The organism is Brevibacterium metallidurans, from assembly GCF_037101285.1.
Taxonomy (GTDB): domain Bacteria; phylum Actinomycetota; class Actinomycetes; order Actinomycetales; family Brevibacteriaceae; genus Brevibacterium; species Brevibacterium metallidurans.
Map to the genome: position 1 here is coordinate 1 of NZ_BAAAAF010000017.1, position 43,245 is coordinate 43,245.

Consider the following 43,245-nt stretch of genomic DNA (forward strand, 5'->3'; position numbering starts at 1 on the left):
CAACGGCCGACTCGAACACCTCCGCGGCTCCGCCCTCGGCTTCCGCAACCTCACCCACTACATCGCCCGATCTCTACTCGAGGCCGGCGGATTCAGACCCCGACTACACCCTCAACTGCGATGAGCCCCTTAAGCATTAGCGGCACCCTTTCGGTGGTGTGAGCAATAATGCGACTCTAATCTTGCAATGAAGGTTACATAGTACACACCAACTCCACATCCCAACACTGTTGACATGCGAATAGCCAATGACTAATCGGGGTCACCAGGGCCCGCCAGGATGCCGCCGCTGCCGGTTTCGGCAATTCGAGAACGGGCTCATTGCGGCAGGATTGCAAAGCTGATCGGCAACCCCGCGAATTCCGCAATCCGACCCGCATCGTCGGGGGAGAGGATTACCGAGACAAGCTGTCCTGATTCTGCTGTGACGCCGTTCTCCTTCTCGATGATCCGGGCGATCGTGACCTCGTCGACGACGACCTCGGAACCGCCCTCGGGAAGGGAGCTGAACAGACGGATCCGCTGACCGGGGGCGAGGAGTCCGGCGGACTCGTCGTCGGCGAGCCGCACCGGCATGATGAGGTCGGTGGTGCCGTCGGGCAGCGCCTGCTGGTCGAGGACAGCCGCCCGGGTCAGAGGCGATCCCTTCGACACACCCGCGGAGGTGCGCTTGTCCAGAGCGTCGTCGACGGCGGTGAACGATTTGCTCGGCACGAAGTCACGGGGATAGTCGACGAGCGCGAGGTCGGCGGCGGTGAGCTGAGTGCCGGGGGCGAGGTCAGCGGCGGCGACGACCACCGGAGTGTCGCCCTGGCTCGGGGTGAGCTGCCACGCGAGCAGGGCGCAGGCGAGGGCGATGCACACTGCGGCGAGGAGCCTGCGCGGTCGCACCCGCAGGGACAGCGGACCGCCTGCCGCTCGAGCCGTGAGCCGATCGAGGAGCTTCATGCTCTGAGCGTGCGCAACCCAGACGGTCGATGGCAAGGGATGAGAAATCCCCTGTGGACAGTCATCTGTCGTCCACAGGGGATCTGAGCATGAGTGGCCGGGCCGTCCCCAGCCGTGCGCACATGAGTCGCAGGGGAGCCGAGCGGCTCAGTTCGTCGCTGAAGCGCCCGCCTTCGCCGGGGCTGCCGACGACTCTGACTTCGACGCAGAGTCGGAGGAGGTGGAGCTCGAGTCCTTCGACGAGGAGCTTGCCGGGGCGACCGAGCTCGAGGTGCTCTTGCGGGAGTCGGTGGCATAGAAGCCCGAGCCCTTGAAGCTGATGCCCACGGTGCCGAAGACCTTCTTCAGCTGGCCCTGGCATTCCGGGCAGATCGTCAGCGAATCGTCGCTGAAGTCCTGGTGGACATCGAATTTGTGGCCGCAGCTCTTGCATGCGTACGAATAGACGGGCATAGAGAACCTTTCCTCAACGTGAAGAGTATAGTGCACCGGCCCGTTCCGCCGTCTCTCGCTCTCACCGACCCTGTGCGCTTCTCCACAGTCCAACGCGCACGAGTGGGGGTTTATTTCGCGGGCGATCGAGGCCGGACGGTGAGGACGACCTGTCGCCGGCGACCCCGTTCAGAGCACGCGCAGACCGTCCTCGGTGATCGCCTCCGGGACTCGGAGATCCCACGGTTCGACGACGAGGCCGGGCAGATCGGCCTCCTCGGCGAAGCACACACCGACCACGCGCGGACCCGCAGAATCGGGGGGCTGTGCGTGCGAGCGCGACGGCCCGGGCGGCGCATCCCCGATAGATGCGTCCAGGGGCGGCACGTCGCCCAGCGGCACCTCTCCCAGCGGCCCGAACGTCCTGTCGTAGAACCCTCCGCCGTTGCCCAACCGTGCCCCGCCGGCACCGAAGCCGAGGGCAGGGACGAGGAGGAGGTCGGGCGCCGCCTCGGCGAAGAGGCTCGACGCACTGTGCTCGGCCCGCGGTTCGCGGATGCCCCACCGGCCCTGCGGGGTGAGTTCGGCCATCGGCGTTCTCACCTCGCCGAATTCGAGAGCCTCACCGATGCGGGTGACGACGGGGAGGAAGACCCTGGCCCCCCGCTCCCGGAGGCCATCGACGACGGCGTCGACATCGGGCTCACCGGGAAGGGCGGCGTAGGCGATGACGATGTGACCGGAGAGGTCGGGGCTCGGCCACCACCGGTCGAGCGCCGACAGTACGGCGTCGGCGACGGATGAGACGGGGACGGCCCGGTGAGGGGTCGTGGGAGACGAACGACGGGCGGCGACCGATGGGCAATGGGCAGACGATGGAGGCGCGGGGAGCGGCGATCGCAGGTCGGCGACCGATGAGACGGAGGCGGCCGCCTCGGCGGGAGAGGCACCGGAATCGTCACTGTGCGCGCCCCACTGACGCGCACGAGCTGACCGGCGGGCCCGGATCAGGGCCCGCAGCTCTGCCTTCGAGGAGACGGGATCCACGCCCTTCAGCCTAACCGGTGGGGCGGGCATGGCTAAGATGAAGGGCATGACTGATCAATCTCGCAGCACCGTGCGCAAGGCCGTGATCCCTGTGGCCGGCCTGGGAACCCGATTCCTCCCCGCGACGAAGGCGACGCCGAAGGAGATGCTCCCTGTCGTCGACAAGCCGGCCATCCAGTACGTCGTCGAGGAGGCGGTGTCTGCGGGTCTGCAGGACGTCCTCATGATCACCGGGCGCAACAAGCGCCCCCTCGAGGACCACTTCGACCGCGTCGACGGACTCGAAGCGGCGCTGGCGAAGAAGGGCGACGACAAGAAGCTCGCCGCCGTTCGGCACTCCTCGGAGCTCGGAGACATCCACTACGTCCGGCAGGGCGACCCCAAGGGTCTCGGCCATGCTGTGCTCAAGGGCCGCCAGCACGTCGGCGACGAGCCGTTCGCGGTCCTCCTCGGCGATGACCTCATCGACGAACGCAGCCCGATCCTGCCGACGATGATCGACGTCACGGAGCGGACCGGCGGCAGCGTCGTGGCGCTCATGGAGGTTCCCCCGGAGTCGATCCACCTCTACGGCTGCGCGGCCGTCGAGGAGACCGACGAGGACGGCGTCGTCAGGATCACCGGCCTCGTCGAGAAGCCGGCACAGGAGGAGGCGCCGTCGAACCTCGCGATCATCGGCCGCTACGTCCTCGCTCCGGAGATCTTCGACGTCCTCGAGACGACCGCGCCCGGCCGCGGCAACGAGATCCAGCTCACCGACGCCCTGCAGACGCTCGCCGAGGATGAGTCCAGCCACGGCGTCTACGGCGTCGTCTTCTCCGGCGACCGCTACGACACGGGCGACAAGCTCGACTACCTCAAGGCCGTCGTGCAGATCGCGTGCTCGCGCGACGACCTCGGCGAGGATCTCAAGGGATGGCTCAAAGAGTACGTGGCCGAACTCGACTGAGTGCCCGTGGCTTCGCTGTCTGCCCTCGCGCGGGGACGCTGATGCCGCGCGAGGACGCTGAGCGGGGACGACCGTGATGGGCGGCCCGTTCTGGCCGATCGAGCTGCGCGATGCCACCGCGGGCGTCGTCCTTCGACCCCTGCGCCGCAGCGACGAATCCGAGTGGCGTGAGGTCCGGCGGTTCAACCGGGACTGGCTGCGTCCGTGGGATGCGACCCTGCCGATCCCCGGTCAGGTCACGCCGAACTTCCGCGCGATGGTGCGGATGTACGACAAGCAGGCCAAACGGGCGCAGAGCGTGCCGTTCGCGATCGAGGTCGACGGCCGCTTCCGCGGCCAGCTGACCGTCTCCGGCATCACGTGGGGGTCGATCCTCAGCGGCCAGATCGGCTACTGGGTCGACTCCCGCGTCGCCGGTCGCGGCATCACACCGCTGGCCGTGGCGATGGCCACCGACCACTGCCTGTTCGCGCTCGGCCTCCACCGCATCGAGATCAACATCCGACCGGAGAACACTGCGAGCCTCCGCGTCGTCGAGAAGCTCGGCTTCCGCGACGAGGGACTGCGGAGGAACTACATGCACATCGACGGACAGTGGAGCGACCACCGCACCTTCGCCCTCACCGTCGAGGACATCCCCCACGGCATCCTCTCCGCGTACCGGCACAGTCGAGGTGAGGGGCCGGGCTCGCGCTCCTTGTGAACTTCGTGTCGGAATGACCGACACACCACCGCCGTTCACGCTGTTGTCCAATCGTGACCTCTAGGCTCTGCAGTGTGGACACCAGCATCATCGTCGTCATCGCCATCGCCGTGGTCTTCGTCGTCGTCGTGCCCGCAATGATCCGCCGGTCGGCCACCGAGCTCTCCCGCGTCGACCTCGACCGCCTGCCCGATGATGCCCAGGTCGTGCGCGCCGAATCCCAGAATCCCTGCCGTGACCTCGGCGAGCGGGTCGCCGTCTTCCGCGCCGAGGCGGTCAAGCCCTCCGTGCCGAGTGCCGACCATGCCGCCGCCGGGATCGCCCCGAACCTGCGGCTCTCCGCCGGCACCCCCGAACTCTCCGTCATCGACGGTGACGCCCAGACCGCCGAGGCAGTGCCTGAGTCCCAGCCGGAACCCGAATCCCAGCCCGCTGTCCTTCCGGTCGCCGTGGGCGAGACCCGCTCGGCGTTCCTCGCAGGCGGACACGACCGGGCGTCCGGGGCCGACAATGTGCGCCCCCTTCACCCGGCCGTCCATGCCGTGTTCGCGCAGACCGGCGGAACCGGTTCCGGCCGACAGAACGAGGGGCGCGCCGCCGAGTCGGTGAGCCGCCTCGGCGCCGGTCAGCAGCGGGCGGTCCGGGCGCAGGCTGCAGCGACTGCCAACCGGGCGCGCCGGATGCCGCCCGGAGGCGGCCAGGACCGCCTCGGCGGGTCAGACCCCACGACAGAGCCCACTTCCCGACCCGATGAGGATCCCACGATGACCGAGAGCACCGCCCCGCTGCGTGAGTCCCTGCGTTCGATCGGGACGATGGTCCGCGGGTTCGCGCTGACGTTCCTCGCATCGGTGCTCGGGGTGATCGTCACATCGGTGCTCGCGTTCTTCTCCGTCGTCCATCCCGCGCTCATCGGCGTCTTCGCCGGGCTCGCGGTCGTCTCCCTCTTCATCGTCCGCACCCTCAACATGCGCAAGCGCGAGATCAGGAAGCGGCTGCGCCGGATGACTGGGGCCGTGACCGAGGTGGAGGACGATGCGGACGCCGAGGCGGCAACGACTTCGCGTGCGGCTGTGACAGCTGGTTCGACCGCGACGGGCGCTGCGAAGACGGCCGGGTCGACGAGGTCGTCGACCGTCGGGTCCACAGCGGCACGGGCGCAGGCGATGGCGGCGGCCAAGGCTGCGGCGACGCCGCGCTCGACGGCATCCGAGACGAAGGCATCATCTGCGGACGAGAAGGCGACGACGGCGAAGACCGCTCGTGAACGCGCGCTCCAGCAGCGCAGTGCGACGGCCAAGTACGCCCGCGAGGAAGCGGTCACCGGTGAGATCCCGGTTGTGCGCATCCGCAACGAATCCGCCGAGGGCCACACGACTCGCCAGATCCTGCTCACCGGTCCGATCCCGGTCATCGCGGAGCCTGCGGCAGTGACCAATGCCGCAGAGAAGGCGGACACGACTCCGGCCGAGACCTCCTCACCTGTGGCTGCCGCAGACGAGGCCTCAGAGGTTGTCGCTGCGTCGACGACCTCGGTCGCAGCGGACCTCGCCGACACCGTCGTGCAGAGCGCTCAGCGGAGCGCGGCCGCGAAGAGTGCCGCCGAGGCGGCGGTCAACGACCCGTTCCAGCAGCGGCTCAAGGCCCGCGACGGATGGTCCCCGACGCCTCTGCCGGTGCCGAGCTACGTCGGCGCCCAGGAGGCCGAGCACGCTGTGCCGACGCCCAAGGCCGCCGATGCGAGTTCGTATGAGACGCAGGCGCGCAGCCGAGAGGACATTGCCGCACAGTTCGCCGAGGAGCTCGGATACCGTGCCGAGTTGAGCGACTCGGCACGTGAGGACAGCCCGCTCGAGCACGGCCGCAAAGCGATTCGTGCCGACAGGGCACCGGCACTCGATGCCGTCAACGACGTCCTCGCCCGCCGCCGGGCGTGAGCTGACCGGCGCAGGCATTCACCTGCCCTGACGTCGGCCATCGTGGGACGGCCTCCCGACAGATGAACGCTCAGTCGGTGAAGACGTTCCAGCAGATGCTGTTGCGACGCGCCTGATCGTCGAGGACAAGCTCACGGACCGCCTTGGGCAGGCGTTCACGCTGCCGGTCACGCTCCGCCGCTGCCGCATCCGGATCGTTCGGGTGTGCGGCGGCGACGGCCTTGATCGCGTAGGCAGCCGCGCCGAGATCGTGCTCGGCGACATGTCCCACGCATGCAGCCTGACCGGCCGCGTACGCAGCGAAGCGGGCGGCCCCGGTCAGGGGTCGCGCCGCCCCCATCGCATGACCTCCGGCGGCACGGGCGGTCATCATCGGCATCTGCCCAGCAGCCCACGACCTTGCGGCTGCGATCGCCTCGCTCGGGCGCGGGTCGTCCGGGGCGACGGCGGCGAAGAACGGCAGAACATGCTCGGCGCAGTCGGCGGCCCACAGGGCGAGAAGCTGGTGGTGGTCGTCGGTGAGGGTGCCGCCTCGGCGGACCGTGATCAGCCGGGGATCCCGGTCGGGAGAGAGGATCATCGGTCGACCTCCTCGGCGTGAACGTTCGGGCAGGTCGATGGAAGGGACTTCTTCGTCACTGTGCTCACACTGCCTGAGTGTAGGCCGGTCCGGGTAAGGACCATAGGGCCCGGGACGGTCAACGACCCTGCTCGGCGCCGCGGACCCCCAGGAACGCGAAAGGCGGCCGACACCTCAGGTGTCGACCGCCTCGGCGATCTCAGTCCGTGCGGGCCGGCTCAACCGGCGGCCGCACGGGACCAGGAGAGAGGATCAGGAGCGCGGCGTGGCCACGTACTTGATCTCGAGGTACTCGTCGATGCCGACGCGTCCGCCCTCACGGCCGAGACCCGACATCTTCACGCCGCCGAACGGGGCGGCCGGGTTCGAGACGAGACCGGTGTTGAGGCCGATCATGCCGACCTCGAGCTTCTCGGCGAGGCTGAGCGCACGGTTGATGTTCTCGCTGAACAGGTAGCCGGCAAGCCCATACTCGGTCTCATTGGCCAGCGCGATCGCCTGCTCGTCGGTGTCGAAGGTGACGATCGGGGCGACGGGGCCGAAGATCTCGGTCGTGCGGATCTCCGAACCGGCCGGGACGTTGGTGATGACGGTCGGGTCGAAGAAGAACCCGTCGCCTTCGATCTTCGAACCGCCCGTGAGCACCGTCGCACCTCCGGCGACGGCGTCGTCGACGAGGGCCGCGACCTTGTCCAGCGACTCCTGGTCGACGAGCGGTCCCACCTCGGTGCCCTCATGGAGGCCGTTGCCGACCTTCATCGAACCGATGCGCTCGGCGAGCTTCTGCGAGAACTCATCGGCGATCGAGGAGTGGACGAAGAGGCGGTTGGCCGCGGTGCAGGCCTCGCCGCCGTTGCGCATCTTCGCGAGCACCGCACCGTCGACGGCCTTGTCGAGATCGGCGTCCTCGCAGACGACGAACGGCGCGTTGCCGCCGAGCTCCATCGAGGACTTCATGACATTGTCGGCAGCCTGCTTGAGCAGGTTGATGCCCACCTCGGTCGACCCGGTGAAGGTGACCTTGCGGGCGATGCCCGACTCCATCCACGGGGTGACGACCCGACGGGCCGACTCCGAGGTGACGACGTTGAGGACGCCGGCCGGCAGCCCTGCCTCGGTGAGGACGTCGACGAGCATGAGCGAGGTCAGCGGGGTGAGCTTCGCGGGCTTGAAGACCATCGTGCAGCCGGCGGCGATGGCCGGTCCGATCTTGCGGGTGCCCATGGCCAGCGGGAAGTTCCACGGGGTGATGAGCACGCAGGGGCCCACGGGTTCGCGGGAGACCATGAGGCGGTTCTTGCCGTCGGTGGAGAGCATGTAGTCGCCGCTGATGCGCACGGCCTCCTCGGAGAACCAGCGGAAGAACTCGGCGCCGTAGGCGACCTCTCCCTTGGACTCGGCGAAGGGCTTGCCCATCTCAGCGGTCATGACGGCGGCGATGTCGTCGGAGCGCTCGATGAGGAGTTCGAAGGCGCGGCGCAGGATCTCGGCCCGGTCACGGGGTGCGGTGGCGGCCCAGTCGGCCTGCGCGTCACCGGCGGCCTTGATGGCGGCCTCGGCGTCGGCGGCGGAACCGTCGGCGACGGTGGTGATGACGTCACCGGTTGCGGGGTTGATGACGTCGATGGTCTTTCCGCCCTCGGCATCACGCCACTGTCCGTTGATGAACAGTCCGGTGTTGAGCTTGTCGATGATCGGCGTGATGTCCACGACTGATCCTCCCTTGGTTGTTGTGTCGAGGCGGCAGAGCGCAAGATCGCCCGGCGCCTCGTTCAGTGTAAAGGTCCGCAGGGGCGGAATCGATGCGGATTTCGCAGTGTGAGAGCGTCAGTCGCGCGGTTTCCGTGCCTGCGCGGACATCGCAGCGTGGACGAGCGTGCTCATCGAGATGAGGAGCCGATTGTGCAGGGTGATGCCGCGGATGACGGCGAGAGCGATCTCGTCGCGGGTGAGGGAGTCGCTGATGGGCAGCGTGTTCTCCCGGGCGATCTGTGCCAGAGCCGTGGCATGGGTCATCACGATGTCCCGCCCCACGTCGTAGCCGGCGTCGATGAGATCGCGCAGGCAGACGGCGACCGCGGCGCGAGCGGTGGGGGAGACGTCGGGCCAGCCGAGGTCGGAGAGGACGTCACCGACTTCGGCGTCCAGGTCTGTGATCACGTCGGGGTCGTTTCGCCGAGGCGGTGCGGCGGCATCGCCGGTCCCTTCCGTCGGCGGCGTCGCGGTGGGCTGAGGCTCAGGCGCGCTGTCGAGACAGCTGTCGAGACCGAGGGCGAGGCGCTGGCAGACGCCCATCAGTTCGAGATTGTCCAGGGTTTCGTCGTCGATCGCGTGCGTGAGTACGGCGATAGACGACATCGGCAGGGCGAGTTCGCGACGGAGCCACGTGATGAGCGCGAGACGGTGCACATGGGCATCCCCGTAGACCGCCGTCGTGGCGTTGCGCTTCTCACCGGTGCCCAGCACGCCGAGGCGGATGTAGTACTTGATGCTCGCCGTGGACACATCGGTGCGGCGGGCGAGTTCGCGCAGCTTCATCGTCTCCCTTCGAGATCCGCAGTGCCGATCGGAGAACTGCCTTGGATAGTGCTCAGGCGGTCGACTATCCACGTTGCCAGTGCTTGGATAGCATGACTATCTTAATCCCATGATGACACTCATCATCGCCGTCCACGCCATCGCCGCCGCCGGTGTCGTGCTCCTGGCCCCCGTGCAGCTGATCCGCCGACCCAAGGACAACCGGCACAAGACCATCGGCCGCTCGTGGGTCGTGCTCATGTACCTCGTCTGCGTGAGCGGGATGTTCATCTACTCGCTCACCGGGGCATTCACGGTCTTCCATGCCCTGGCGATCTACACCTTCGCGACGACGACGCTGGGGGTCATCGCCATCCGCCGCGGCCGACTGCGCACCCACGTCTTCCTCATGGTCGGATCGTGGATCGGCGCCCTCATCGCCGGGACCTTCGCCGTCGTCATTCCCGGTCGCGAGATCCCTCGGCTCGCCGTCGGCGACCCCGTGCTCTTCTGGACGATCCTCGCATCCGTGATCATCGCGGCCACCGTCTGGGTGGTCTGCGTACTGCGGTTCGTCCCCGTGCGCAGATCCCGCCCCGGCATCGTTCGGTCCGCTGCGCAGTCGGCGACGGCCGCTTGAGGGTGCGGGCCCTTGCGGTGCACTCGCCAGGGGTGTACTCGCAGGGTATCCCTCCCGGGGCGTGAGAGGTCTACGCTCGAATGCATGGAGAACAGGGCCGAGGTGAGGGAGTTCCTCATGTCACGCCGGGCGAAGATCACGCCCGCGGCCGCCGGGCTGCCGGCGGACGGCCGACGTCGTGTGCCCGGGCTGCGCCGGAGCGAAGTCGCGACCCTGGCGGGCATGAGCGTCGAGTACTACGCGAAGCTCGAACGGGGAGCCATCGGCGGAGCCTCCGCAGCGGTCCTCGACTCGCTCGCCGATGCGCTGCAGCTCACCGACACCGAACGCGGCCACCTCGTCGACCTCGCCCGTGCCGCTGACGGGGTGCCGACCTCGGGACGGCGTCGTCGTCCGCGCTCGGCGGCCCGGACACCGCACGAGACGCTTCACTGGATGCTCGAGGCGATGACCGAGTCCGTCGCCTTCGTCCGCGACGCCGCGCAGAACATCGTCGCCGTCAACGACCTCGGCCGGGCGTTCTACTCCCCGGTCATCGGCGACGGCGGACGGATACCCAACCTCGCCCGGTTCCAGTTCCTCGACTCCGCCTCCCGGGACTTCTACCCCGACTGGGACCTCTTCGCCCAGATGTGCGTCGCCGTGATCCGGGCCGAAGCCGGCAGGGATCCGCATGACCGCGGGATCCAGGAGCTCGTCGGGGAGCTCTCGACCCGCAGCGAGACCTTCCGGGAGCTCTGGGCGGCCCACGATGTGCGCACCCACGGGGCGGGGATGAAGAGGTTCGTCCACCCGGACATCGGAGAGATCGAGCTCGCCTACGAAGAGCTGAGGATCACCGCCGAGGCGGGACTCGTCCTCCTCGTCTACACTCCCGAACCCGGATCCCGGTCGGAGGAGAAGCTGCGCCTGCTCTCCTCGCTCACCGCAGAGGCGAGACCGGGCGGGGTCCGCGAGACGGGCGAACCTGAGACCGGAGCGCACGAGACCACGGAACACGAGACCACAGTGAGCACCGCCGACGAGCTCTAGGCACCTCCGTATCCCACCCACCGGATTCGGTGTCCACCACCGCACCCGTTCCACCCCCACCGAAGGAGCACAACCATGCGCGGAGTCATCATGCACGCCCCCGGAGACGTTCGCATCGAAGAGCGGGACCACCCGCAGATCATCGACCCGACCGATGCCGTCATCCGCATCGTCGCAGCTTGCGTGTGCGGGTCCGACCTGTGGCCCTACCGCGGCGCCGACACTCCTGATGCGAAGCTCATGGGGCACGAATACGTCGGCGTCGTCGAGGAGATCGGCGAGGAGGTCTCGACGTTGAGCGTCGGGGACTTCGTCGTCGGATCCTTCGTCATCTCCGACAACACGTGCCCCATCTGCACCGCCGGATACCAGTCGCGCTGCGTCAACGGGATCTTCGTCGACGGCGCGATCGGCACCCAAGCCGAATACGCCCGCATCCCGCACGCCGACGGCACCCTCGTCGCCACCCCCGGCCAGCCCGATGACGACCTCATCCCCTCGCTGCTCGCCGCCTCCGACGTCCTCGGCACCGGATGGTTCGCCGCCGACGCCGCCGAGGTGGGTCCCGGCTCGAGCGTCGCCGTCATCGGCGACGGCGCGGTCGGACTCATGGGCGTCCTCGCCGCCCGGCAGATGGGAGCGGAGACGATCATCGCAATGAGCCGGCACGAGGATCGGCAGCGCCTCGCCCGCGAATTCGGCGCCACACACATCGTCGCCGACCGCGGCGACGCCGGGGTGGCCGCGATCAAGGAGCTCACCGACGGATTCGGCGTCGACTCCGCGATCGAAGCCGTCGGCACACAGGAGTCGATGATGCAGGCGATCCGCGCGACGCGGCCCGGCGGTCACATCGGCTACGTCGGCGTCTCCCACGACGTCGCCCTGCCCGGAGACGAACTCTTCTTCGGCCTCGTCCACCTCCACGGCGGCCCGGCACCCGTGCGCCGCTACCTGCCTGAGCTCATCGACCTCATCTGGACGCGGACGATCGACCCCGGCCGGGTCTTCGACATGCGGCTGCCGCTCGATGAGGCCGCCGAGGCCTACGCGGCGATGGACGAACGCCGCGCGATCAAGGTCCTCCTCACCCCGTGAGGCCACTGAGCGGCCCTGACCGGACACCACTGCGCACAACCTCGAGGAGAGACGATGAGTGAGACAGTGACCAGTTCGAACGGTGACTCCGAACCCGGCGGCGGAGACATCGCCGACATCGACGCGCTCATCACGGCGCTCGACGCGGGGGAGACGATCGTCTCAGGCTCCCCGCTGCACCGGGCCATGCACTCAGCGAGCCAGGAGGCGCTGCGGAGCACGGCCGAACTCAACACCGGCTACCGCAGTCCCGAGGAGGTGCGGATGCTGCTGTCGACCCTCACGGCTCGACCGGTTCCCGCCTCGGTGACGGTGTTCCCGCCGTTCTCCGCGGACTTCGGGCGGAACATCCGCCTCGGCGAGCGGGTCTTCATCAACTCCGGTGCACGGTTCCAGGACCAGGGCGGCATCACGATCGGCGACGACGCGCTCATCGGTCACAACGCGGTGCTCGCGACCCTCAACCACGACCTCGATCCGAGCCGGCGGGCGGATATGCGCCCGGCGCCGATCGTCATCGGTCGGGGCGTGTGGATCGGAGCGAACGTCACGGTGCTGCCCGGGGTGACCATCGGCGATGACGCGGTCGTGGCGGCGGCCGCGGTCGTCACCCGTGATGTGCCGGCTGGTGCCGTCGTCGTCGGCGCACCGGCCCGGGTCGTCCGGTCCGTCTACGAGCGCGACGACAGCGACTGAGGCCGCGGCGACTGCTCGTCAGGCGAGGGACGCGTCGAACTCGTGGTTCTTCTCGAGGAACCGCATGACGTACGAACAGGTCGTGCGGAACCGCAGACCCGCCTCGGTGGTGGTCTCCAGGGCGAAGCGCACGAGGTGGGCGGCGATCCCGCGACCACCGAAGGCCGGGGAGACCTCGGTGTGGGTGAACGTCCGCGTGGTCGGGACGTCGCCCGGGCCGTCGGCGGTGTCGATGTAGTCGATGAGGCCGATGACCTGGCCGTCGTGGGAGACCGTGAAGCGGGACTGCGCGGAGTCCTCGGCGAAGGTGAAGGTCTCGCCGTCGATGTCGATGTCCATGGCTGATCCTGTTCTCTCAAGGGGGCTGTTCCCGCTTCCGAGACTACCCACTAATCTTGGTGGGGAGTGTTGAAGATCCCGGCGGGCCGTGACCCGCCGCCGCCCCAAGGAGTCGTCCCGCATGACCTCGCAGCCCCCGGCCACCCTCGTCGACGCCCACGAACTCATCCTCAACGAGTCGGGCTACGTCGTCAGCGTGCTCACCGACGCCGACATCGACGACTATGTCGCCCTCGTCGCCTCCGCCTACCGCGGTGAGGCCTCGAAGCAGGGGTGGACCACGGAGGCGGACCTGCTCAGCGGGCAGCGGCTCGATGAGGCGATGGCTCGGGAGATGCTCGCCGAGGCGGATTCGACGATGATCCTCGTCCGCTCGGTCGACGGCCCCGCCGTGGCCAGCGTGTACCTGCGCGAACCCGTCGACTCCGTCGCCTACCTCGGCGTCCTCGCGGTCTCGCCGCTCGGGCAGGGGCAGGGTGTGGGGTCGGCGCTGATGAACCTCGCCGAGGCGTGGGTGGCCGAACGCTGGGGTGCCCGGGCCCTGCAGATGAGCGTGATCAACAAGCGCTCGGAGCTCATCGCCTACTACGAACGCCGCGGCTATGAGCGCACCGGCGAGACCGAGCCCTTCCCGTACGGCGACGAACGCTTCGGTGTGCCGATGGTCGACGACCTCGAGTTCGTCACCCTCGTCAAGCCGCTCGACTGACGCGGGGCAGGCGGGCACGCGGCGACGGTCGCCTCCCCGGGCACCAGCCGCGCCCCGACGGATCAGAACAGCATTGCGGGGACGACGAGTCCGCCGACGAGGACGATCGGGCCGATGACGACCATCGACATCCCGAACTTCACGAGGATGCGTGTGAGGCGCGGCTTCTCCTCGGCGGGAGCGGTCGCGACGACGGTGGCGCCGAGGGTCGAGAACGGTGAGACGTCGACGACGGCCGAGCAGATCCCGAGCGCGGCGATGAGCGCCCACCCGGGCACGCCCCCGGCGTCGATGAGCGGCAGGGCGAGTGGGACGAGGGCTGCGAGGATGCCCGTCGTCGACGCGAATGCGGAGACCAACCCGCCGACGACGCAGAGGACGAGGGCCGCGACGAGCGGGGAGCCGATCGCCTTCGCCCCTTCGCCGAGGAGGTCGACCGCGCCCATCTCCTGCAGCACGCTGACGAACGTGATGATCCCGCCGACGAGGAGGACCGTCGACCAGTCGATCTTCGGGATCGCGGCCTTGCCCGTCGCTGGGTCGACGATCGCGAGGATCGCCCCAAAGAGGAAGCAGAGGAGACCGATGTCGGGGTCCTGGCCGAACGCGGCGAGGACGACGACCGAGCCGATGAGGGCGACCATGAGCACGACCGTGAGGATCTGCACCCCGGTGAACGGCGTCGATCCTGAAGACGTCGACTCGGATGCTGCTCCGGCGGTGGAGGAGTCGAAGAGCGCTTCGTCCTCGTCGTCCTCACCGAAGGCCACCGACGTCGTCGAGGCGCTGCCCCGGGAGATCCGGGTCTCGCTCGCCGAGGTGGTGCTCCCCGAACCTGCATCCCCCGAGGCCTGTGCCTGACCGGATGCTCCGGCCTCCGACCCGGCCGCCGACCCGCTCGCCGATCCGGGCCCGCCGTTCGCCGCGAGGGCGGCCGCGGACTTCCGGGAGAAGAGCCGGCGCCCGAACATGAGGTAGGCGGCGAGGAGCATGAGGAGGTAGACGGCGACGGCGATGCCGAAGAGGAGGAACGGGGAGAGCCCGATCCCGGCGTCGGCGGCGGTGCTGTACGTGACGATGCCGTAGAGGCTTGTGGGGGCGAAGCCGCCGGCGCCGATCGCGAAGCAGATCGCCAGTCCCATGAGCGCGTAGTCGACCTGGTACTTCCGGGCCACCTGCATGCCCACCGGCATCATGACCAGACCTGCCAGGGGCGCGCCCATGGAGGCGATGCCCGCGGTGATGACGAAGAAGACGACGGGCAGGAGGACGGCCGATGACCCGACCTTCTCCAGCGCCCAGTCGATGATCGTGTCGACCGTGCCGTTCTCCTGTGCGATCGCGAAGAAGTAGGTGACTCCGGCGAGGAGCACCATGATCGAGAGCGGGAACCCGGCGATGATGTCCTCGACCGTCATGTCGGCGAGCAGCAGGCCGGTGCCGGCGGCGCCGACGAGCATGAGCACGCCGATGTGCACCCCGCGGATGGCCCCGAGGGCGAAGAGTGCGATGAAGACGCCTAGTGCGATGAGCTGTGCGAGCATGTCGTTCCCCAGTCGGCTGAGCAGTCTCTGTGCAAGCGGTGATCCGCTGTGAGACTACCAGCCGGTCCCCGCCGGGCCCGGCAGCTGCGGGGTTCGGCACGCGGACTTCCCATCAGTCGGTACGCGAACCGCGGGGTCCACTGAGAAGTGATCATCCCGCCGAGGCAGGCCGCAAGTGTCCGTCCCGCCGAGGCGGTGCGGGCTCAGGTGAGCAGCAGCGCACCGCCGAGGGCGACGAGGGCGACGACGACGGTGGTGATCGTCGCGAGCGCGATCGGGCCGGCGCCGAGGCTGCGCAGCGCACGCCACTGCACCCCGCGGCCGAGGGCGAACATCGCCATCGACAGGCACGCGGTCTGCAGCCAGCCGAGACCGGTCACGGCTGCCTCAGGCAGCAGGCCGAAAGTCCGCAGGGCGGCCATGAGGAGGAATCCGAGGACGAAGAGGGGAACGATCGGGGGCCGCTTCGCCGAGGCGGCAGTGGCGGTCGCGGCGGGTGCCGGAGAGTCGGCTGCTCCGGGACCGGAACCCCGCGCAGCCTCGGAGGTCAGGGGCGTCTCGGAGGTCGGGGACGAGGCGGACGGCCCGGCCTCCTCGGCGAGGAAGGACCGCCCCCGGTTCTCGGCACGGCGCATCGCGAGTCCGATGATCGCCACGGTCGGGGCGAGCATGATGACGCGGGCGAGTTTGACGAGGACGGCGACCTCGAGGGCGGCCGGGCCGATGATGCCGCCGATCGCGACGACCTGGGCGACCTCGTGCGTCGAGGCGCCGGCCCACATGCCCGCGGTCGCCTCGCTCAGGCCCAGGCCGGAGCTGATCAGCGGGATGGCGGCGATCATCACGGTGCCGAAGAGCACGACGAGGCCGATCGCGGCGGCGACGTCCTCCTTCTTCGCGCGCACCGTCGATTCGATGCCGGCGACGGCGGCGGCGCCGCAGATGCCGAACCCGCAGCCGATGAGGAGGGCGAGGTCGCCGTCGACGCGGGTCACCCGCGCCAGCAGCATGCTCGTGCCGATGCCGACGGCGACGACGACGGCGGCGAGCACGATGACCGGCCAGCCGAGGTCGAGGATGTCGCCGAAGACGACCTGCGCCCCGAGGGCGACTATGCCCAACCGCAGCAGCGGCTTCGCGGCGAAGTCGAGTCCGGGCTTGAGCGCTGCGGGCAGGTTGGGGGCGGCGTTGCCGAGCGCGATGCCGAGGATGATGGCGACGAGCAGCGGGGAGATCACCGGGGCGAGCATGGACAGCGGCCACGCGATCGCAGCGGCGAGCGCGGCGAGTCCGAGGCCGGGGAGCAGGGGAGTGATGCGGTGCATGCTCTCAGTCTTCCCCGTCGGCAGCCTCGGCGGTAGACAGCGAAAACGTCTCGACCCATATCGATCTGATATGCCATGATGGTGGGTATGCGCGACGTCTCGGACATGCAGCGGTGGCCGGAGCTGCGGGCTCTCGGGCTCCTCGTCGCCCTCGCCGGGGGTGCCGGGTCGATCGGTCAGGCCGCCGAGGCGGTCGGACTCGCGCAGCCCAACGCCTCCCGCAGCCTGTCGAACCTCGAGCGGGACCTGAAGGTGCCGCTGCTCAGGCGCTCACCACGGGGTACCGAGCTCACCGCCGAAGGCCAGGCCGTGGCCGAATGGGCCGCGCAGGTCATCGACGCCTACAGTGCCCTCAACGCGGGCACCCGCGCGATCCAGGAGGCGCGGGCCGGCACGGTGCGGGTGTGCGCCTCCCTCACCGTCGCCGAGTATCTCCTGCCCGGGTATCTCGCGACCTTCACCTCGGCGCACCCGGGGATCGACGTCGGACTCGGGGTGGAGAACTCCGCCGCGGTCGTCGCCGAGGTCCGCGCGCAGCGCTGCGACTTGGGGCTCGTCGAATCGGTGTCCCTGCCGGCCGGGTTCCCCACGGCCGTGATCGGCCGCGATCGCCTCCTCATCGCCGCCGCCCCGACGTTCCCCGGGCGGTGGACTGCGCCCCTGTCCGCCGAGTCGCTCGCCGCCACGCCGCTCCTCGTCCGGGAGGTCGGGTCGGGGACCAGGGAGGCCATCGACACCGCGCTCGCCGAATTCGGCGGGGCGAGCGTGGCGGGGGAGTACCGGTCGAACTCGGCGCTCAAGGTGGCGGCGGCGACCGGAGTCGCCCCGGTCGTCCTCTCCGAGCTCGCCCTGCGTGATGACGTCCTCTCCAAACGGCTGGTGCCCCTGCCGGTCGACGATGGGCTCGACCTCGACCGGCGGCTGCACGCGCTGTGGTCGCCGAAGCGGCGCCTCTCGGCAGGCGCCCGGGCGCTGCTCGAGCACATGACGAGTGCGCGCGGGTGAGCGGCCGCGGCGAGGCAGCGGACCGACCCCCTATATTGGGCCCATGACGACTCGCGAAACCGCCTACTCACCGGAGACCGTTCTCGTCGAAGCGGCCCGGCCGCCTCGTGTCCCCGGAGCCTCGGTCAATCCGCCCGTCGAGCTCTCCTCGACCTTCATCGGCACGACCGACATGGGTGATGCGCCCTTCGGGTACGGGCGCTTCGCGACCCCTGCATGGACACCGTTCGAGGAGGCGCTCGCCGAACTCGAGCACGCGGAGGTGCCCGCCCTCGTCTTCGGCTCGGGCCTCGCCGCGATCGCCGCCGTGCTCAGTCTCATTCCGCGCGGCGGCACGCTCATCATGCCTCGGCACGCGTACCAGGGTGCGCTCCAGTCGGCGGAGGAGCTCGCCGAGCGTGCCGGGTTCTCCGTGCTCAGCGTCGACATCGCCGACACCGAGGCGGTCGTCGCCGCCCTCGACTCGGCCGCCGGCTCGAGCGGGTCCGCTGGGACGGGTGGGTCCGCCGGGACGGGCACGACCGCCTCGGCGATGCTGTGGATCGAATCCCCGACGAACCCGATGCTCGAGGTCGCCGATGTCCCCGACCTCGTCGAGGCGGCCCGGCAACGCGGGATCCTCGTCGCCGTCGACAACACCTTCGCGACCCCGCTGCTCCAGACTCCGCTCGAACTCGGCGCGGACATCGTCGTCCATTCGGTGACGAAGTACCTCGCCGGGCACTCCGATGTCGTCCTCGGCGCGGTCGTCTCACGCGACCCCGGCCTGCGGGAGAGGCTCCTGGCCGAGCGGGCGATGCGCGGGGCGATCGCCGGCCCCTTCGAGGTGTGGCTCGCACTGCGGGGGATGCGCACGCTCTCCGTCCGACTCGAGCGGGCGCAGGCCAATGCGCAGGTCATCGCCGAACGCCTCGCCGCCCGCCCCGACATCGTCGAGGTCCGCTACCCGGGTCTGCCCGGCGACCCCGGTCATGCTCGGGCGGCCGCGCAGATGGCAGGCTTCGGGGCGATCGTCTCGTTCACCGTTGCCTCGGCCGACACCGCCACCGCCATCGCCGAGGCGGTGCGTCTGTGGACCCCGGCAACCTCGCTGGGCGGGGTCGAATCCCTCATCGAACGCAGGCGCCGCCACTCCTCCGAGCCGACCTCCGTGCCCGAGGGCCTGCTGCGGCTGAGTGTCGGCATCGAACACGTCGACGACCTCTGGGCCGACCTCGACGCCGCGATCGCCGCGGCGACAGGCGGGGGCGAGAGTGCGCGCTGATGCCTGAGATCACCACCGATGACTTCGTCCTCGACCGGCCGACTCTGAACGATGTCGATGAGATCTTCGCCATCGAGAGCGACCCGCGCGTGTGGACGCACTTCCCCTCAGGACGCGTGACCCGGCGTGAGGACGCGGCGGCGACACTGGCCCGGCGGATGAGCCGGTGGGAACGCGACGGCCTGGAGATGTGGATGGTCCGCGAGGTCCCGTCGGGTCCGATCATCGGCTTCGCCGGATGCAGCCTGCGCGGGGGCACCGAGGCCGAGCCGAAGGGTCCCGACGCGTTCTGGAACCTCGGATACCGTTTCGCGCCCGAGGCACAGGGGCGGGGGCTGGCGACCGCGGTGTCGCGTCTGGCCATCGACCGCGCCCGTCAGGTCGACCCCACGCTGCCGGTCGTCGCCTACCTGCTCGAGCACAACACGGCATCGGCCAGGGTGGCGCAGAAGCTCGGGTTGCGGCTGCGCTACCGCGGACCCGATGCCGACAATCCCGATTCCACCGCCGTGCGCCTCGTCTTCGCCGACCGGGAGCTCACGCCTCCGCAGCTGCCCGCGACCCTGCGGTAGGTCCAGCTCTGCCGGGCGACGTTTGCGAAACTGTGACCCAGATCAACTTAACGTGCGTTAAGCTTGCGACAGGGAAAACGTCCGCGTCCGAAGGAGCCGCCTTGCCCCAGAGTGTTCTCGTCGATCACAGCGACGGTGTCGCGACCATCGCGATCAACCGTCCCGACACCCTCAACGCGCTCACCGGCGAGGCCTTCCGCGACCTCGGCGACGCGATCACCGAGGCAGCCGAGAGCGCTCGAGCCATCGTCCTCACCGGCAACGACCGGTCCTTCAGCTCCGGTGCCGACCTGCAGGGCTCGGTCAGCGCCGAGGAGACCGGGCAGGGCCGCGACGTCAGCCTCGACCTCGACGAGGCGAACGCGATCATCCGCTCCCTCATCGACGTCCCCGTCCCGACCATCGCCGCGGTCTCCGGACCGGCCGCGGGCATCGGGTGCTCTCTGGCGCTGGCCTGCGACTACGTGGTCATGAGCGAACAGTCCTACCTCATGCTCGCGTTCGCGAAGATCGGCCTCATGCCCGACGGCGGAGCCACGGCGCTCGTGGCCGCCTCGGCGGGACGGCACCGGGCGATGGCGATGGCGCTGACGGCGAAGAAGGTGTGGGCGCCCGAAGCCCTCAACTGGGGGCTCGCGAGCGAAGTCGTGCCCGCCGGTGAGCAGCTCAGCCGCGCCCGAGAGCTCGCAGGCCAGTGGGCGCAGGGCGCGCCGCTCGCGTTCTCCCGCACGAAGTCGGCCATCAACGAGGCGAGCCTGACCTCGCTCGAGGACGCCTTCGCCCGCGAATCCGCCGACCAGACCTATCTGCGCGGCACCCGCGACTTCGCCGAGGGGGTGTCGGCCTTCATCGAGAAACGCACCCCTCGCTTCCGAGGAGAATAGACGCCCGCCGCAGGGCGACCGCCCGACCCGGCCTCCCCGAAGCCACATCCCCGCCACCGCAGACGAGTGAACGAACAAAGGAGTCCCATGCTCACTGGCATCCCGTCGACCCTCGGCGACAGCTACCAGCTCAACACCACCTCGATGATGCGGCACGCCGCCCTGACCTTCGGCGAACAGGAGGTCGTCTACCGCCGCTCCGACGGCTCGTGGGGACGGTCGAACTACGCCGAGGAGTGGCGCCGGATGGCCCAGCTCGCCCACGGGCTGAGCGAACTCGGCGTCGGCGCCGGCTCCATGGTCGGCGTCCTCGACTGGAACTCCCGCCGGCACTTCGAGCTCTACTTCGCCGTGCCCGGCCTCGCGGCCACGATGCTCCAGTTCAACCTCCGCCTCGCGCCCGAGGACCTTGCCTACGTCGTCAGCCACTCGAAGTCCGACTGGATCTTCGTCGACGAGTCGCTTCTGCCGGTGGCCGAGAAGCTCGCCCCGAAGCTCGACGTCAAGGGTTGGGTCGTCATGACCGACAAGCCGTCGTCGGAGATCGAGACGACCCTGGACAACGTCGTCTTCTACGAAGACCTCATCGGTGACAAGCCCGAGACCTACGATTGGCCGGTCGTCGACGAGAAGACGGCCGCCTACGCCGGCTACACGACGGGCACCACGGGTCGGCCCAAAGGCGTGTATTACTCGCACCGGTCGATCTACCTGCACACTATGGGCGGGCTCGCCGCGCTCGGGGCGACGTTCTCCGACACCGTCATGCCGATCACTCCGATGTTCCACGTCCTGTCCTGGGGCTTCCCGCAGAACGCGGTGGCCGCCGGAGCCAAACTCGTCCTGCCCGGCAAGTTCGCCGCCGAGGAGTTCGGGGCGATCGCGCAGGCGTTCATCGCCGAGAAGGTCACCCTGGCCAACGGTGCCCCGGCGATCTTCGCCCCCATGCTCCAGATGATGAAGAACATGCCCGAGCCTCCGGACCTCAGCGGTGTCCGCCTCGTCTCCGGGTCCTCCGAGCCGCCGCTGTCGATGATGCGCGGGTTCAAGGAGATCACCGGCGCCGACGTCATCCATGGCTACGGGGCGACGGAGACGACGCCGCTGGCGACGACGAACTGGCACATCAAGCCGAGCCTCGACATGGACGAGGAGGAGCGCTGGGACTTCAAGCGCTACCAGGGTCTGCCGGTCATCGGCGTCGAGGTCAAGGTCGTCGATCCCACCGGTGAGGAGCTGCCTCGCGACGGCAAGTCGATGGGCGAGGTGCTCATGCGCGGACCGTGGATCACCGAATCCTACTTCCAGCTGCCGGACAACTCCGAGAGGTTCCTCGACGGCTGGTGGCGTTCGGGCGACGTCGGGGTCATCTACCCCAACGGGTACCTCAAGCTCACCGACCGCCTCAAGGACGTCATCAAGTCCGGCGGCGAGTGGATCTCCTCGATCGACATGGAGAATGCGATCCTCGACAGTCCCGACGTCAAGGAGGCAGCCGTCATCGGCGTCCCCGACGAGAAGTGGCAGGAGCGTCCCGTCGCCTACGTCGTGGCCAATGACGGCGCCGAGGTGACCCGGGAGAAGATCGTCGAGGTCCTCGGCGATCGTTTCGCCAAGTGGCAGCTGCCCGACGAGATCATCGTCACCGAGGAGCTGCCGCGCACCTCGGTGGGCAAGCTCGACAAGAAGCTGCTGCGCAAGAACTGGGAGAACGAGGGCTGAAGGTTCTTCGCTGAGAGGTCCTGCGGGTGGGACGAATCCCCGCCGACTGTCGAATCCCTGGGAATCCTGCGCCGCAGTCCCAGGGATTCGGCAGGATGGAAGGTCTTCCGAGCCGGTAGTTGAAGTTTGTACCGTAGTGGCATGACGAACACTCGCCGTCCGCTCCGCTCCCGACCGCTCACCTGGATCATCGCGATCCTCATCATCGTCCTGCTCATCGGCGGTGCCATCATCGGCACCCGGCTCTACGCCTCCTCGCAGAACTCGGCCGCACCGGAATCCTTCGCCGAGGAGGACGTCGCGGCCGAGACCGGGACCGGGAGCGCCTCGGCGGGAGCGATCGCCGGGGAATGGACGATCGGTGACGGCTCGGAGGCCGGGTACCGCGTCGACGAGGTGCTCAACGGTGAGAACGTCACCGTCGTCGGACGCACCGATGACGTCACGGGCTCCGTGACCGTGGAGGGCACCGAGCTCACGGCAGGCACCGTCACCGTCGACCTGCGCACCGTGGCCACCGACAATTCGCGCCGCGACGGGTACTTCACCTCGCAGGCCATCGACACGAGCGCCAACCCCGAGGCGACATTCACCGCCACCGGTCCCGTCGACCTCTCCGCCGTCGGGGACTCGGGTTCGGCCGAGGTCGAGATCCCCGGCACCCTCGAGATCAACGGGCAGAGCCAGGAGGCGACCGCGCAGGCGACGACGACGCGGACGAACGACGGACTCAGCGTCGTCGGCGCCATCGACGTCACGTGGCAGGACTTCGGGGTCGCCCCGCCCAATCTCGGCTTCGTCTCCGTCGAGGACTCCGGAGTCGTCGAGTTCTCCCTCGCGCTCACGCAGGGGTGAACAGCGCGCACGGCTGAGTCACTCGTGGGTCGCGCCCGAGCGAGGCTCGAGTCAGGCCTGTAGACCTCAGAGGGCGATGGCCCCGATGCCGGCGGCACCGAGCACGATCGCCCAGGCGGGCACGTTCCACCGTGTGAGGGCGATGAACGCGGCCAGCGCGATCGCGAGCGTGGCCGGGGAGGTGACGCCTTCGACGAACACGGGGTCGAAGAGGGCCGCGCCGAGGAGGCCGACGACCGCCGCATTCACCCCGAGCAGCGCCCGGCGGGCGTGGACCGAACGGTGCAGACCCTGCCAGAACGGCAGGGCGCCGACCGTCAGCAGTCCCGCGGGCAGGAAGATCGCAACGAGGGCGATCGTCGCCCCGAGCACCCCGGTCGGGCCGCTGGTCGTCGAGGCACCGAGGAACGCGGCGAACGTGAACAGCGGACCGGGCACCGCCTGAGCGGCACCGTAGCCGGCGAGGAACGTGTCATGGTCGACCAGCCCGGAGCGCACGGTCTCGGTCTCGAGCAGCGGGAGGACGACGTGCCCGCCGCCGAAGACGAGGGCGCCCGCGCGGGAGAAGATGTCTGCCAACCGCAGAGCCGGATCACCGGTGAGCGCCGAGGCGAGGGGCAGGACGATGAGCAGCGCGGCACACGTGATGAGCGCTGCCGCCCCTGCCCGCTTCGAGACCGGGACCCGGAAGCCCGACGGTGCGGCGGCAGGCGCCTGCGCCTTGGCGGCGCTCGACTCGGAGGCGGCGGCCTCTGTCCGCGCGCTCTCCTCGGTCCGTGCGGCCGCCTCGGCGCGCAGCCAGGTCAGACCGAGCACCGCGCCGACGACGATCGCAAGCACCTGGACGGCGGGGGAGGGGACGAGGAGGACGATGATGGCCGCGATGCCGGCGATCGTCGCGCGTTTGGCATCGGGGGTCAGGGACTTCGCCATGCCGAGGACGGCACCGGCGACGATCGCGACCGCGGCGGCCTTGACCCCGGCCAGCCAGCCGGTGCCCATCGCGTCACCGAAGGCATCGATGCCGAAGGCGAAGGCGACGAGCAGGATCGCCGAGGGCATCGTGAACGCGAACCACGCCGCGAGCAGACCCCCGTACCCGGCCCGCTGCAGGCCGATCGCCATGCCCACCTGCGAGGACGCCGGTCCGGGCAGGAACTGGCAGAGGGCGACGAGGTCGGCGTAGGCATCATCGTTAAGCCACTTCCGCCGGGCCACGAACGTCTCCCGGAAGTATCCGAGATGGGCGACGGGTCCGCCGAAGGAGGTGAGTCCGAGGCGGAGGAAGATCCGGAAGACCTCGCCGACGGTGCCGGGGTGCCGGTTGCTCATCTGTTCCTCTCGACGGACATCGACGCACCGATCCGACCGGCGCTGAGGCACCATTCAACGGGGCGAACATGACGTCGAGGTGAACGAGTCCTCACGGATGGTGGAGGAGGTACGTCCCGCCTTTGAGGCACGTGTCGACGACCCAGCCGTCGGCGATGAGCGCGGTGAGCGAATCGCGCAGGGCCACCCGCCAGCGGGCGGCGAGCTCGGCATCGTGGCGGCGCAGGTTCTCGATGTCGGAGGGGAAGTCGAGGGAGACGACGGCGGCCTCCCGCGGGACTTCGGAGATGAGCGGTTCGCCGGACGCATCGGCGCGCAGGCACGCGAACGCACTGTCTGCGGGCACCGCGGGCACCCGCGCAGGCCGGTCGAGCGGCCACGAGACCATCATCCGGTCACTCGCCTGACCCTCGTTGAGGCCGTCGCGCATCTGCCCGTAGAAGTCCTCGAGGTATTCGACCATGCTCACGCCGAGGCGCTGGAAGTTGAAGTACGCGTTGCGGGCGATGAGCGGATCGAACGTCCACGTCATCTCCGTGATCCCGAGTTCAAGGCACCACAGCCGCTGATGGAGCTTCATCGCCGACCCGGCCCCGTGCCCGACGTGCCCGTGACGGACCCCGGCGATGTGCGAATGCATGACGGTGCCCAGCGGCTGCCCGAAGAACCCGACGGTCACGCCGATCATCTCCTCAGGGTCGTCGGCGCTGAACGCGGCGGAGACGTAGTTGCCGGCGTGGGCGAAGGCGACGATGAGTCCGGGTTCGAAGACGTTCGTGCCCGTCTTGTCGACGTTCCACACCTCGTCGAGGAGCAGGGAGGCCTCGGCCGCCTCGGCGGCGGTGTGGATCTCACGGACGATGATGCCCGCACCCTCGGCGGCGGCCTCGAATTCGTCCTCGGCCAGGGCGATGATCTCCGAGTCGACCGTTCTCAGTCCTGCACGCGTTTCCATGGTGACATTGTGCCACCGAACCTCCCTGTCAGAGGCGTCGGCGAAGGGAAAATCCGACTCGGACGCTGGTCGGGGTCGAGGTATAGCCTGATCCCATGACATCGACTGCCGCCGTCATCGGCGCCGGAACCATCGGCCGCTCCTTCGCCCGCCTCTTCGCTGCCTCCGGGCATCCGGTGCGGGTGTGGGATCCCCGGGATGACCTCGCCGAGGTGGTCGCCGGCATCCGTGAGGACGTCGCCGCCGATCTCGCGGACAGGCCAGGGCAGACCGGCGGGGAGATCGAGTCCGCGGACACGCTCGAGGAGGCGGTCGCCTCGGCGGGATTCGTCCAGGAGTCGGGACCCGAGGACCCGGTCGAGAAGCCGAAGCTCTTCGCCCGACTCGCCGAGGCGGCACCGGCCCAGGCCGTGCTCGCCACCTCGTCGTCGACGATCCCGGCCTCGCTCATCGCCTCCGACCTGCCCGATGCGGTCGCCGCCCGGATCATCGTCGGCCATCCCTTCAACCCGCCGCACCTCATGCCGCTCGTCGAGGTCGTCCCCTCACTGCGGACGAGCGCGGACACCGTCGCGGCCGCGGTCGCGTTCTACCGCAGCTGCGGACGCGAACCCGTCGTCCTGCGCCGGGAGGTGCGCGGGTTCGTCGGCAACCGGCTGCAGAACGCGCTGATGAAGGAGGCGGTCGCGCTCGTCGAGAACGGCGTCGTCACCGCCGCCGAACTCGATGCGGTGATGCGGAACTCGCTCGGTCTGCGCTGGGCGGCCGTGGGACAGTTCGCGGGCATGCACCTCGGCGGGGGATCGGCGGGGATCCGCGGATTCATGCACCACATCGGGCCCTCGTTCGCCGCGATCGACCCGTTGCCGCTCGACCTCGGCGATGAGGCGATGGAGCAGGTGTACGCGCAGGTCGAAGACGCCTACGGGACGACGCCGAGCGCTGCAGCCGCCGCTGAGCGCGACCGCATCCAACGGGCAGTGCTGCAGGCCCGGGGGCAGGCTGACTGAGGAAGCGAAGTGCCTGGGTCCGCGCTGCTCAAACGGCGCGGGGCTGGGTGGCGCGGGGGTTGAGGTTGCGCGCAGCTCAGACGGCGGGGGCGTAGAAGTACGTCGTCCGTTCGGCGATGAGACCGTCATCGTCGAAGCGGAAGAAGTCGGAGAACCCGACGCGGGTCTCCGAGCCGTCCTTGAGCCGTCCCGCGAAGATCCCGCGACTGGCCGCATGGCTGCGGTCGACGAGGATCTCGGTGAGTTCGTGCGCCCCGGACTCGATGACCCGGGCGCCCAGGTAGAAGTCGGTGATCTGCTGGCCGACCATCGTCGGATAGCCGGGGCGATCGTAGGAGGCGTCGGCGGCGAAGAGCGCCGAGGTGGCGACCGGATCACCGGCGTCGACGGTCGTGTAGTAGCGCTTGACGAGATCTGTGACTGAGGTCATAGCGACAACATAGCAGTCCCCGCCTGCGCGAACGCGCACAGGGCACCCTGGGAATTCGGCGGGGGAATTGCCGCGGACACGGATCGGTCATAGCGTGGGACGAACACGCGGTGACCACCTCGGCGAGGTCTGCGGTCACCGGCGATTCCCGGCATCGAAGCAGAGAAGAGGTCCAACATGTCCACCCTGTATCGCGTGACCGACCCGGCGACCGGCGAGGTCGTCGAAGAGTTCCCGACGGCGACCGACGCGGAGATCCTCGCGGCTCTCGACCGGTCGGCGACGACGTTCACCCAGTGGAGTCAGACACCGGTGGCCGAGCGGGCGAGACTGCTCACCCGGGTCGCCGAGATCTACGCCGAACGGGCCGAAGAGCTCGCCGAGGTGATCCGGCTCGAGATGGGCAAGGCCGTGCCCGAAGGCAAGGGCGAGGTCGCCCTGAGCTCGAACATCTACCGGTACTTCGCCGACAACGCCGAGGCGTTCATGGCCGATGAGCCCCTGCGCGGACCCGAGGACGGCACCGCATGGATCCGCCGCAAGCCCGTGGGCTCGCTGCTGGGCATCATGCCGTGGAACTTCCCCTACTATCAGGTCGCCCGGTTCGCCGCGCCCAACCTCGCCCTCGGCAACACGATCCTGCTCAAGCACGCCCCGCAGTGCCCGCGGTCGGCGAAGATCATGGAGGAGATCTTCATCGAGGCGGGACTGCCCGAAGGCGCGTACATCAACGTCTACGCGAGCAACGAACAGGTCGCTGATCTCATCCTCCCCGACCCCCGCAATCAGGGCGTGTCCCTCACCGGGTCCGAGCGTGCGGGCGCGGCTGTGGCCGCCGAGGCGGGGAAGAACCTCAAGAAGGTCGTCCTCGAACTCGGCGGCTCCGACCCCTACATCCTCCTCGACACCGCTGACGTGGCGAAGAGCGCGAAGACGTTCTTCAACACCCGCATGGGCAATACGGGACAGGCGTGCAACTCGCCCAAGCGGATGATCGTCATGGACGACGTCTACGACGAGTTCCTCACCTCGATCACCGAGGCGGCGAAGAAGGCCACCCCGGAGGTGCCCGGTGAGGAGGGGTCCCGTCTCTCCCCGCTGTCCTCGGTTGCGGCCGCCGACCGCTTCGTCGAGCAGGTCCAGGACACCGTCAGCCAGGGCGCGACCCTGCTCGCGGGTGGGAAGAAGTACGACGGCGGCGGCGCGTACGTCGAACCCGTCGTCCTCACCGATGTCGAGAAGGGTATGCGCGGGTACTACGAGGAGCTCTTCGGCCCGGCCGTCATCGTCTACAGGGTCGGCAGCGAGGAGGAGGCCGTCGAACTCGCCAACGACACGCCGTACGGCCTCGGCGCCGCGGTCTTCTCCGGCGACGTCGAACGCGCGGAGCGGGTCGGGGCCCAGATCGACTCGGGCATGGTCTTCATCAACGCACCCGAGGGCTCACGCGAGTACCTGCCCTTCGGCGGGGTCAAGCGCTCGGGCGTCGGCCGTGAGCTCGGACCGCTGGCCATGGACGAGTTCGTCAACAAGCAGCTCGTGTTCCAGAAGAACTCCTGAGATCGCACGCGTGAGCTGAGCCGAGGGTCCGCGCACCTGAGACCGCGGCCCGCCGGCTCATTGATCGAGGCCCGACCACCTCGGCGACCGAGGCCCGACCACCTCGGCGACCGAGGCCCGACCGCCTCGGCGGGCAATGGGGAAGGCGCCGTCCGATCGGACGGCGCCTTCACTGTATCCTGATGTGATACACAGCACTTTCCCAGCAGGAGGTCCCCATGTCGGCACCGTCGCCGTCACAGCAGAAGAACGCCGCGGTCTCCAAGGGTGTGATGCGCCCGATCAACCGCGTCCTCGAGAGGTGGATCCCCTCGGCGCTGACCTTCGCCATCGTCCTCACCCTCATCGTCGCGATCCTCGCCTTCGTCCTCACCGGGGCGAGCCCGCTCGAGGTCGTCACGAGCTGGGGCGTGGGGCTGTCGGGTCTGCTCGAATTCATGACCCAGATGTGCCTCATCCTCCTCCTCGGCCACATCCTCGCGAACACGGGACCCGTGCAGGCGCTGCTCACCCGGCTCGCCCGCGTCCCCGGCAGCGCAGCCTTCGCCTACGTCTTCGTCTTCCTCGTCGCCGCGATCGCCAGCCTCATCACGTGGGGCCTCGGCCTCGTCGTCGGCGCCCTGCTCGCCCGCGAGGTCGCCGTCCAGGCCCGCCACCGCGGGATCAAGGTCCACTTCCCGCTCCTCGTCGCCGCCGGCTACTCCGGCATGGTCGTCTGGCACATGGGGTATTCGGGCTCGGGTCCGCTCACCGCGGCGACCCCGGACTCGTTCCTCGCCGAGTCCCTCGGCGGGCAGATCGTGCCCGTGAGCCAGACGATCTTCTCCACGTGGAACCTGCTCGCCATCCTCGGCGTCCTCATCGTCTGCAGCGTCCTCTTCTACCTCATCGCCCCCAAGGGCGACGCCCCGGTCTACCAGATGCCCGAATCCGTCGATCCCTCGGCGCAGCCCTCCTTCGCCGAGGAGGTCCTCACTCCCGCCGACCGCATCGACGCCTCCCGCATCCTCACCCTCATCGTCGGTCTCGCCCTCGTCGCCTACCTCATCGTCCACTTCGCTCAGGGCGGGGGACTGACCCTCGACATCGTCAACTGGTCGTTCCTCGCGCTCATCTTCCTGCTCGTGAAGAACCCCTTCGAACTCATCCACCTGACGAAGAACGCGGCCTCGAACGTCGGCGAGATCCTCCTGCAGTTCCCGCTCTACGCGGGCATCCTCGGCATCATGAGCGGCACCGGACTCATCGCGGTGTTCTCCGACGCCTTCGTCTCGATCGCCAACCCGGTCTCCTTCGGCGTCCTCGCCCTGCTCTCGGCCGGACTCGTCAACTTCTTCGTCCCCTCCGGCGGCGGCCAGTTCGCCGTGCAGGGCCCGATCATGCTCGACGCGGCGAACCAACTCGGCGTCGATCCGTCGATCGCGATCATGGCCGTGTCCTACGGGGACCAGTGGACGAACATGCTCCAGCCGTTCTGGGCGCTGCCGGTGCTCGCGATCGCGGGGCTGAAGATGCGCGACATCCTCGGCTACACGTTCATCACGTTCCTCGGCTCCGGGGTCGTCATGGCACTCGCCCTGCTGCTCGTGTCTCTGTGAGGTCTCTCTGTGAGCTCACCGCACCGGCACTGTGAGGCTACCGGGAATTACGATATGGTAGCCTCCATCGTTGGTTGCCCACGAAGTCGCAGGCGGACCTGATCCTCCACCCCTTGACTGGGCGCGGCGCCGGGCCAGAGCACTGAGTCGAGATGTCGGGGCGCTCCAGCGCCGGACGAGGGAGCGAGCAGATGTCACCACAGACACAGCAGTCCACGGACGACGCGAAGGGCGGGAAGAAGCTGCCGCCGGTGAACAAACGCGTGTTCATCTCCGCGGCGGTCGGCACAGTCGGCATCACCCTGTGGGCGTTCCTCGCCCCGGTCAACGCCCAAGCCGTGCTCGGCGCTGTCGTCGGCTGGACTTCGGACTGGTTCGGCTGGTTCTACGTCCTCCTCGTCGCCATCGTCCTCGTCTTCGTCATCTACCTCGCCGCCTCGCGGTACGGGTCGACGAAGCTCGGGCCCGAGCATTCGAAGCCCGAGTTCGGTCTCCTGCCGTGGGCGGCGATGCTGTTCGCCGCCGGCATCAGCACCGACCTCATGTTCTTCGCCGTCGCCGAACCCGTCACCCAGTACCTCACTCCGCCGAGCACCCAGCCCGAAACCGTCGACGCCGCGCGCGAGGCGACCGTGTGGACGCTCTTCCACTATGGGCTCAGCGGCTGGGGTCTCTACGCGCTCATGGGCATCGCGCTGGCCTACTTCGCCTACCGGATGAACATGCCGCTGGCGATCCGGTCAGCACTCGCCCCGATCTTCGGCAAACGCGTGCAGGGCACGCTCGGCGACACCGTCGACTTCGCGGCCCTGCTCGGCACGATCTTCGGTGTCGCCACCTCGCTGGGCATCGGCGTCGTCATGGTCAACGTCGGCCTCAACGTCGTCTTCGGTCTGCCCGTGAGCACGGCCTCGCAGATTGCGATCGTCGTCGTCGGCGTCGCCGTGGCCACGCTCTCCGCCGTCTCCGGCGTCGACAAGGGCATCAAGTTCCTCTCCCTCCTCAACGTCTTCGCCGCGATCGCGCTCAGCCTCTGGGTGCTCGTGGCCGGGAACACGAAGTTCCTCCTCAACGCGTTCGTCCTCAACGTCGCGGACTTCTTCCGCCTCTTCCCGAACATGGTCGGCCAGACCTTCGCCTTCGAGGACACCGGCACGTGGATGACGGACTGGACCCTGTTCTTCTGGGCGTGGTGGATCGCCTGGGCATCGTTCGTCGGACTCTTCCTCGCCCGCATCTCCCGCGGTCGGACGATCCGCCAGTTCGTCATCGGCACCCTGACGATCCCCTTCATCTACATCTTCATGTGGATCTCGATCTACGGGAACTCCGCCCTCGACATCATCCGCAGCGGCAACAAGGAGTTCGGCGAGCAGACCATGCTCAATCCCGAAGGCGGCTTCTACGAACTCCTCGCCCAGTATCCGTTCTTCGTCGTCGTCGCGGCCCTCGCCACGCTCACGGCTCTGCTCTTCTACGTCACCTCGGCGGACTCCGCTGCCCTCGTCATGGCCAACCTGTCCTCGTTCCTGCCCACCCCGCAGGACGACGGTCGGGCGTCGCTGCGCATCTTCTGGGCCGTGCTCACCGGTGCGCTCACCGTCGCGATGCTCATCGTCGGCGGGATCGGGGCGCTGCAGAGCGCCACGGTGATCATGGGTCTGCCGTTCGCCTTCGTCATCATCCTCGTCATGATCGGCCTCTACAGAGCCCTGCGGGTCGAAGGCAACCGGGTCGACAGCGTCGAGCAGAGCCTCTCCGGTTCGCTCGCCCGGCGCTCGACCCGCGGGCATGAGACGTGGAAGAAGCAGCTCTCCCGCGTCCTCGCGTTCCCCAGCGGCAGCAAGGTCCGCGACTACGAGCAGAACGTCCTCCTGCCGACCCTGGCCGAGATCGCCGCGGAGATGCAGGAGCGCGGCATCTCCGCGCGCTGCGGGCGCGTCGATTCGGAGGGCCGCTTCGACGAGAACGGCGAACTCGTCGAACTCGAGGTCGACGGGGAGGGACAGTACCCGTTCCGCTACCAGGTATGGCCGCACAAGGTCAGCGTGCCCTCGTTCGGCGGCCGGGTCCCGCGCGGAACGGAGGACTACTTCCGGATGGAGGTCTACCTCGGCGGTGGTGCCGGTCAGGGCTACGACATCATGGGCTACACGAAGGACCAGCTCATCGACGACGTCCTCGACAAGTACGAACGCCACGTCGAGTTCCTCCAGATGCAGGAGAACATCACCGGCGGAACGGACTGAGGGTGGCAGCGCACGCGGATTCCTCTGCGCAGGACCCAGCCGCCTCGGCGATGGACGGTGACGGACGCCCCGGCGACTCGGGCGTTCTCGGCGGTCCGGTGGTGGGCGACGACGGACTCGCCCGGACCCCGTGGGCCTACGGGGATCCGCTGCTGCTGGAGTACTACGACACCGAGTGGGGTCTGCCGGTGCGCGACGAAGCGGGGCTGTTCGAACGGCTCAGCCTCGAAGGCTTCCAGGCGGGGCTGTCGTGGCTGACGATCCTGAAGAAGCGCGAGCGCTTCCGTGAGGTGTTCGCGGGCTTCGACGCCGAGGCGGTCGCCGGCTTCGGTGCGACCGAGATCGACGGGCTGCTCGCCGACCCCGGCATCATCCGCCATCGCGGCAAGATCGAGGCGTGCATCGGCAATGCGCGGGCGATCCTCGCGATGCGCGACGAAGGCGGCATCGCCGATTTCATCTGGGGCTTCCAGCCGGTCGACACCCCGCGACCGGTGACGATCGCCGAGGTGCCGACGACCGCACCCGAGTCCACGGCGCTGTCGAAGGCGCTCAAGGCCAAGGGGTTCCGCTTCGTCGGCCCGACCACGATGTATGCGCTCATGGAGGCCATCGGTATGGTGGACACGCACCTCCTCGGCTCCCACCGCAGGGGCGCCTCGGGCCTGTGGCCCGCGTGAGCCGGCTCCAGGGGCGCTGAGTCCGAACCCATCTGCCGTCGAAAGGCCCGCATGAAGGACATCCGTGTGAGTGCGCTCGTGCTCATCCATCCGCAGCGACCGGAGATCCTCCTGGTCCGCAAGACGGGAACGACGTCGTTCATGCTGCCCGGCGGCAAACCCGAACCCGGGGAGAGCGCGGAGGAGACCATCATCAGGGAGATCGCCGAGGAGCTCGGCCTGACCCTCGACCGCGAGCGGCTCATCCCCGTGGGCACCTTCGCCGCGGATGCGGCGAACGAAGCAGACCACCGGGTCATCGGCGATGTGTTCCGCTATGACGGACTGCCCGCCGGACTCGACATCGTCGAGGTGAGTCACCAGGCGGAGATCGCGGCAGCCGGCTGGTTCTCCTACGACCCGATGCCCGCCGACACAGCGCAGCGGCAGTTCGCCCCGCTCACGCGCGACCGGGTCGTTCCGGCGCTTCGCGAGCAGGGCGTGATCTGAGGACTCAGGCCTTCGGCTGACGCGAGTAGGCGATGAGGGCGCGGTAGAGGTCGAGCGGTGCGCAGTTCGCGCCCTTGGCCAGGGACTTCACGAGCTTCCGGTAGGCACCGTAGTCGACCTGCTGCGGGTTCGCGGATTCGAGGAGACCGTGGTCGTGGAGGACGCCGACGGCGCGGGCGTCGATGATCGCGTACTTCTTCGGGTCGAAGACCGTGAGCAGGGCGCTGGCCAAAGGGTTGCCGACCCCAGGCAGCACCTTGAGCAGCGGCAGGCGCAGATGGTTCGGGGTGTCCTCGTCGAGGGCCACACCCGTGATGTAGTCGATGTCGTCCGCGGCGAGCCGCTCGGCCTGAGGCAGCACGGCCACGGCCTTCCATTCGACGACTTTGAGGAAGTTCTTGCGCTTGTATCCCTCGCGCCGCACGACCTTCGGGGCAATGCTGTCGAAGATCTCCGCCTCGAGGTCGGTGAGATCGTAGAGCGGTTCGTAGCGCAGGACGAAACCCGTGTCGATGAGGCCGGAGGAAGTGTGCTCGGACGAGGTCATGCGGCGATTCTACAGAACGTCGAGGACCGTCCGATGAACAGTCCGAAGGGGCCGGTGAACACGGGCGGCAGGGCTGTTCGGTCGGTCACGGCAGGGTCCGTTGGCCACTGGCGACAGGGTTCGTCGGCCAGGGGCGGCAGGGCGGGTGGGTCGGGTTCGGGTGAGACCGGGGCCACCTCGGCGAGGTGGTGACGTAGGGTCCGATTATGACCATTTCACCCGAAGATCGACGCACTCTGACCCCGGCCTTGCTTGGGTTGGTGTGGTCGGCGATGTTCGGGTTCTCCGGGTTCTTCCTCAGCTATTCGACGATGGTGACGATCGGGGCCGCGGGCGGCCTGTCGACGGTGACGGGCGGGACGGTGCTGACGACGATGATGGTCGGCGTCATCGTCGCCCAGCCGTTCGCGCCGTGGCTGGGGCAGCGGTGGGGGATGCGGGCGGCGCTGCTCTTCGCGCTCGGTCTGCAGGTGCTCGGACAGGTGTGCGGGCTCATCGTCAGCGCGCCGTTGCCGAGCCTCGTCCTCGCGGGGATCTTCGGTGGAATGGGATTCGGGCTCTTCGTCGTCCTCGCCAATGCGGTGGTGCCGGACACGGTGGCGCCGAGGCGGCTGGGCAAGGCGCTGGGGATCTTCGGCGGCATCACCTCGTTGGCTGCCGCCGTCGGAGCGCCCACCGGATTGTGGCTCATCGGGGTCGTGCCCGTATGGACGTTCCGGCTCATCGCCTGCGGGACGCTGCTCCTCGCGGTGCCGACCCTGCTGACGTTCATCCCGGGGCGCAGGCGACCGGGGAGGAGTGAGTGGTCGGCCTCGGGTGAGGAACCTGGCGTCGAGCTGGGCGGAGTTCCGGGAGCGGGGGTCGGTGCAGACGAGGTGATCCGGCCCGCGGACGCGGCGGCCGAGGGCGCCGGCTCACCGCGGCAGGATCGCTCACCGCGACGAGGTCGGCGCGCTGTACGCCTGATCGTCATGCTCGCCCCGTTCCTCATCAGCATGATCACCATGGGCCTCATCGTCGGCTTCGGGCCGGGTCGCGAGGTCGCGCATCCTGCGATCTACATCCTCATCATGCAGGTCTGCTCGGTGATCGGCCGGTTCGCTGCCGGGGCGGTGGCCGATGTGCGATCGCCGCTCGCTCTCAACCTCCTGGGCGTCGGTGCGGCGGCGTTCGGTCTCATCGTCACGGCGTTCACGGGGAACAGTGTGGTGCTCGCGGGGCGATGGTCCTCATCGGGCTGGCACTGGGCACCCTGCAGTCGGCGAGCCTCGTCATGGCGTTCACCGAGGTGAGCAGTCCGGCGAAGGCGAGCCTCGCATGGAACATGAGCTTCGACATCGGGCTCGGCATCGCCGGGGTCATCGGCGGGTTCGGGTTCACCTACCTCGGCGACACGGCGACCTTCCTCCTCTGCGCAGGCGTGCTGCTGCTCACCGGTCTCGTCTCCTGGGTGGTCAACGCGCGCCGCACCCGGCGCTGATTTCTCAGGTCACTTGGCGGTGCTCCGTGGATTCTGCGGACCCCTGAGGGTGGCGGCCCAATTCTGCGGAACCTCAACGGCGATGCGGGAACGATTCTCACCGGTGAGTGGGCGCGGATTCGCCATCGGCTGGGCGCTGACGCCGGTGGCGGCACCCGCCTCGGCGTGCGGGCGTCCCACGTCACTCCTCGCGATCCTCTGCGGTCTCGTCGCCATCGAGCACCGCGAGCATATCGACGGCCGCACGGGCGTACTCGCCGATCCACCGATCGTGGATGCGCTTGATCGGCAGCGGGGCCAGCGCGAGTACGCGGGTCTTGCCGACCTTGCGGCCGGTGAGCAGCTCGGCGCGTTCGAGGACGCGGATGTGCTGGAGGACGGTCGTGCGATCGAGGTCGGGAAACGCCTCGGCGACCGCCCCCGTCGTCAGAGGCTCGCGTTTGAGCAGGTCGAGGATGCGGCGGCGGGTGGCGTTGGCGAGTGCCTTGAACACGGCGTCGTCACGGGCGTCTGCGTCCGAGCCTGAATCCTCCGGCTCACCCATTCCCTTCCCACTCGACATGTGATAAAAATATCACATGACTGATGAGCAGAAAGACAAGAGCGCCCAGCTGGAAGAACTCTCCTTCACCGTCACCGGCTACATCTCGAAGACCCCACACGAGACGTACGAGGCCGTCGCCGATCCCGAGCAGCTCTCGAAGTACTTCACGACAGGGGGTGCCCGCGGCCGACTCGAGACGGGTGCCGAGGTGAGCTGGGACTTCGCCGACTTTCCGGGCCGCTTCCCCGTCGATGTCATCGAGGCTGTGCCCGATGAGAAGATCGTCATCGCGTGGGAGGGCAGCGGCGAGACTGTGGCCCCGAAGACAACGACGACCTTCGAGTTCACTCCCGTCGATGGCGGAACCCGGACTCTGGTGACGATCACCGAGAAGGCGTGGAAGACGACAGTCGGGGGAGCCGAGGGTGCTTTCGGCAACTCGATGGGATGGACCGGAATGCTCGCCGCACTCAAGGCGTGGGTCGAATACGGCATCAACCTCCGCGAGGGCTTCTACAAGTAAGTCAGTCGACAGGCGAGGCTGACCCCCGGCGAGAGCGCCGGGCATGGGTGCGCCGAGGGCCCGACACGATAGATTGACGGTGTGAGCATTCGGTATCGCAAGCGCCTGTCGTTCTGGAAGTTCGTTCTGCTGACCTCGGGAATCGGTGCCGGTGTCGGACTGCTCGCCGGGCTGATCCTTCTCGAATTCGATGCCGGACAGATCGTCATGATCGCGGCGGCGACCGGGTTCGGGGCAGTGGTCGGTCTCGTCATGGGCATCCCGGCGGAACTTGTCGTTCGGGTCGCGGCCCCTCGGCTTCACAGCCGAACCGGGGCGGTGCTCTTCTGCTTCATCCTCGGTCTCGTCTCGGTGCTCGCAGCGATGAACATCCTCGGAATGCTCATCCAAGGACCCGTTGCCTACATCGAAGCCTACGAATGGGCCACTCTGCTCTTCGCCCTCGGCTTCGCCATCCCCGCCGGGCTGCTCACCGCGTGCGCGACGCGCCTCATCGTCCTGTCGGCCGAGACGTCACCGCCGAAGACGGACCCACTCACCGGACTGGCCTGCTGACGGGCAGGGCGTTGAGTGGCGGATCCACTTCGAGGAACGACGATTATTCGAGGTGGATCCTCCACGGAACATCACCTCGGCGGGGATAGAACCGTCCTCACACGATGCGGGTGGGCGGTGACTGCGTCTTGGTCGGGTCGGACTCCGGCAGATCACCGAGCGCCTCATCGATGCGGGCGAGCACCTCGGCGTCGAGCTTCACCCCGGCAGCCGCCGCATTCGACTCGACCTGTTCGGGACGCGACGCCCCGACGAGCGCGGTGGCGACGTTGTCGTTGGCAAGCACCCACGCGATCGCCAGCTGCGCCATCGTCAGCCCGAGATCCGCGGCGATCGGCTCGAGCTTCGCGACCGCCGTGAGCGTCTCATCATTGAGATAGCGGGAGATCATGTCCGCCCCGCCCTTGTCATCGGTGGCCCGTGAGCCTGCCGGGGCCGGCTGCCCGACCTTGTACTTGCCGGTGAGCACGCCCTGAGCGATCGGCGACCACACGATCTGCGAGATCCCGAGCTCCTGCGACGTCGGAACGACCTGCGGTTCGATGACCCGCCACAGCATGTTGTACTGCGGTTGGTTCGAGATGAGCTGAATCCCCAGGTCACGGGCGAGGATGTGACCGGCGCGCAGCTGGTCCGCGTTCCACTCGCTCACCCCGATGTAGAGCGCCTTGCCCGCACGGACGACATCGGCGAAGGCCTGCATCGTCTCCTCGAGCGGCGTCTCGTAGTCGTAGCGATGCGCCTGGAAGAGGTCGACGTAGTCCGTGCCGAGCCGCGTGAGCGACCCGTTGATCGAGTCCATGATGTGCTTGCGGGAGAGCCCGGTGTCGTTGTGGCCCTTCGGCCCGGTGGGGAAGTAGACCTTCGTGAAGATCTCGAGCGACTCGCGCCGCTGACCGGCAAGCGCATCGCCGAGGACCTGCTCGGCCGCCGTGTTCGCGTAGACATCGGCGGTGTCGAACGTCGAGATCCCGGCGTCGAGCGCGGCATGGACGCACTTCGTCGCGATGTCGTTCTCCACCTGGGAACCGTGCGTGAGCCAGTTGCCGTACGTGATCTCCGAGATCTTGAAACCGCTGTTGCCGAGATACCTGAACTCCATATCCTCAGCCTACGACCGTGAGTCAAGACCCCCTGTCCGACCGGATGCAGCGGAGAGCGCTGCATCGGCCCAGGTCACCGGGTATTCGCCGAGGCGCTCGCCCGTCCCGCTGTCACCGACGTCGCTGGCCCTCGGCGTCGGGAGGGACTGAGCTGTCCGCACGCCAGCGCGGCGAGTGCGAGCCCGAAGCCCGCGATCTGGATGAGCGTGAGGCGTTCGCCGGCGAAGACGACGCCAAGACTCGCGGCGACGAGCGGGGAGAGGAGACCGAGCAGCGCGGTCGCGGTGACCGGCAGCCGGCCGAGGCCGCGGAACCACAGGGTGTAGGCGAGGATCCCGCCGATGAGGCCGAGCCACAGGTATCCGCCGATCCCGGCGAGGTCGATGCTCGCCGGCACCCCTTCGAGCACGAGGGTGGGCACGAGGAGGACGAGTCCGCCCGCGCTCAGCTGCCAGCCGGCGAAGCCGACGGCGCTCACCCCGGGCGGTCGTCCCCATCGTTTGACGAGGACGACCCCGGTGCCCATCGCCGCCGTCCCGGCGATGCCCGCGAGGATGCCGATCGGATCGAACCCGGCGCCCGGGCCGAGGACGACCATGCCGACGCCGACCACACCGACGACGCCCCACCCGAGCCGCCATTTCGAGAGCCGCTCGCCGAGGACGATGACCGCGAGCACTGTGACGAGGATCGGCTGCGCGGCCCCGAGGGTCGCGGCCACCCCACCCGGCAGGCGACCGGCGGCGACGAAGAGGAGCGGGAAGAACAGGCCGATGTTGAGGGTGCCGAGGACGAAGATCTTCCACCACCACGACCCGACCGGCAGTCGCCGGGCGATGAGCAGGCCGATGATCCCGGCGGGCAGGGAGCGCATGAGAGCGGCGAACATCGGGTGGTCGGCCGGCAGGAAGGCCGTGGTCACCAGGTACGTCGTGCCCCAGACAGCTGGGGCAAGCGCGGTGCTCAGGGTTGCGCCGAGGCGGCCGCCGGCGACGGTGGAGGATGCAGTGGGAACCGGGGGCGAAGTCGTCGTAGTCATGCCTCCAGACTCCGCCTACTCGACCTATGAGTCCAACACATGCTTTTCATCTCAGCGATCGTCGTTCACGATAGATGGATGGAGCTTCAGCAGATGCGCTACGCCGTCGCCGTCGCCGAGGAGCGCAACTTCACCCGGGCCGCCGCGAAATGCCATGTCGTCCAATCCGCGCTCAGCCATCAGATCAAGGCGCTCGAGCATGAACTCGGTGTCAGCCTCTTCGCCCGCACGAGCCGACGCGTCGACCTCACCGAGGCGGGCGCCGCCTTCATCCCGGCGGCCCGCTCAGCACTCGACGCCGCCGATCGGGCCGCCTCGGCGGCGGCATCGGCAACCGGGGAGATCACCGGGGGCCTCTCGATCGGCGTCATCCCCACCGTCACCGCACTTGACCTCTCGGCCGTGCTCGGCAACCTGCATCGGCGGCATCCGCGGGTGCGCACGAGCCTGCGCACCGGCGGCAGCCGCGACTTCCTCGATGAACTCCGGACCGGTGACCTTGATGCGGCGATCCTCGGCCTCCCCGCGACCGTGACGCCGACTGGCACCGAGCACATCGTCCTCGCCGAGGAACGGCACGTCGCGGTCCTCGGACCGGGCCACCGCCTCGGCGGGCGCCGGCGTCTGCGACTGAGCGAGCTGGCAGGGGAGACGTTCGTCGACTTTCCGCAGGGCAGTCCCGGGCGTGAGCAGTCGGACCTCGCGTTCGCCGCCGCCGGTCTGGGTCGGACGGTCGCCTTTGAGGTCATGGTCATCGGCATGATCCTCGACCTCGTCGCTCAGGATCTCGCGGTCGCCCTCCTGCCGCCGGCGATCGTGCCTCCGGACCTCGAGGTGCGCACGGTGCCGGTGACCGGTGGTCCGACGCGCACGGAGTATCTCGCGTGGAGTGATTTCAACCCGAGTCCCGCGGCGCTTGCCTTCGTCGACCTTGCCCGCAGTCGCCTCGGCGCGCGCAGCCGTGTGAGAGAGGGTCGTGAGGGTGGGGAGGCGTGAGGCTTTGCCTGCTTCGAGGCCGCCACTTGGCGCCGAGACCGCTGCCCGTAATTGGCGGTCTCGACGCAAAGTGGCGGTCTCGGCGACATGAGAGTGCACGCGGCTGGTCGGATGCCGCTCTGCCGCGCTGACGTCTCGGTGGATCTCAGCCGCGCATGCGCCGGTGCCTGAGGAGCGGCGGGAGGCCGAAGTAGATCGGCGGGCGGAGTGAGGCAGGTTCGGCAGCCGCGGATGAGCGACCCTCGTCACATCGAGACGGCCACTTAGCGCCGAGACCGCGGTCTGGGAGTGGCGGTCTCGACGGAAAGTGGCCGTCTCGATGAATCTCGGCCGCGTGGGCGCTGTCACCGGGCGCCTCGAGCGCCCAGGCGCTCTCCCAGCTGATGAGCTCGCCCGCATGGCAGACCGGGTCGCCGCCGCGAGACGGCGGTTCGGCCCAGAGCCACAGATTGATCCCGTACTCGAGGAGAACGAGCTTGGAAGCTTCGTCTCGGCGGGCATTCTCCCTGACCAGGAGGCGATGAAGTCGCGCCGAGGCGGTCTCGAGCTCCTCCCACCCGTCGCTGCGATGCGGCAGGAAGACCCACGTCCCCGCGGGGACGTCGGCGACGGTGAGCGAGCGCGCAGAGCAGTCCGAGTCGGCTGGCGCTGACGGACCGTCAGCGACGAGTGCTTTCGGTGAACCGTCAGCGACGAGCGCTTCGGGTGAGACGACACGGACGAAGCCCGCACACTCATCGAATGCACCAAGGAGATCGCCGAAGCAGGCGGCGACCACCTCGGGGGAGGGCGCGATGAGGAGGAGGCCGGTCGCCTCGGCGAGAATGTCGTCCCTGCTCAAGCGGGTGAACGGCGACGTCCTCATGTGTGCGAGGACATTGCTCCAATGCTCGGGCACGGGGGCGGAGTCGAGCAGGGAGTGGGTGCGTTCCCGCTCTGCGTCGTGACGCATGGGTGCCCTCCTCTCGTGGGCGATCGTCGGCACCGAGGTGGTCCGTCGTCCCTCCACCATGCCACGAACGCCGGCCCGACAGGTCGGGAACCCGGCCACGTGGCAGGGGGCGGCAGCGGCGGATTCTGATCACCACCGCGACCATGGTCGCGTCTGGGCGCTGGCGCGGAGGTGGTCGCATGAGGGCGAAGCCGACCACGCGGAAGGGGTCGACGGCAGTGCTCGCGTCTGGGCCCCGGCCTACGCGAAGACGCTGAGGGCGTAGACGGCGAAGACGACGAGGAGTGCGGCACCGTGGACGGCCGTGACCCGATTCGCTGCGAAGGTCGTCACCGACAGGACCACGGCGACGCCGAGGAGCAGGAGGTTCGCCGGCCCTTCGGCGAGGACGATCTGCTGGCCGGTGAGCATCCCGATGATGAGCACGACGGGAATCGTCAGACCCACCGTCGAGACGAGCGCCCCGTGACAGAGGTTGCTCACCCGCTGGACCTCGCCCTGCCAGGCGGCGCGGATCGCCGTGATCGTCTCCGGGAGGAAGACGATCATCGCGATGACGATGCCGGAAAGCGCAACCGGAGCGCCGAGGCGGCCCAACCCGTCATCGAGCAGCGCCGCCATGTCATGGGAGAGGAGGACGATGGGAAGGACGGTGACGACGAGCAGGGCCAGGCGCAGGATGATCTCCACGCGGTGGGTCGACAGTGTCTCGCCGATGCTCGGCCGCGCCGCCTCGACGGCGGCGGGGAGCGCGGCATCTCCCGACCCGGAGACTCCCGACCTGCGCTCACCGACCAACCGCGGATCGACCTCGCGGAAGTCATCGGCCTGCGCCCCCATCTGCCGGGTGAGGAAGAACGCGTAGATCCCGATTGTGAGGATGATGATCGGAATCTCCTGCCACGGCAGGTAGCTGCCGTCGACGCCGATGACGGCGGGCAGTGCGAACGCGAGCGAGGCGAGGACGATGATGAGACTGAGATACGCCGAGGTGCCCGTCCGATTGGCTTCCATCCCGCCGTGGCGCAGGCCGCCGATGAGCAGACACAGCCCGACGACGGCGCCGAGGATGATCATCGACACCGCCATGACCGAGTCCCGCGCGATCGTCGCATGCTCGCCGGGCCCGAGCAGGACAGCGGCGATGAGGATGACCTCGATGAGGACGATGGAGAGCGTGAGCACGAGCGAACCGTAGGGGTCGCCGAGGCGGTGGGCGAGGTGCTCGGCCTCGTGGACGACGCCGAAGGCACAGGTGAGGATCACGCCGACGATGACGACGAGCGCGGTGATGAGCAGCGGCGCCGGGGCGGGAGGTTCGAGGAGAGGCCCGAGCATCGGGAGGGCGAGGACAGCACCCCAGCCGAGGACGAGTCGGACGATGGCGGTGGGAGTGACGATGCTGCGAAGCGCGGCAGACATGACGGTCGGATCCAGTTCTACGAGGCCGTCCTCATCGCGGTGGTCAGCGACCGGGTCGTCCCGCTCGCCACGTGCTTTCGATCGTAGCAAATGAGCGTCTTGGCGGCACGGCGCGAGACGAATCGGCGCAGGCACGGCGAGAGACGAATGGGCGCCGGCACGGCCGGGGACCGCTCGAACGCAGACGAGGACCGCTCGAACGCAGACGAGGGCCGCTAGAACCCAGACGAGGGCCGCCCGAACCCTCATGGGATCGAACGGCCCTCGGACCGCAGCGCTCCTCAGCCGTGCAGAAGTCGCAGTCAGCGGCAGGTCAGTGCCGGATCAGTGCCGGACAGCTGAGCGTCAGGCAGCGGCGGGCGCGTGCGCTCCGCTGACCCGCCTCGCCCGCGGGCCCTTCGAACGGAACACGAAGCGGTCGACGCTGAAGCGTCCCGGCCCCATCGCGGCGATGAGCAGCGCACCGGCCGACAGTGCCGCGACCAGCTCCCAGCCGCCCTGGCTGACGAAGGGCTGCGGGACGAAGTGGACGATGACGAGGGCACCGAGGAGGTTGATCGCGATGAGCGCGCTGACGATGGGCGTGAACGCGCCGAGGATGAGCAGAGTGCCGCCGATGAGCTCGACGAACGTCGCAAAGGGTGCGGCGAACTCCGGCACCGGCACCCCCATCTGCGAGAACGATTCAGTCGTGCCGGCGATCGTCCATTCGTTGAATTTCTGCCAGCCGTGGGCGATGAGGATGACTCCGAGCCCGATACGGGCGATGAGGGCAATGACGTCGCGGGCAAGAGTGGGCAGTCCGGTGGTGGCGTACATGTTGTCCTCCAGATTTATTTGAAATGACAACCAAAACGGCTCTTCGTAATTGAGAGTGTAGATCGGTGATTCCAGGACACGGCGAGTCGCTGCGCGGATAGACGTCGAGGTCTTCCGATGATGGAAGTTCTCACACAATCCATCCGAAAGACCTCGACGTGGCC

General features: G+C 68.6%; 44 protein-coding genes. 25 read left to right on the forward strand and 19 right to left on the reverse strand.

What is annotated here, in order from left to right; translation table 11 throughout:
• Positions 1–318: 318 nt before the first annotated feature.
• From AACX88_RS15560 to AACX88_RS15570, 3 genes are all read right to left on the reverse strand, one after another.
• On the reverse strand, positions 319–948 hold the full coding sequence (locus AACX88_RS15560) for an SAF domain-containing protein (protein WP_167559881.1): 630 nt from the start codon (positions 946–948) through the stop codon (positions 319–321).
• A 147-nt stretch (positions 949–1,095) separates the two neighbouring features.
• Complete coding sequence (locus AACX88_RS15565) at positions 1,096–1,401, reverse strand: FmdB family zinc ribbon protein (protein ID WP_339393780.1); 306 nt, start codon at positions 1,399–1,401, stop codon at positions 1,096–1,098.
• A gap of 168 nt (positions 1,402–1,569) precedes the next feature.
• The gene (locus tag AACX88_RS15570) at positions 1,570–2,427 is read right to left on the reverse strand and encodes a 5-formyltetrahydrofolate cyclo-ligase (RefSeq protein ID WP_339393782.1); all 858 of its coding nucleotides are present in this window, start codon (positions 2,425–2,427) and stop codon (positions 1,570–1,572) included.
• 46 nt (positions 2,428–2,473) lie between these two features.
• On the opposite strand from AACX88_RS15570, the gene galU reads away from it, so the two are divergent.
• The 3 genes from galU (at position 2,474) to AACX88_RS15585 (ending at position 6,016) form a co-directional block, all read left to right on the forward strand.
• Entirely contained in the window at positions 2,474–3,376 is a 903-nt protein-coding gene (galU, locus tag AACX88_RS15575) for a UTP--glucose-1-phosphate uridylyltransferase GalU (protein ID WP_167559885.1), read from the forward strand.
• Between the two features lie 76 nt (positions 3,377–3,452).
• A complete protein-coding gene (locus tag AACX88_RS15580; RefSeq protein WP_167559887.1) occupies positions 3,453–4,079 on the forward strand; it encodes a GNAT family N-acetyltransferase in 627 nt (208 codons plus the stop codon).
• A 74-nt stretch (positions 4,080–4,153) separates the two neighbouring features.
• A complete protein-coding gene (locus AACX88_RS15585; RefSeq protein WP_339393783.1) occupies positions 4,154–6,016 on the forward strand; it encodes a hypothetical protein in 1,863 nt (620 codons plus the stop codon).
• 70 nt (positions 6,017–6,086) lie between these two features.
• Here AACX88_RS15585 and AACX88_RS15590 read toward each other — a convergent pair whose 3' ends face one another.
• From AACX88_RS15590 to AACX88_RS15600, 3 genes are all read right to left on the reverse strand, one after another.
• Positions 6,087–6,596: a putative immunity protein gene (locus AACX88_RS15590; RefSeq protein ID WP_339393784.1), complete on the reverse strand. Its 510-nt coding sequence runs from the start codon at positions 6,594–6,596 to the stop codon at positions 6,087–6,089.
• 252 nt (positions 6,597–6,848) lie between these two features.
• A complete protein-coding gene (locus AACX88_RS15595) occupies positions 6,849–8,306 on the reverse strand; it encodes an aldehyde dehydrogenase family protein (RefSeq protein WP_167559891.1) in 1,458 nt (485 codons plus the stop codon).
• Positions 8,307–8,423: 117 nt separating this feature from the next.
• Complete coding sequence (locus AACX88_RS15600; RefSeq protein ID WP_339393786.1) at positions 8,424–9,134, reverse strand: MerR family transcriptional regulator; 711 nt, start codon at positions 9,132–9,134, stop codon at positions 8,424–8,426.
• Positions 9,135–9,243: 109 nt separating this feature from the next.
• On the opposite strand from AACX88_RS15600, the gene AACX88_RS15605 reads away from it, so the two are divergent.
• The 4 genes from AACX88_RS15605 to AACX88_RS15620 all read left to right on the forward strand — a co-directional run bounded on the left by AACX88_RS15605 (position 9,244) and on the right by AACX88_RS15620 (position 12,579).
• Entirely contained in the window at positions 9,244–9,753 is a 510-nt protein-coding gene (locus AACX88_RS15605) for a DUF2306 domain-containing protein (RefSeq protein WP_167559894.1), read from the forward strand.
• An 84-nt stretch (positions 9,754–9,837) separates the two neighbouring features.
• Positions 9,838–10,785: a helix-turn-helix transcriptional regulator gene (locus tag AACX88_RS15610; protein WP_339393788.1), complete on the forward strand. Its 948-nt coding sequence runs from the start codon at positions 9,838–9,840 to the stop codon at positions 10,783–10,785.
• A gap of 75 nt (positions 10,786–10,860) precedes the next feature.
• Entirely contained in the window at positions 10,861–11,883 is a 1,023-nt protein-coding gene (locus AACX88_RS15615) for a zinc-binding dehydrogenase (RefSeq protein ID WP_167559897.1), read from the forward strand.
• A 54-nt stretch (positions 11,884–11,937) separates the two neighbouring features.
• Complete coding sequence (locus AACX88_RS15620) at positions 11,938–12,579, forward strand: DapH/DapD/GlmU-related protein (RefSeq protein WP_167559899.1); 642 nt, start codon at positions 11,938–11,940, stop codon at positions 12,577–12,579.
• A gap of 18 nt (positions 12,580–12,597) precedes the next feature.
• Here AACX88_RS15620 and AACX88_RS15625 read toward each other — a convergent pair whose 3' ends face one another.
• Positions 12,598–12,918, reverse strand: a complete 321-nt coding sequence (locus AACX88_RS15625) for a GNAT family N-acetyltransferase (protein ID WP_167559901.1) — start codon at positions 12,916–12,918, stop codon at positions 12,598–12,600.
• Between the two features lie 121 nt (positions 12,919–13,039).
• Here AACX88_RS15625 and AACX88_RS15630 point away from each other — a divergent pair, with 121 nt between their 5' ends.
• Positions 13,040–13,627, forward strand: a complete 588-nt coding sequence (locus AACX88_RS15630) for a GNAT family N-acetyltransferase (protein WP_205772105.1) — start codon at positions 13,040–13,042, stop codon at positions 13,625–13,627.
• 62 nt (positions 13,628–13,689) lie between these two features.
• On the opposite strand, the gene AACX88_RS15635 is transcribed toward AACX88_RS15630, so the two are convergent.
• Together AACX88_RS15635 and AACX88_RS15640 are read right to left on the reverse strand one after the other, a co-directional pair.
• Positions 13,690–15,171 (reverse strand): SLC13 family permease, encoded by a 1,482-nt coding sequence (locus tag AACX88_RS15635; protein WP_339393789.1) that lies wholly within the window; start codon positions 15,169–15,171, stop codon positions 13,690–13,692.
• A gap of 203 nt (positions 15,172–15,374) precedes the next feature.
• Positions 15,375–16,496 (reverse strand): YeiH family protein, encoded by a 1,122-nt coding sequence (locus AACX88_RS15640; RefSeq protein WP_339393790.1) that lies wholly within the window; start codon positions 16,494–16,496, stop codon positions 15,375–15,377.
• Between the two features lie 87 nt (positions 16,497–16,583).
• Here AACX88_RS15640 and AACX88_RS15645 point away from each other — a divergent pair, with 87 nt between their 5' ends.
• The 6 genes from AACX88_RS15645 to AACX88_RS15670 all read left to right on the forward strand — a co-directional run bounded on the left by AACX88_RS15645 (position 16,584) and on the right by AACX88_RS15670 (position 22,798).
• Complete coding sequence (locus AACX88_RS15645) at positions 16,584–17,501, forward strand: LysR substrate-binding domain-containing protein (protein ID WP_339393791.1); 918 nt, start codon at positions 16,584–16,586, stop codon at positions 17,499–17,501.
• Between the two features lie 43 nt (positions 17,502–17,544).
• Complete coding sequence (locus tag AACX88_RS15650) at positions 17,545–18,765, forward strand: trans-sulfuration enzyme family protein (RefSeq protein ID WP_339393792.1); 1,221 nt, start codon at positions 17,545–17,547, stop codon at positions 18,763–18,765.
• The gene (locus AACX88_RS15655; protein ID WP_167559911.1) at positions 18,765–19,337 is read left to right on the forward strand and encodes a GNAT family N-acetyltransferase; all 573 of its coding nucleotides are present in this window, start codon (positions 18,765–18,767) and stop codon (positions 19,335–19,337) included. Before AACX88_RS15650 ends, AACX88_RS15655 begins: the two co-directional genes overlap by 1 nt.
• Before the next feature lie 101 nt (positions 19,338–19,438).
• On the forward strand, positions 19,439–20,221 hold the full coding sequence (locus tag AACX88_RS15660) for an enoyl-CoA hydratase-related protein (RefSeq protein WP_167559913.1): 783 nt from the start codon (positions 19,439–19,441) through the stop codon (positions 20,219–20,221).
• An 87-nt stretch (positions 20,222–20,308) separates the two neighbouring features.
• Positions 20,309–21,943, forward strand: a complete 1,635-nt coding sequence (locus AACX88_RS15665) for a long-chain-fatty-acid--CoA ligase (protein WP_339393793.1) — start codon at positions 20,309–20,311, stop codon at positions 21,941–21,943.
• 141 nt (positions 21,944–22,084) lie between these two features.
• The gene (locus tag AACX88_RS15670; protein WP_339393794.1) at positions 22,085–22,798 is read left to right on the forward strand and encodes a YceI family protein; all 714 of its coding nucleotides are present in this window, start codon (positions 22,085–22,087) and stop codon (positions 22,796–22,798) included.
• A gap of 66 nt (positions 22,799–22,864) precedes the next feature.
• Here the strand turns inward: AACX88_RS15670 and chrA are convergent, their stop codons facing one another.
• Both chrA and AACX88_RS15680 read right to left on the reverse strand, forming a co-directional pair.
• Positions 22,865–24,130, reverse strand: coding sequence for a chromate efflux transporter (chrA, locus tag AACX88_RS15675; RefSeq protein ID WP_339393795.1), 1,266 nt, complete (start codon positions 24,128–24,130; stop codon positions 22,865–22,867).
• Between the two features lie 91 nt (positions 24,131–24,221).
• Positions 24,222–25,085, reverse strand: a complete 864-nt coding sequence (locus tag AACX88_RS15680) for a hypothetical protein (RefSeq protein WP_167559921.1) — start codon at positions 25,083–25,085, stop codon at positions 24,222–24,224.
• 95 nt (positions 25,086–25,180) lie between these two features.
• On the opposite strand from AACX88_RS15680, the gene AACX88_RS15685 reads away from it, so the two are divergent.
• Positions 25,181–26,095 carry a 3-hydroxyacyl-CoA dehydrogenase NAD-binding domain-containing protein gene (locus AACX88_RS15685; protein ID WP_339393796.1) on the forward strand — a complete coding sequence of 305 codons (915 nt, stop codon included), beginning with the start codon at positions 25,181–25,183 and terminating at the stop codon, positions 26,093–26,095.
• Between the two features lie 76 nt (positions 26,096–26,171).
• Here AACX88_RS15685 and AACX88_RS15690 read toward each other — a convergent pair whose 3' ends face one another.
• Positions 26,172–26,525: a nuclear transport factor 2 family protein gene (locus AACX88_RS15690; protein WP_167559925.1), complete on the reverse strand. Its 354-nt coding sequence runs from the start codon at positions 26,523–26,525 to the stop codon at positions 26,172–26,174.
• A gap of 177 nt (positions 26,526–26,702) precedes the next feature.
• Here AACX88_RS15690 and AACX88_RS15695 point away from each other — a divergent pair, with 177 nt between their 5' ends.
• The 5 genes from AACX88_RS15695 (at position 26,703) to AACX88_RS15715 (ending at position 33,101) form a co-directional block, all read left to right on the forward strand.
• A complete protein-coding gene (locus AACX88_RS15695) occupies positions 26,703–28,085 on the forward strand; it encodes an NAD-dependent succinate-semialdehyde dehydrogenase (protein ID WP_339393797.1) in 1,383 nt (460 codons plus the stop codon).
• Between the two features lie 218 nt (positions 28,086–28,303).
• Positions 28,304–29,683 (forward strand): short-chain fatty acid transporter, encoded by a 1,380-nt coding sequence (locus AACX88_RS15700; RefSeq protein WP_339393798.1) that lies wholly within the window; start codon positions 28,304–28,306, stop codon positions 29,681–29,683.
• 191 nt (positions 29,684–29,874) lie between these two features.
• A complete protein-coding gene (gene betT, locus AACX88_RS15705) occupies positions 29,875–31,932 on the forward strand; it encodes a choline BCCT transporter BetT (RefSeq protein ID WP_339393799.1) in 2,058 nt (685 codons plus the stop codon).
• A 50-nt stretch (positions 31,933–31,982) separates the two neighbouring features.
• Positions 31,983–32,612, forward strand: a complete 630-nt coding sequence (locus tag AACX88_RS15710; RefSeq protein ID WP_339393813.1) for a DNA-3-methyladenine glycosylase I — start codon at positions 31,983–31,985, stop codon at positions 32,610–32,612.
• Positions 32,613–32,663: 51 nt separating this feature from the next.
• A complete protein-coding gene (locus AACX88_RS15715) occupies positions 32,664–33,101 on the forward strand; it encodes an NUDIX hydrolase (RefSeq protein WP_339393800.1) in 438 nt (145 codons plus the stop codon).
• 4 nt (positions 33,102–33,105) lie between these two features.
• Here AACX88_RS15715 and AACX88_RS15720 read toward each other — a convergent pair whose 3' ends face one another.
• Entirely contained in the window at positions 33,106–33,648 is a 543-nt protein-coding gene (locus tag AACX88_RS15720) for a hypothetical protein (protein ID WP_339393801.1), read from the reverse strand.
• Positions 33,649–33,854: 206 nt separating this feature from the next.
• Here AACX88_RS15720 and AACX88_RS15725 point away from each other — a divergent pair, with 206 nt between their 5' ends.
• Positions 33,855–34,940 carry an MFS transporter gene (locus AACX88_RS15725; protein WP_339393802.1) on the forward strand — a complete coding sequence of 362 codons (1,086 nt, stop codon included), beginning with the start codon at positions 33,855–33,857 and terminating at the stop codon, positions 34,938–34,940.
• Entirely contained in the window at positions 34,871–35,128 is a 258-nt protein-coding gene (locus AACX88_RS15730) for an MFS transporter (protein ID WP_339393803.1), read from the forward strand. Before AACX88_RS15725 ends, AACX88_RS15730 begins: the two co-directional genes overlap by 70 nt.
• Positions 35,129–35,309: 181 nt before the next feature.
• Here AACX88_RS15730 and AACX88_RS15735 read toward each other — a convergent pair whose 3' ends face one another.
• The gene (locus AACX88_RS15735; protein WP_339393804.1) at positions 35,310–35,690 is read right to left on the reverse strand and encodes an ArsR/SmtB family transcription factor; all 381 of its coding nucleotides are present in this window, start codon (positions 35,688–35,690) and stop codon (positions 35,310–35,312) included.
• A gap of 16 nt (positions 35,691–35,706) precedes the next feature.
• Between AACX88_RS15735 and AACX88_RS15740 the strand changes: the two genes are divergently transcribed.
• Complete coding sequence (locus tag AACX88_RS15740; protein ID WP_339393805.1) at positions 35,707–36,195, forward strand: SRPBCC domain-containing protein; 489 nt, start codon at positions 35,707–35,709, stop codon at positions 36,193–36,195.
• An 81-nt stretch (positions 36,196–36,276) separates the two neighbouring features.
• Positions 36,277–36,750: a hypothetical protein gene (locus AACX88_RS15745; RefSeq protein ID WP_339393806.1), complete on the forward strand. Its 474-nt coding sequence runs from the start codon at positions 36,277–36,279 to the stop codon at positions 36,748–36,750.
• A 97-nt stretch (positions 36,751–36,847) separates the two neighbouring features.
• Here AACX88_RS15745 and AACX88_RS15750 read toward each other — a convergent pair whose 3' ends face one another.
• Positions 36,848–37,852, reverse strand: coding sequence for an aldo/keto reductase family protein (locus AACX88_RS15750; protein WP_339393807.1), 1,005 nt, complete (start codon positions 37,850–37,852; stop codon positions 36,848–36,850).
• A 74-nt stretch (positions 37,853–37,926) separates the two neighbouring features.
• Positions 37,927–38,892 carry an EamA family transporter gene (locus AACX88_RS15755; RefSeq protein ID WP_339393808.1) on the reverse strand — a complete coding sequence of 322 codons (966 nt, stop codon included), beginning with the start codon at positions 38,890–38,892 and terminating at the stop codon, positions 37,927–37,929.
• Between the two features lie 78 nt (positions 38,893–38,970).
• Here AACX88_RS15755 and AACX88_RS15760 point away from each other — a divergent pair, with 78 nt between their 5' ends.
• On the forward strand, positions 38,971–39,888 hold the full coding sequence (locus AACX88_RS15760) for a LysR family transcriptional regulator (RefSeq protein WP_339393809.1): 918 nt from the start codon (positions 38,971–38,973) through the stop codon (positions 39,886–39,888).
• A 145-nt stretch (positions 39,889–40,033) separates the two neighbouring features.
• Here AACX88_RS15760 and AACX88_RS15765 read toward each other — a convergent pair whose 3' ends face one another.
• The 3 genes from AACX88_RS15765 to AACX88_RS15775 all read right to left on the reverse strand — a co-directional run bounded on the left by AACX88_RS15765 (position 40,034) and on the right by AACX88_RS15775 (position 43,081).
• Positions 40,034–40,840 carry a hypothetical protein gene (locus AACX88_RS15765; RefSeq protein WP_339393810.1) on the reverse strand — a complete coding sequence of 269 codons (807 nt, stop codon included), beginning with the start codon at positions 40,838–40,840 and terminating at the stop codon, positions 40,034–40,036.
• Positions 40,841–41,080: 240 nt separating this feature from the next.
• Complete coding sequence (locus AACX88_RS15770) at positions 41,081–42,262, reverse strand: calcium:cation antiporter (protein WP_339393811.1); 1,182 nt, start codon at positions 42,260–42,262, stop codon at positions 41,081–41,083.
• 345 nt (positions 42,263–42,607) lie between these two features.
• Entirely contained in the window at positions 42,608–43,081 is a 474-nt protein-coding gene (locus AACX88_RS15775; protein ID WP_339393812.1) for a DoxX family protein, read from the reverse strand.
• Positions 43,082–43,245 lie beyond the last annotated feature (164 nt).

Excerpts from the sequence above, each read along its gene's own strand:
- AACX88_RS15565 (WP_339393780.1), bottom strand. The coding sequence starts at position 1,401 with ATGCCCGTCTATTCGTACGCATGCAAGAGCTGCGGCCACAAATTCGAT.
- AACX88_RS15665 (WP_339393793.1), top strand. The coding sequence starts at position 20,309 with ATGCTCACTGGCATCCCGTCGACCCTCGGCGACAGCTACCAGCTCAAC.
- AACX88_RS15685 (WP_339393796.1), top strand. The coding sequence starts at position 25,181 with ATGACATCGACTGCCGCCGTCATCGGCGCCGGAACCATCGGCCGCTCC.
- AACX88_RS15760 (WP_339393809.1), top strand. The coding sequence starts at position 38,971 with ATGGAGCTTCAGCAGATGCGCTACGCCGTCGCCGTCGCCGAGGAGCGC.
- betT (WP_339393799.1), top strand. The coding sequence starts at position 29,875 with ATGTCACCACAGACACAGCAGTCCACGGACGACGCGAAGGGCGGGAAG.
- AACX88_RS15670 (WP_339393794.1), top strand. The coding sequence starts at position 22,085 with ATGACGAACACTCGCCGTCCGCTCCGCTCCCGACCGCTCACCTGGATC.
- AACX88_RS15750 (WP_339393807.1), bottom strand. The coding sequence starts at position 37,852 with ATGGAGTTCAGGTATCTCGGCAACAGCGGTTTCAAGATCTCGGAGATC.
- AACX88_RS15610 (WP_339393788.1), top strand. The coding sequence starts at position 9,838 with ATGGAGAACAGGGCCGAGGTGAGGGAGTTCCTCATGTCACGCCGGGCG.
- AACX88_RS15615 (WP_167559897.1), top strand. The coding sequence starts at position 10,861 with ATGCGCGGAGTCATCATGCACGCCCCCGGAGACGTTCGCATCGAAGAG.
- AACX88_RS15600 (WP_339393786.1), bottom strand. The coding sequence starts at position 9,134 with ATGAAGCTGCGCGAACTCGCCCGCCGCACCGATGTGTCCACGGCGAGC.
- AACX88_RS15650 (WP_339393792.1), top strand. The coding sequence starts at position 17,545 with ATGACGACTCGCGAAACCGCCTACTCACCGGAGACCGTTCTCGTCGAA.
- AACX88_RS15580 (WP_167559887.1), top strand. The coding sequence starts at position 3,453 with ATGGGCGGCCCGTTCTGGCCGATCGAGCTGCGCGATGCCACCGCGGGC.
- AACX88_RS15640 (WP_339393790.1), bottom strand. The coding sequence starts at position 16,496 with ATGCACCGCATCACTCCCCTGCTCCCCGGCCTCGGACTCGCCGCGCTC.
- AACX88_RS15725 (WP_339393802.1), top strand. The coding sequence starts at position 33,855 with ATGACCATTTCACCCGAAGATCGACGCACTCTGACCCCGGCCTTGCTT.
- AACX88_RS15605 (WP_167559894.1), top strand. The coding sequence starts at position 9,244 with ATGATGACACTCATCATCGCCGTCCACGCCATCGCCGCCGCCGGTGTC.
- AACX88_RS15730 (WP_339393803.1), top strand. The coding sequence starts at position 34,871 with ATGGTCCTCATCGGGCTGGCACTGGGCACCCTGCAGTCGGCGAGCCTC.
- AACX88_RS15775 (WP_339393812.1), bottom strand. The coding sequence starts at position 43,081 with ATGTACGCCACCACCGGACTGCCCACTCTTGCCCGCGACGTCATTGCC.
- chrA (WP_339393795.1), bottom strand. The coding sequence starts at position 24,130 with ATGAGCAACCGGCACCCCGGCACCGTCGGCGAGGTCTTCCGGATCTTC.
- AACX88_RS15770 (WP_339393811.1), bottom strand. The coding sequence starts at position 42,262 with ATGTCTGCCGCGCTTCGCAGCATCGTCACTCCCACCGCCATCGTCCGA.
- AACX88_RS15620 (WP_167559899.1), top strand. The coding sequence starts at position 11,938 with ATGAGTGAGACAGTGACCAGTTCGAACGGTGACTCCGAACCCGGCGGC.
- AACX88_RS15645 (WP_339393791.1), top strand. The coding sequence starts at position 16,584 with ATGCGCGACGTCTCGGACATGCAGCGGTGGCCGGAGCTGCGGGCTCTC.
- AACX88_RS15755 (WP_339393808.1), bottom strand. The coding sequence starts at position 38,892 with ATGACTACGACGACTTCGCCCCCGGTTCCCACTGCATCCTCCACCGTC.
- AACX88_RS15655 (WP_167559911.1), top strand. The coding sequence starts at position 18,765 with ATGCCTGAGATCACCACCGATGACTTCGTCCTCGACCGGCCGACTCTG.
- AACX88_RS15680 (WP_167559921.1), bottom strand. The coding sequence starts at position 25,085 with ATGGAAACGCGTGCAGGACTGAGAACGGTCGACTCGGAGATCATCGCC.
- AACX88_RS15720 (WP_339393801.1), bottom strand. The coding sequence starts at position 33,648 with ATGACCTCGTCCGAGCACACTTCCTCCGGCCTCATCGACACGGGTTTC.
- AACX88_RS15630 (WP_205772105.1), top strand. The coding sequence starts at position 13,040 with ATGACCTCGCAGCCCCCGGCCACCCTCGTCGACGCCCACGAACTCATC.
- AACX88_RS15635 (WP_339393789.1), bottom strand. The coding sequence starts at position 15,171 with ATGCTCGCACAGCTCATCGCACTAGGCGTCTTCATCGCACTCTTCGCC.
- AACX88_RS15700 (WP_339393798.1), top strand. The coding sequence starts at position 28,304 with ATGTCGGCACCGTCGCCGTCACAGCAGAAGAACGCCGCGGTCTCCAAG.
- AACX88_RS15715 (WP_339393800.1), top strand. The coding sequence starts at position 32,664 with ATGAAGGACATCCGTGTGAGTGCGCTCGTGCTCATCCATCCGCAGCGA.
- AACX88_RS15710 (WP_339393813.1), top strand. The coding sequence starts at position 31,983 with ATGGACGGTGACGGACGCCCCGGCGACTCGGGCGTTCTCGGCGGTCCG.
- AACX88_RS15625 (WP_167559901.1), bottom strand. The coding sequence starts at position 12,918 with ATGGACATCGACATCGACGGCGAGACCTTCACCTTCGCCGAGGACTCC.
- galU (WP_167559885.1), top strand. The coding sequence starts at position 2,474 with ATGACTGATCAATCTCGCAGCACCGTGCGCAAGGCCGTGATCCCTGTG.
- AACX88_RS15735 (WP_339393804.1), bottom strand. The coding sequence starts at position 35,690 with ATGTCGAGTGGGAAGGGAATGGGTGAGCCGGAGGATTCAGGCTCGGAC.
- AACX88_RS15590 (WP_339393784.1), bottom strand. The coding sequence starts at position 6,596 with ATGATCCTCTCTCCCGACCGGGATCCCCGGCTGATCACGGTCCGCCGA.
- AACX88_RS15560 (WP_167559881.1), bottom strand. The coding sequence starts at position 948 with ATGAAGCTCCTCGATCGGCTCACGGCTCGAGCGGCAGGCGGTCCGCTG.
- AACX88_RS15765 (WP_339393810.1), bottom strand. The coding sequence starts at position 40,840 with ATGCGTCACGACGCAGAGCGGGAACGCACCCACTCCCTGCTCGACTCC.
- AACX88_RS15690 (WP_167559925.1), bottom strand. The coding sequence starts at position 26,525 with ATGACCTCAGTCACAGATCTCGTCAAGCGCTACTACACGACCGTCGAC.
- AACX88_RS15695 (WP_339393797.1), top strand. The coding sequence starts at position 26,703 with ATGTCCACCCTGTATCGCGTGACCGACCCGGCGACCGGCGAGGTCGTC.
- AACX88_RS15740 (WP_339393805.1), top strand. The coding sequence starts at position 35,707 with ATGACTGATGAGCAGAAAGACAAGAGCGCCCAGCTGGAAGAACTCTCC.